The 55319-nt window shown below is 64.7% G+C and carries 55 protein-coding genes, 4 tRNA genes and 2 pseudogenes (2 of these 61 running past the window's edge); 35 read left to right on the top strand and 26 right to left on the bottom strand.

The features are described 5' to 3' along the window. Both HGB41_RS10265 and HGB41_RS10260 read right to left on the bottom strand, forming a co-directional pair. Positions 1-1389, bottom strand: partial view of a VRR-NUC domain-containing protein gene (locus HGB41_RS10265; RefSeq protein WP_171083890.1) — the 5' portion only. It extends 258 nt beyond the left edge of the window; the window shows 1389 of its 1647 coding nt (coding positions 1-1389); the start codon lies at positions 1387-1389; the stop codon falls past the left edge of the window. A 102-nt stretch (positions 1390-1491) separates the two neighbouring features. Continuing rightward, complete coding sequence (locus HGB41_RS10260) at positions 1492-2304, bottom strand: hypothetical protein (RefSeq protein WP_171083889.1); 813 nt, start codon at positions 2302-2304, stop codon at positions 1492-1494. A 92-nt stretch (positions 2305-2396) separates the two neighbouring features. Between HGB41_RS10260 and HGB41_RS10255 the strand changes: the two genes are divergently transcribed. The 4 genes from HGB41_RS10255 (at position 2397) to HGB41_RS10240 (ending at position 8860) form a co-directional block, all read left to right on the top strand. After that, positions 2397-3239 (top strand): M15 family metallopeptidase, encoded by an 843-nt coding sequence (locus HGB41_RS10255; protein WP_171083887.1) that lies wholly within the window; start codon positions 2397-2399, stop codon positions 3237-3239. Positions 3240-3363: 124 nt separating this feature from the next. Continuing rightward, positions 3364-7134: a type VI secretion system membrane subunit TssM gene (gene tssM, locus HGB41_RS10250; RefSeq protein ID WP_171083885.1), complete on the top strand. Its 3771-nt coding sequence runs from the start codon at positions 3364-3366 to the stop codon at positions 7132-7134. Continuing rightward, positions 7134-8099: a type VI secretion system-associated protein TagF gene (gene tagF, locus HGB41_RS10245; RefSeq protein WP_171083883.1), complete on the top strand. Its 966-nt coding sequence runs from the start codon at positions 7134-7136 to the stop codon at positions 8097-8099. Before tssM ends, tagF begins: the two co-directional genes overlap by 1 nt. A gap of 8 nt (positions 8100-8107) precedes the next feature. Continuing rightward, positions 8108-8860 carry an OmpA family protein gene (locus HGB41_RS10240; RefSeq protein ID WP_371868501.1) on the top strand — a complete coding sequence of 251 codons (753 nt, stop codon included), beginning with the start codon at positions 8108-8110 and terminating at the stop codon, positions 8858-8860. Positions 8861-9010: 150 nt separating this feature from the next. Here HGB41_RS10240 and icmH read toward each other — a convergent pair whose 3' ends face one another. The 3 genes from icmH to tssJ form a co-directional block, all read right to left on the bottom strand. After that, on the bottom strand, positions 9011-9772 hold the full coding sequence (gene icmH / locus HGB41_RS10235; RefSeq protein ID WP_171083879.1) for a type IVB secretion system protein IcmH/DotU: 762 nt from the start codon (positions 9770-9772) through the stop codon (positions 9011-9013). Then, positions 9769-11142, bottom strand: coding sequence for a type VI secretion system baseplate subunit TssK (gene tssK, locus HGB41_RS10230; RefSeq protein ID WP_171084836.1), 1374 nt, complete (start codon positions 11140-11142; stop codon positions 9769-9771). Before tssK ends, icmH begins: the two co-directional genes overlap by 4 nt. 73 nt (positions 11143-11215) lie before the next feature. Next, on the bottom strand, positions 11216-11779 hold the full coding sequence (gene tssJ, locus HGB41_RS10225) for a type VI secretion system lipoprotein TssJ (RefSeq protein WP_171083877.1): 564 nt from the start codon (positions 11777-11779) through the stop codon (positions 11216-11218). Between the two features lie 196 nt (positions 11780-11975). On the opposite strand from tssJ, the gene HGB41_RS10220 reads away from it, so the two are divergent. The 7 genes from HGB41_RS10220 (at position 11976) to tssA (ending at position 19384) form a co-directional block, all read left to right on the top strand. Beyond that, on the top strand, positions 11976-12575 hold the full coding sequence (locus HGB41_RS10220) for a tetratricopeptide repeat protein (protein ID WP_171083875.1): 600 nt from the start codon (positions 11976-11978) through the stop codon (positions 12573-12575). Between the two features lie 53 nt (positions 12576-12628). Further along, positions 12629-13141, top strand: coding sequence for a type VI secretion system contractile sheath small subunit (gene tssB / locus HGB41_RS10215; RefSeq protein WP_171083873.1), 513 nt, complete (start codon positions 12629-12631; stop codon positions 13139-13141). Position 13142: 1 nt separating this feature from the next. Next, the gene (tssC, locus tag HGB41_RS10210) at positions 13143-14636 is read left to right on the top strand and encodes a type VI secretion system contractile sheath large subunit (protein ID WP_171083871.1); all 1494 of its coding nucleotides are present in this window, start codon (positions 13143-13145) and stop codon (positions 14634-14636) included. A 30-nt stretch (positions 14637-14666) separates the two neighbouring features. Beyond that, positions 14667-15158 carry an Hcp family type VI secretion system effector gene (locus HGB41_RS10205; RefSeq protein WP_171083869.1) on the top strand — a complete coding sequence of 164 codons (492 nt, stop codon included), beginning with the start codon at positions 14667-14669 and terminating at the stop codon, positions 15156-15158. Positions 15159-15232: 74 nt separating this feature from the next. Next, positions 15233-15694 (top strand): type VI secretion system baseplate subunit TssE, encoded by a 462-nt coding sequence (gene tssE, locus HGB41_RS10200; RefSeq protein WP_171083867.1) that lies wholly within the window; start codon positions 15233-15235, stop codon positions 15692-15694. Positions 15695-15746: 52 nt separating this feature from the next. Beyond that, positions 15747-18407, top strand: coding sequence for a type VI secretion system ATPase TssH (gene tssH, locus HGB41_RS10195; RefSeq protein ID WP_171083865.1), 2661 nt, complete (start codon positions 15747-15749; stop codon positions 18405-18407). Continuing rightward, positions 18401-19384 (top strand): type VI secretion system protein TssA, encoded by a 984-nt coding sequence (gene tssA / locus HGB41_RS10190; RefSeq protein ID WP_171083863.1) that lies wholly within the window; start codon positions 18401-18403, stop codon positions 19382-19384. The genes tssH and tssA overlap by 7 nt, the downstream gene beginning before the upstream one ends. 90 nt (positions 19385-19474) lie before the next feature. Here tssA and phaP read toward each other — a convergent pair whose 3' ends face one another. Together phaP and HGB41_RS10180 are read right to left on the bottom strand one after the other, a co-directional pair. Next, the gene (gene phaP, locus HGB41_RS10185; protein ID WP_171083861.1) at positions 19475-20026 is read right to left on the bottom strand and encodes a TIGR01841 family phasin; all 552 of its coding nucleotides are present in this window, start codon (positions 20024-20026) and stop codon (positions 19475-19477) included. 55 nt (positions 20027-20081) lie between these two features. Beyond that, entirely contained in the window at positions 20082-20282 is a 201-nt protein-coding gene (locus tag HGB41_RS10180; RefSeq protein WP_171083859.1) for a hypothetical protein, read from the bottom strand. Positions 20283-20383: 101 nt separating this feature from the next. Between HGB41_RS10180 and cueR the strand changes: the two genes are divergently transcribed. Continuing rightward, positions 20384-20794 (top strand): Cu(I)-responsive transcriptional regulator, encoded by a 411-nt coding sequence (cueR, locus tag HGB41_RS10175; protein ID WP_171083858.1) that lies wholly within the window; start codon positions 20384-20386, stop codon positions 20792-20794. Positions 20795-20876: 82 nt separating this feature from the next. Here cueR and HGB41_RS10170 read toward each other — a convergent pair. From HGB41_RS10170 to HGB41_RS10160, 3 genes are all read right to left on the bottom strand, one after another. Next, a tRNA-Leu gene (locus HGB41_RS10170) sits at positions 20877-20961 on the bottom strand. A gap of 87 nt (positions 20962-21048) precedes the next feature. After that, a tRNA-Leu gene (locus HGB41_RS10165) sits at positions 21049-21133 on the bottom strand. 94 nt (positions 21134-21227) lie between these two features. Continuing rightward, positions 21228-21312: transfer RNA gene (locus HGB41_RS10160), tRNA-Leu, on the bottom strand. Positions 21313-21639: 327 nt separating this feature from the next. Here HGB41_RS10160 and rnr point away from each other — a divergent pair. From rnr to HGB41_RS10140, 4 genes and pseudogenes are all read left to right on the top strand, one after another. Next, positions 21640-23988, top strand: a pseudogene (rnr, locus tag HGB41_RS10155) (ribonuclease R); the annotation flags it as partial. Between the two features lie 750 nt (positions 23989-24738). Continuing rightward, positions 24739-25482, top strand: coding sequence for a 23S rRNA (guanosine(2251)-2'-O)-methyltransferase RlmB (rlmB, locus tag HGB41_RS10150; RefSeq protein WP_171083852.1), 744 nt, complete (start codon positions 24739-24741; stop codon positions 25480-25482). 309 nt (positions 25483-25791) lie between these two features. Further along, on the top strand, positions 25792-26529 hold the full coding sequence (cysE, locus tag HGB41_RS10145; RefSeq protein WP_171083850.1) for a serine O-acetyltransferase: 738 nt from the start codon (positions 25792-25794) through the stop codon (positions 26527-26529). Positions 26530-26537: 8 nt separating this feature from the next. After that, positions 26538-27233, top strand: coding sequence for a YceH family protein (locus tag HGB41_RS10140; protein ID WP_171083848.1), 696 nt, complete (start codon positions 26538-26540; stop codon positions 27231-27233). Here the strand turns inward: HGB41_RS10140 and HGB41_RS10135 are convergent. Genes HGB41_RS10135 through HGB41_RS10120 form a run of 4 tightly spaced genes read right to left on the bottom strand, consistent with a single transcriptional unit; the run spans position 27193 to position 30228 of the window. After that, positions 27193-28002: a hypothetical protein gene (locus tag HGB41_RS10135; protein WP_229422963.1), complete on the bottom strand. Its 810-nt coding sequence runs from the start codon at positions 28000-28002 to the stop codon at positions 27193-27195. The two genes, HGB41_RS10140 and HGB41_RS10135, sit on opposite strands and share 41 nt — an antisense overlap. Beyond that, positions 28002-28970, bottom strand: coding sequence for a hypothetical protein (locus HGB41_RS10130; RefSeq protein WP_171083846.1), 969 nt, complete (start codon positions 28968-28970; stop codon positions 28002-28004). Before HGB41_RS10130 ends, HGB41_RS10135 begins: the two co-directional genes overlap by 1 nt. Continuing rightward, positions 28967-29839, bottom strand: a complete 873-nt coding sequence (locus HGB41_RS10125) for an ABC transporter ATP-binding protein (protein ID WP_171083844.1) — start codon at positions 29837-29839, stop codon at positions 28967-28969. Before HGB41_RS10125 ends, HGB41_RS10130 begins: the two co-directional genes overlap by 4 nt. Continuing rightward, a complete protein-coding gene (locus tag HGB41_RS10120) occupies positions 29836-30228 on the bottom strand; it encodes a GntR family transcriptional regulator (protein ID WP_171083842.1) in 393 nt (130 codons plus the stop codon). The genes HGB41_RS10125 and HGB41_RS10120 overlap by 4 nt, the downstream gene beginning before the upstream one ends. Positions 30229-30428: 200 nt before the next feature. Here HGB41_RS10120 and HGB41_RS10115 point away from each other — a divergent pair, with 200 nt between their 5' ends. Next, positions 30429-30821 carry a type II TA system antitoxin MqsA family protein gene (locus tag HGB41_RS10115; RefSeq protein ID WP_171083840.1) on the top strand — a complete coding sequence of 131 codons (393 nt, stop codon included), beginning with the start codon at positions 30429-30431 and terminating at the stop codon, positions 30819-30821. Positions 30822-30967: 146 nt separating this feature from the next. On the opposite strand, the gene HGB41_RS10110 is transcribed toward HGB41_RS10115, so the two are convergent. From HGB41_RS10110 to HGB41_RS10100, 3 genes are all read right to left on the bottom strand, one after another. After that, a complete protein-coding gene (locus HGB41_RS10110) occupies positions 30968-31714 on the bottom strand; it encodes a UDP-2,3-diacylglucosamine diphosphatase (protein ID WP_171083839.1) in 747 nt (248 codons plus the stop codon). A gap of 40 nt (positions 31715-31754) precedes the next feature. After that, a complete protein-coding gene (locus HGB41_RS10105; RefSeq protein WP_171083837.1) occupies positions 31755-32246 on the bottom strand; it encodes a peptidylprolyl isomerase in 492 nt (163 codons plus the stop codon). A gap of 62 nt (positions 32247-32308) precedes the next feature. Continuing rightward, on the bottom strand, positions 32309-32953 hold the full coding sequence (locus tag HGB41_RS10100) for a peptidylprolyl isomerase (RefSeq protein ID WP_171083835.1): 645 nt from the start codon (positions 32951-32953) through the stop codon (positions 32309-32311). Between the two features lie 255 nt (positions 32954-33208). Between HGB41_RS10100 and cysS the strand changes: the two genes are divergently transcribed. From cysS to HGB41_RS10065, 7 genes are all read left to right on the top strand, one after another. Next, entirely contained in the window at positions 33209-34597 is a 1389-nt protein-coding gene (gene cysS / locus HGB41_RS10095; RefSeq protein WP_171083833.1) for a cysteine--tRNA ligase, read from the top strand. Next, positions 34597-35265, top strand: coding sequence for a DNA-3-methyladenine glycosylase family protein (locus tag HGB41_RS10090; protein ID WP_171083832.1), 669 nt, complete (start codon positions 34597-34599; stop codon positions 35263-35265). Before cysS ends, HGB41_RS10090 begins: the two co-directional genes overlap by 1 nt. A 113-nt stretch (positions 35266-35378) precedes the next feature. Continuing rightward, complete coding sequence (locus HGB41_RS10085) at positions 35379-36356, top strand: acetyl-CoA carboxylase carboxyltransferase subunit alpha (RefSeq protein WP_171083830.1); 978 nt, start codon at positions 35379-35381, stop codon at positions 36354-36356. Positions 36357-36414: 58 nt separating this feature from the next. After that, positions 36415-37776, top strand: a complete 1362-nt coding sequence (tilS, locus tag HGB41_RS10080; protein ID WP_171084827.1) for a tRNA lysidine(34) synthetase TilS — start codon at positions 36415-36417, stop codon at positions 37774-37776. Positions 37777-37911: 135 nt separating this feature from the next. Then, positions 37912-39159 carry an aspartate kinase gene (locus HGB41_RS10075; protein WP_171083828.1) on the top strand — a complete coding sequence of 416 codons (1248 nt, stop codon included), beginning with the start codon at positions 37912-37914 and terminating at the stop codon, positions 39157-39159. A gap of 95 nt (positions 39160-39254) precedes the next feature. Then, positions 39255-39347: transfer RNA gene (locus HGB41_RS10070), tRNA-Ser, on the top strand. Positions 39348-40118: 771 nt separating this feature from the next. Further along, the gene (locus tag HGB41_RS10065; RefSeq protein ID WP_371868500.1) at positions 40119-40418 is read left to right on the top strand and encodes an SbtR family transcriptional regulator; all 300 of its coding nucleotides are present in this window, start codon (positions 40119-40121) and stop codon (positions 40416-40418) included. 128 nt (positions 40419-40546) lie between these two features. Here the strand turns inward: HGB41_RS10065 and HGB41_RS10060 are convergent, their stop codons facing one another. Beyond that, a complete protein-coding gene (locus HGB41_RS10060; RefSeq protein ID WP_171083825.1) occupies positions 40547-41494 on the bottom strand; it encodes an alpha/beta fold hydrolase in 948 nt (315 codons plus the stop codon). 247 nt (positions 41495-41741) lie between these two features. On the opposite strand from HGB41_RS10060, the gene HGB41_RS10055 reads away from it, so the two are divergent. The 9 genes and pseudogenes from HGB41_RS10055 (at position 41742) to HGB41_RS10015 (ending at position 48690) form a co-directional block, all read left to right on the top strand. Further along, positions 41742-42356 carry a CGNR zinc finger domain-containing protein gene (locus HGB41_RS10055; RefSeq protein WP_171083823.1) on the top strand — a complete coding sequence of 205 codons (615 nt, stop codon included), beginning with the start codon at positions 41742-41744 and terminating at the stop codon, positions 42354-42356. A gap of 524 nt (positions 42357-42880) precedes the next feature. After that, on the top strand, positions 42881-43309 hold the full coding sequence (locus tag HGB41_RS10050; RefSeq protein ID WP_171083821.1) for a response regulator: 429 nt from the start codon (positions 42881-42883) through the stop codon (positions 43307-43309). Positions 43310-43379: 70 nt separating this feature from the next. Next, the gene (locus HGB41_RS10045; RefSeq protein WP_171083819.1) at positions 43380-44054 is read left to right on the top strand and encodes a YceI family protein; all 675 of its coding nucleotides are present in this window, start codon (positions 43380-43382) and stop codon (positions 44052-44054) included. A 224-nt stretch (positions 44055-44278) separates the two neighbouring features. Beyond that, entirely contained in the window at positions 44279-44755 is a 477-nt protein-coding gene (locus HGB41_RS10040; protein ID WP_371868499.1) for an SRPBCC family protein, read from the top strand. 453 nt (positions 44756-45208) lie between these two features. Next, positions 45209-46150, top strand: a pseudogene (locus HGB41_RS10035) (substrate binding domain-containing protein). Positions 46151-46311: 161 nt separating this feature from the next. Then, positions 46312-47049 carry an SDR family NAD(P)-dependent oxidoreductase gene (locus HGB41_RS10030; protein WP_171083816.1) on the top strand — a complete coding sequence of 246 codons (738 nt, stop codon included), beginning with the start codon at positions 46312-46314 and terminating at the stop codon, positions 47047-47049. Positions 47050-47083: 34 nt separating this feature from the next. After that, a complete protein-coding gene (locus tag HGB41_RS10025; protein ID WP_171083814.1) occupies positions 47084-47296 on the top strand; it encodes a tautomerase family protein in 213 nt (70 codons plus the stop codon). A gap of 55 nt (positions 47297-47351) precedes the next feature. After that, on the top strand, positions 47352-47774 hold the full coding sequence (locus HGB41_RS10020) for a MarR family winged helix-turn-helix transcriptional regulator (RefSeq protein ID WP_171083812.1): 423 nt from the start codon (positions 47352-47354) through the stop codon (positions 47772-47774). A 106-nt stretch (positions 47775-47880) separates the two neighbouring features. Beyond that, positions 47881-48690, top strand: coding sequence for an SDR family NAD(P)-dependent oxidoreductase (locus HGB41_RS10015; RefSeq protein ID WP_171083810.1), 810 nt, complete (start codon positions 47881-47883; stop codon positions 48688-48690). A gap of 18 nt (positions 48691-48708) precedes the next feature. Here HGB41_RS10015 and HGB41_RS10010 read toward each other — a convergent pair whose 3' ends face one another. Beyond that, the gene (locus HGB41_RS10010; RefSeq protein ID WP_308788930.1) at positions 48709-49287 is read right to left on the bottom strand and encodes a DUF6130 family protein; all 579 of its coding nucleotides are present in this window, start codon (positions 49285-49287) and stop codon (positions 48709-48711) included. A gap of 191 nt (positions 49288-49478) precedes the next feature. Here HGB41_RS10010 and HGB41_RS10005 point away from each other — a divergent pair, with 191 nt between their 5' ends. Then, entirely contained in the window at positions 49479-49895 is a 417-nt protein-coding gene (locus HGB41_RS10005) for a cupin domain-containing protein (RefSeq protein WP_171083809.1), read from the top strand. A gap of 17 nt (positions 49896-49912) precedes the next feature. Continuing rightward, complete coding sequence (locus HGB41_RS10000) at positions 49913-50986, top strand: thioredoxin family protein (RefSeq protein ID WP_171083807.1); 1074 nt, start codon at positions 49913-49915, stop codon at positions 50984-50986. A 77-nt stretch (positions 50987-51063) separates the two neighbouring features. On the opposite strand, the gene HGB41_RS09995 is transcribed toward HGB41_RS10000, so the two are convergent. The 7 genes from HGB41_RS09995 to HGB41_RS09965 form a co-directional block, all read right to left on the bottom strand. Beyond that, entirely contained in the window at positions 51064-51450 is a 387-nt protein-coding gene (locus HGB41_RS09995; protein ID WP_171083805.1) for a hypothetical protein, read from the bottom strand. Further along, positions 51447-51902 carry a DoxX family membrane protein gene (locus tag HGB41_RS09990; RefSeq protein ID WP_229422962.1) on the bottom strand — a complete coding sequence of 152 codons (456 nt, stop codon included), beginning with the start codon at positions 51900-51902 and terminating at the stop codon, positions 51447-51449. The genes HGB41_RS09995 and HGB41_RS09990 overlap by 4 nt, the downstream gene beginning before the upstream one ends. A gap of 32 nt (positions 51903-51934) precedes the next feature. Beyond that, positions 51935-52753 carry an alpha/beta hydrolase gene (locus tag HGB41_RS09985; protein ID WP_171083801.1) on the bottom strand — a complete coding sequence of 273 codons (819 nt, stop codon included), beginning with the start codon at positions 52751-52753 and terminating at the stop codon, positions 51935-51937. A gap of 35 nt (positions 52754-52788) precedes the next feature. After that, the gene (locus HGB41_RS09980; protein WP_171083799.1) at positions 52789-53544 is read right to left on the bottom strand and encodes an HvfC/BufC N-terminal domain-containing protein; all 756 of its coding nucleotides are present in this window, start codon (positions 53542-53544) and stop codon (positions 52789-52791) included. Then, on the bottom strand, positions 53541-54386 hold the full coding sequence (gene bufB / locus HGB41_RS09975; RefSeq protein WP_171083797.1) for an MNIO family bufferin maturase: 846 nt from the start codon (positions 54384-54386) through the stop codon (positions 53541-53543). The genes HGB41_RS09980 and bufB overlap by 4 nt, the downstream gene beginning before the upstream one ends. A gap of 64 nt (positions 54387-54450) precedes the next feature. Then, positions 54451-54720 carry a BufA2 family periplasmic bufferin-type metallophore gene (bufA2, locus tag HGB41_RS09970; protein WP_171083795.1) on the bottom strand — a complete coding sequence of 90 codons (270 nt, stop codon included), beginning with the start codon at positions 54718-54720 and terminating at the stop codon, positions 54451-54453. 53 nt (positions 54721-54773) lie between these two features. Further along, positions 54774-55319, bottom strand: the 3' portion of a protein-coding gene (locus tag HGB41_RS09965; RefSeq protein WP_171083793.1) for an alpha/beta hydrolase. Its footprint extends 201 nt past the window's final position; the window shows 546 of its 747 coding nt (coding positions 202-747); its start codon lies off the right edge, out of view; the stop codon is at positions 54774-54776.

Genomic DNA, 55319 nt, shown 5'->3' with positions numbered 1-55319 from the left:
CAGCTCGGGGCTGAGCGCTTCCCAGTGCACGAAGGGCGAAGCGATACCGGCCTTTTCTAGGACAGTGCGGCGGATGGTGTCGCGGTAGCTGTCGTCGTCCAGGCCGGCCAGGCAGGCTGAGAACTCCGCTTCGCGGCGGTGCTGGAAGTCAGGGCTGTACAGGTCGGCAGGGCCGCGATGGAAGGGATGGAAGAAGGCGCCGGGAATCGCGGCGAAGATCGCAGGCCAGCACAACAGGCCGAACAGGGAATTGGCCAGCGCGTTCTCGACATAGAACACCGGTGCGTCCTCGCCGGCCAGGTGGTCGCGCACGACTCCCTCGACCCACCAGTCGCCACCGGGCATCGGCAGGCACAGGTCGAGGCGGTTGGGGAGCCGAGCGCGGCGTGGCGACAGCTTGGCGTGGCCGAGGCGGCGCGCCAGGCGCGGGGCGACGCGCAGCAGGTGCTGGCGTTCGGCCTCGCTCTCGGGAACGGCCTGGGCGAGGGTGAGCAGCGCATAGGCCTCGTCGAAGCGCTCGTGCTTTTCCAGCACCCGGATCGCGCGCCCGCGCGCGCCGGGGAAGCGGCAGCGCGCATACACGGCATGGGCATTGTCCCAGTCCTTGGCCTTTTCGTACTGCTGGCCGATCTGGAACAGCAGCTTCTCGCGCCGGCTGGTCAGCCAGTCGTTATCGAAGGCATGCGAGGGCAGGTCGCGCACCACCTCGTCGAGCGGTTCTCCGGCATAGAAGCGTTCCTTGCAGCCGTGCAGGACGATGTAATGGTCGATGTCGCCGCGCGAACGGAAGCCGCGCGAGGCCTGCGAGATCTCGACCTGCTCGTAGCGGAACATGCCCAGGTCGGACAGCACGAACTCGGTCCAGTCCTGGCGCAGGTTGCCGAAGAAGATCAGGCGCAGGCGGTCGCACAGCGGCTTGACCAGGATGCGCAGGGCCACGTCGGTGCAGTCGCGGTACCAGTCGGCGAAGGGGCGGTTCTCGCTGAATACCGGGCGCAGGGCTTCGAGCTGCTCGCCCTTGCGCGCGTTCTTCTGCTGCAGATGCTCGCGGAAGGCGGTGGCGACTTCCGGCTTGGAGAGCAGGTCGAACAGTTCGTCGAGCGTGAGGCTCGGGTTGGTGTCGACCCAGCCGGTGGCGAGAAGGTGGCTGGAAGCTTCGACTGGACAGCCGATTTCCGCATAGATCAGTTTGCTGGAGCGGAACAAATTCCCCTTGCGCATGACCATGCGTACGAACAGGGCGCGCGCATTCCGGGGCAGTGCGGGGAAGGCGGACAGGAAGGCGAGCTCGTCATCACTGAGCAGGTCGCGATAACGCTCGCCGATCCAGTCGAGGACGCGCTGGAAATTGTCCAGATAATAAAACTCGTTTTCCAGAACCCTGATCATTTCGTGCTGCCATACTGTGCTTATGTACAGTATAGCTCCACGGGGCATCAACCACCCAGCAATATCCCCATTTTTTGCCGGCAGTGGTGGCTTTTCGCCACGTTATTGATTCTGAGGTTTGGCCTTGCAGGCACCGTTCGGGCACAGCAGTTCGGTCATCTGCGAACCTTCGGGGGCGTGGCCGTTGGCGTGCACGATCACCGCGGAAATCAGTGCGACGTCGGCATCCACATGGCCGTCGGCGCCCTTGGCCGGGCTGGCCGGGCGCTGCGCCTTGGCCTGCGCGGGGCGGACCGCATTGCGGGCGACCGCTACCGGGCGCGGACGGGCGGGGGAGGCTAGCGGCCGGGCAGCCTGGCGCGGCTCGCCGGTGGCCAGTGTCGCGGGTTTGGACGCCGGTGTCCGGGCCATCGGGCGCGGCGCTGCGACCGGCACTGGTACCCGCACCGGCGGCAGCGTGGCCGGCTTGGCCGGCGCCGGTTTCAGCACGCGCATCGGGGGCACGTCATGTGCAGGCTCCTGGTCGACGATGACCGCCGCGCCGCCTGGTCGCGGCACGGGCGGCGCCGTGGTCGCGGCCATGGCGACCTGGCGCAGTGCAGGAGCCGCCTCGGGCAATGCGGGGGGCGGGGGATCGCTGCGGCCGCCTGCTGCGGCAGGCGGGGCCGCGCCCGCCAGCACCGGCTGGTCCAGCGGCAGCCCGGACGCGTCCAGGTTCACGCCATCATTGCCTGCCGCCAGCCACACCAGCATCCCGGTCAGGGCGAACGCCACGGCGCCGCTGGCGCCATACCATGCCAGCCGCCCGCCCGAAGCGGCGCCGGTCCCGCGCTTGCGCATGGGATCGCGCTCCAGCATCGCCAGGATGCTGTCCTCCCCGGAGGTGCGGCGAGGCGACATCAGGTTCGGACGCATGGACGGTGATTGATTTTCGTCTGTAGGCCGCACGGCGATACTCCTAAGATTGGTTCTTCCAATTCTGATTAGAAACAATCTTGGGGATAGCGATGATGATTTTTCTCGCCCTTCTGTACTTTTGTCTCGCATCCGGTGCAATCTGGCTTGCCCTGTTCCCGAACGGCCGTGCCTTTGTCGCGCGTGGCTTGTTCGCGTTGCGCCAGCGCCTGTCGCAGCGCGCGCTCGGCTGGCAGGTCGCGGGCAGCCGCTATGCCGGGAACGTGCGCGACGGGATGCCGGGCGACCCGCGCGGCAACCTGGTGCGCTTTGTCCGGCGCCACCGCATCGCCTGCGCCATCGGCGTGCCGGCAGTCCTGATCCCCTCGCTGCTGGCACTGGCCTTGAGCAGCCCGGCCATGCTGCCGGTGTACGAAGGGGGAAGCGCCATGCCGGATGCCCAAGTGGCAGCCCTGCTGCAGGGCGAGCGCCTGGTGCCGCCGGTGGCCTTGCCCCCAAGCGTCTTCAGTACCGTCGAGGTCACGCTGGTTCGGCCGACTCTGGTCAATGCCAGCCGCAACTGGGGCCTGCTGCATCCAGACTACAGCCAGCGCCTGCTGCTGGCCTTCAAGATCATGAAGGAAAAGCATGGCTACGAAATGGCGCTGCTCGAAGGCTACCGCAGCCCGGCGCGCCAGGACGAACTGGCTAGTGCTGGCAGCCACGTCACCAATGCGCGCGCCTTCCAGAGCTGGCATCAGTATGGCCTGGCCGCCGACTGCGCATTCTGGCGTGACGGCAAGCTGGTGATTTCGGAAAAGGATCCTTGGGCCATGCGCGGCTACCAGCTGTATGGGGAAGTGGCCGAATCGCTGGGCCTGACCTGGGGCGGGCGCTGGAAGATGATGGATTTTGGCCACACCGAGCTGCGCATGCGTGGCGTCATGCAGCGCTGAGGGGCTGCCCTTCGGCCCCGCCGCGCTTGGCCGGGCAACTATTGAGGCGTCGCAAAAGTTCTAGGGCACTGCCGTGCGAGCATTTCCTTTAGAACACTCCTCCAACCCACCCTCCTGGTCCCCCATGGCAAGAATCTGGCAGTTACTGACCGACAGCCGCGTGCTGGTCGTGATCGGCATCGCCGCGCTAGCGGCTTGCCTCCTCATCGGCGCCGACCTGATCGGCATCGACCTGATATGGGCCCTGATCGCAGGGCTCGCGCTGCTGGCCTGCTGGGGCATCGCCTGGGCCATCCGGCGCCATATCCGCGGCCGCGCCGCGCAGCAGCTCGGGGACGCCATCGTTCCGGGCGAAGACAAGACCGCGGCCGGGCCCGGCGGCGGCGAAGTCGCCATCCTGCGCAAGAACATGCTGGAGGCGATTTCCACCATCAAGACCTCCAAGCTCGGGCTCACGCGCGGCGCTTCGGCGCTCTACGAGCTGCCCTGGTACATGATCATCGGGAACCCGGCGGCGGGCAAAAGCAGCGCGATTGCCCGCTCCGGCCTGAGCTTCCCGATTCCCGGCAACAAGGCGCTGCAAGGCGTGGGCGGGACCCGCAACTGCGACTGGTTCTTCACGACCGATGGCATCCTGCTGGACACCGCCGGCCGCTATTCGGTGCAGGATGACGACCGCGAAGAGTGGTTCAGCTTCCTCGACCTGCTCAAGAGACACCGCAACAAGGCGCCGATCAACGGCATCCTGATTGCCGTCAGCGTGGCCGAACTGGTGGCCGGCCCCACCAGCGCCTCGCACGAACTGGCCAAGAGCCTGCGCACCCGCGTGCAGGAACTGACCGAACGCCTGGGCGTGCACGCGCCGGTCTATGTGGTGTTCACCAAGGCCGACCTGGTGGCCGGCTTCACCGACTTCTTCGCCGGCACCGAGCGCCTCGAGCGCGACCGGATCTGGGGCGCTACGCTGCGCTACAACCGCCGCAGTGCGCCCCAGGACGTGCTGGGCTTCTTCGACGAGCATTTCGACGAACTGTACGACGGACTCAAGGAAATGAGCCTGGCTAACATGGGCGCCAATCGCAGCACCCAGATGCGTCCCGGGGTGTTTACCTTCCCGCTGGAGTTCGCGGCCATCAAGACGCCGCTGCGCGCCTTCCTCTCCACGCTGTTCGAGGAAAACACCTACCAGTTCAAGCCCGTTTTCCGCGGGTTCTACTTCACCAGCGCGCTGCAGGAAGGCATCGTGCAGGATTTGTCGAGCAAGCGCGTGGCCAGCCGCTTCGACCTGGCGCTGCGCGAGCAGCAGGGCGGGGAAGTGGCCGAGCAATCCGGCTTCTTCCTGTTGGATTTGTTCCGCAAGGTGATCTTCGCCGACCGCGAGCTGGTCAAGCGCTATACCAACCCTTCCAGCGCGCGCTGGAGGGTGGCGGCCTTCTTCGGGGCGACCATCCTGCTCGGCTGTGCGCTGGGTGGCTGGAGCTGGTCCTATATGGGCAACCGGCAGCTGGTGGCGAACGTCGAGCAGGACCTGGCCAAGGTAGCGAAGCTGCAGGCCGGGCGTATCGACCTGCAGTCGCGCCTGGAAGCGCTCGACATCCTGCAGGACCGCATCGAGCAGCTCGACAAATACCGCAAGGAGAAGCCGTGGGCGCTGGCCTTCGGCCTGTACCAGGGCGAGACGCTCGAACGCAAGCTGCGCGACGAATACTTTGCCGGCGTGCGGGCGGTGATGGTGGAGCCGGTGACGACCTCGCTGGAAGCCATGCTGGCCGAGGTCAACGCGAATGCCGCCCAGCTGGCGCCGGTGGCGCAGCTGGATGGACCGGCGGCCGGCGCTCCGGCAACGGCAGGACAAACGGCGCCGGCTGCCGGCCAGCCGTACCAGAGCGTCTCGGCCACCAGCGTCGCCGACGCCTATAACGCCCTCAAGACCTATCTCATGTTGGGCGACAAGAATCACGCCGAGCCGGGCCACCTGAACGACCAGCTGACGCGCTACTGGCGCACCTGGCTCGAAGCCAACCGCGGCAACATGCCGCGCGAGCAGATGATCCGCAGCGCCGAACGGCTGCTGACCTTCCACCTCTCGCAGATCAATGACCAGGCCTGGCCGCAGATGACGCTCAAGCTCGGCCTGCTCGACAGCACCCGCGAGCACCTGCGCCGGGTGGTGCGCGGCACGCCGGCGCGCGAGCGGGTCTACAACGACATCAAGACCCGCGCCGCCACACGGTATCCGGCGGTGACCGTCGCGCGCATCGTGGGCGAACAGGACCACGCCCTGGTCGCCGGCAGTCATGCGGTCAGCGGCGCCTTTACCCGCGAAGCCTGGAACAAGTTCGTGCTGGGGGCCATCAAGGACGCGTCCAACAGCGAAGCATCGAGCGCCGACTGGGTGCTGAAAACCGTGTCCAAGGACGACCTCACGCTGGAAGGCAGCCCGGAGCAGATCCAGAAGGCGCTGATCGACCTGTACAAGGCCGAGTATGCGCGCGAGTGGCTGAAATTCGTGCAGGGCGTGGCCATCGCCGACCTGAAGGGCTTCGACGCCAGCGTGCAGGCCATGAACCGCCTGGGCGATCCGCAGTCCTCGCCGATCGCCAAGCTGTTGAAGACGATCTACGATGAAACCATCTGGGACAATCCGGGCGCGCTCGGCGCAGGCCTGAGCAAGACCGAGCGTGGCTTCGCCGACTGGTTCAAGGAGAAGATCCTGCGCCGCGCGCCCTCGGACGCGCGCACCCTGGCCAACGTGGTCGACCCGGCGGCGCTGCTCGGGCAGCAGCAGGGCGCGGGTCCGATCGGGCGCGAGTTCGCCGGCGTCGCGCGCCTGGTCGGCGCCAAGGAGAAGGACGCCTCCCTGATGACCGGCTACCTCGACGCCCTGTCGAAACTGCGCACCCGCCTGAATGCGCTGAAAAACCAGGGCGACCCGGGACCGGGCGCCAAGCAGTTCATGCAGCAGACTTTAGAGGGCAGCGGCTCCGAACTGGCCGATGCGCTGCGCTACGTGGATGAGCAAATGCTGACCGGGATGAGCGATTCGCAGAAAGGGGCCCTGCGACCGCTGCTGGTGCGTCCGCTGATGCAGACCTTCGCCATGATCGTGCTGCCCTCCGAGGCCGAGATCAACAAGACCTGGCAGGTGCAGGTCGTCGAGCCCTTCCAGCGCTCCCTGGCCGGCAAATACCCGTTCGCGGCCGGCGCCAGCGTCGAGGCGACCCCGGACGAGATCGGCCAGATCTTCGGACCGCAGGGCGAGGTGGCGAAGTTCGTGAATACCGCCATGGGCCCGCTGGTGGTGCGCCGTGGCGACGTGCTGGCGGCCCGCACCTGGGCCGACATCGGCATCACGCTGGCGCCGCAGGCCGTCTCGGGCTTCCCGGGCTGGGTTGCGCCGCTGTCGTCGAAAGGCGTGGCGACCGACAGCGGCCCGCAGACCGTGTTCCAGATCCTGCCGCAGGCTGCACCGGGCACGCTGGAGTACACGCTCGACATCGATGGCCAGCAGCTGCGCTATAAGAATACGCCCCCCAGCTGGACCAACATGGTCCATCCGGGGCCACAGGGCATGGCGGGCGTGCGCATCACAGCGGTCACATTTGACGGGCGCACGGTGGAACTGTTCAACGAACCTGGCCAGTCGGGCCTGAAGCGCATGATCGACGCGGCCCAGAAGAAGCGCAAGGATGGCGGCGTGTTCGAGCTGCGCTGGAGCGCGCAGAACGTGGCGGTGTCGGTCGACCTGAAAATCGTCAGCAGCGCCGCGGCCAATGGCAGCGGCGAGCAGGGCGCGGGTTTCCGCGGCTTGCGCCTTCCGCCGACCATCGTCGGCCGCGCGCCCGAGCTGGCGCCGAACCAGCCGGCGCTGGCTGCCACCAGTGGGGGCCAGTGATGCGCGGCCCTGCTTCGGAACGGATCGGCTATTTCGGCAAGGTCCCGGCCCGCGCCGACTTCGTCAAACTGGCCGACGACCCGGCCGCGATCGCGATGCTGGACCGCTGGCTGGCCCAGGTGATGACACAGCTAGCCGAGGACGCACGCTGGCGCATCAACTACGACGCCATGCCGCCGGTGAGCTTCGCCCTGGTGGGCCCGGCGCGCCGGCATGCGGTGGCCGGGCACCTGCTGGCCAGCCACGACCAATCCGGGCGGCGCTTTCCTTTCCTGGCCGCCCGCACCCACGAGGTCACCGACCCTGCGGCTTTCGTCACGCGCTGTCCGCTGGCCTTCGGGCCGCTGTGGTCTTTTCTCGAGACGATGTGCCCGCGCGTGCTGTGCGAAGCCGATCCCGTACCGCACCTGCAGGCGATCGCGGACGCCGCCATCACGCTGGGCGATGCCGAGCCGACCCTGTCGCACCTGCTGGCCAACGGCACGGTCGGCTCGCTCGGCGCGCTGCTGGGCGAGCGCCAGTTCGCGCGCATGCTGCTGGCACTCGGGCTGCTGCTGCAGCCGGTGATGCACAGCCAGCCGACCGAGTTGCACAAGAGCCTGGTGCTGCCGCTGCCGAACGATGCGCAAGCGCGCTATCCAGTGTCGGCTTTCTGGCTGCAGCTGGTGGCGCCTTTCCTGCGCCGCGCCAGCTTCGACCTGGCGATTTTTATTACCCGCCAGGAGGGCAGGCCGGTGCTGGTGATCGGCTTTTGCGCCGCGCTGGCCGAGACGCTGCGCGGGCTGGTCGATCCGCTGGTCGGGGCCGAGCAGCAGGTGCGCCTGACCGATACCGGCTGGATCGACGAGCAGCTCTATATCGATACCGATGTGCGCTCGCTGGCCAGCTACCTGGCGCAGTCTGACCTGCCGCTGGGGCTGGCGAGCGACATGTTCATGAAGACCTTCATTGGAGCCGCGCCGTGAGACCACCCGTGAAACCAGCAGCACTGCTGCTTGCTGCCCTGTTCTCCGCCGGCGCCGCCCACGCCCAGGAGCCACCGATTGTCGTCAGCGGCACCGTGGCCGACGAACCGACCAAGGCCGCGCTGCTCGAGCGCCTGCGCATCGTCTACGGGGCCGCGCGGGTAGTCGACCAGCTCTCGGTCGGCACCGTGGCCACGCCGGCCGCTTGGGGCGAGTATGTGGCCAAGCTGATCAACCCCAACCTGAAGCTGGTCAGCCGCGGCCAGCTGAAGGTCGACGGCAACAGCGTCAGCCTGCGCGGCGACGTCGTCAACGAGGAGCAACGCCAGCAGATCGCCACCGACATCGCCTCCACCCTGAACCCGACCTACACCGTCAACAACGGGCTGCGCGTGGCCGCCTCGCAGCAGGGCGTGCTCGACGCGGCGCTGGCGGACCGGATCATCGAGTTCGAGTCTGGCAAGGCGACGCTGACCGAAGCCGGCATGACGGTGCTCGACCAGATGAGCACCGCGATGCAGAAGCTTAAAGGGGTGAAGGTCGAGGTCATCGGGCATACCGACAACGCCGGCTCGCGCGCCGGCAACCTGTCGCTCAGCCAGGCGCGCGCGGAGGCCGTAAAGACCTACATCGTCGGCAAGGGCATTGCCGCGGACTCGATCGCGGTGTCGGGGGAGGGGCCGGACCGGCCGGTGGCGGATAACCGGACGGCGGAGGGGAAGGACAGGAACCGGCGGATCGAGTTCAAGGTGATTCAGTAGGCTGTTCAACGAACTTGGGTTCCGGCCTGCGCCGGAGCGACGGACTACCGGCCCAGGTAGAAACAAGCTTAGCGCTGTTCTTATGTTGACCTGGAAACCGTCGTCCCGGCGCAGGCCGGGACCAAGTGCATCGCATGCAACCGACACTGACTACGGCAAGGTAATCGTCACATGCGCCGCCTTCGGCGGCAGCTTCACCAAATCGTTGTACTGCGCCATCGCCGTCCCGGTTTCGTTCGACAGCGCCGTCCGGAAGCCGAGATAGGCGCCCAGTCCCGCCACCATGAACACCGCCCCCAGTACCCACAGCGACAAGTCGCTCTGCAGCCGGTTTACCACCTGGTCGGGCCGTTCCGCATGCGGTGCGAAACCGCGGGTGCGGCCGCGCATGCGGGCGATCTCGTCGCCCAGGCGCGCCACCAGGTAGTCCAGCTTGTCGCGGCCATCGAGCGCATAGCGGCCCTGGAAACCGAGCAGCAGGCACATATGGAAGACTTCCAGCGCTTCCACGTGCACCTGGCCCTTGGCGCGCAGGTCTTCCAGCCGGTGGAAAAAATGCTCGCCGGCGAGCTGGTCGCCGAACACGCGCAACTGCAGCGGGCGGGTTTCCCAGGCTTCGCGCACCTCGAAGGTCGAGCGCAGGATGATTTCGTCTACCGCCGAGCAGAATGCGTACTTGGCGGCGGTCACGTCATCGGCCGAGATGCCGAGCGCCTTGGCGTTGCGGTCGACGTCGGCCAGGAAGGCCGTCATGTTGTCGGCAAAGGCCACCTTGTCCTGCGGGCCGCAGCCGTTCTTGAGCAGGAACAGGGCGTAGAAGCCCTCGTACATGATGTCGGACAGGCGCTGGGGCGGGCGCGCCTGCTGCTGGCCGGGCTGGGGCGCGACGCGCCGTTCGACGAAGGCGTTCATGCCGCCACCGCAATCAGTTCGACGCGCAGGTCGCGGATCCCGTTCGGGACATGCCCGTTCGGGACGTAGACCGAGATCGCCTGCGCTTTGAGCATCGTTTCATACAGCATGCCGCGGTTCTCCAGGATGAAGTAATAGGTATCGGGCCGCACCGGCACCGCTGCAGGCACCTGCGGCGCATGCACCAGCTTCACGCCGGGCAGGGCCGACAGGACGAACTTGTCGACGTCTTCCGGCGCGCCCACCTTGAACTGCAGGGGCACCACGTCCACCAGCTGCAGGGCCGGCATGTCGGCCGCCACCGCCAGGTAGAGCGTGGTCTGCAGGTTGATGCGCCCAGAATCGAGCGCGCCGAGGTAGTACGAAGGCCGTTCGCGGTTCAGGACGATCGTGAAATAGCGCGACGAGATCACGGTGTCCAGCAGGTCGCGGATGATGCCATCGAGCTTCGCAAACTGCGGGCCGGGATCAGCGTGCACGTAGGCGGGGAGGTCTTCCAGCCGGTAGCTGCGCGAATACGTCATCAGGCCGCCCGCTAGCGACAGCAGCTCGCCGAACAGGCGTTCCGGATGCAGGTCGCGGTGGCCCAGGTAGTGCGACAGCGCCGCATAGCCGGTGCTGGCGGTATGCAGTAGCCAGAAGGCCGAGACGTCGCCGCCGCGGATCTCGATCACGTTCTTGCTCGGCTCGCGCAAATGCCCGTACAGGGCGTTGACCTTGGCCAGCAGCTTCTCCATCAGCCGCGCCAGGTTCAGGTGCAGGCCGGGAGCGGCGTCGATCGACAGGCTGGGCGGCACGAAGGACGGATCGGCCTCGAAGCCGCCGGTCGCCATGCGCCGCAGCCGCACCAGCGGGAAGCTGTCGTAGGCTTCGAGCGGCTCGGTATCGGCCACCAGCTTGAGCGACTTGCGCAGGTAGGTAATCGGCGCCTCGGCGGCGGCGGTGTACAGGTCCTGGGTGTCGCGATCAATGCTGGAGAAGCGCGCATCGGGATGTATCTCGCCCGGGCCATCCGCCGCGCTGCCGTGCTGGCAGTTTTCGCCATACGCCTTCAGCGAGGGCAGGGCGGCATGGAAGGTGACGGTCTGCAGCCCGGCCGGCAGTTCGCCCAGGCGCACCTGCAGGGGCAGGGGATCGCCGCTCGGCGCCCGGTAGACTTCGCCGTCGGGGAACAGGATCGACAACTCCTCGACGCGCAGCACGTCGTGGCGCAGCGCGTCATGGTCGACGGTCAGCTTGCGCACCCCCCAGGCATAGGGGTGCAAGGCGCAGGCGGTCTGGTTCAGGCGCGCCTCATGGTAGCGGTCCTGCTGCTGGAAATGCTGCGGCCGCAGGAAGAGGCCTTCGCCCCAGAGTAGTTTCGCCGGCATGCTCACATCGACCTCGCCTTCAGTGCTCAAGATGCACCCTGAAATTCCTAGATTGGCGGAAACAACAACCGCTTCATTGACAGCGCACAGAAGAAAGCGTCGATGCCTCGGAACTGCCACCCACCGTCATGGCGCAGGCATGCATACCAAGCGTCAGACCATTGCGTTCGGCCTCGGCCGCGGGGAAGCTGGTGCGCCAGCGCCGCTCGGCCGGGCGCTGGAACAGGGCCACCACGGCCAGGTGGGCGGCTTCGCGGCTGACCTTCTCCGTCACTTCGTAGCGCTGGCCGGGCACCAGCATGATTTCGCGCACCTCGACCAGGTCGCCGCCCAGGCTCTCGCGCTCGGCCTGCGGGCTCAGGAAAGCGGCATAGGGCGCCTGCTCGAAAGCCTCCTTGTGGCGCAGCTTGTACAGCCGCACGGTCAATGCCAGCGGCTGGCCGTTCTTGTCGACGTTCAGCTTGCTCGACGCGTGCAGGCGCAGCGACACGGTGCGCGGCGGCTTTTGTGCATCCGGCAGCTCGGGCGGCTTGCGCAAGCCGGTGGCCTCGAGCGCCGCATTGGCTAGAGTGTTGCTGCCGCAGCCGGCCAGGAGCGCGCTCGACACCAGCGTCGCCAGCAGAAAACCTGTTCTCATCGCCGTTTCCTTTAATCAAATCTGCGAGGTCAAGCTCGGATTGAACCGGACTGGCGCGGGCCTGCCGTGATCCCGCGCAAGCTCAAGGCAAGGCGCGCCGCTTTGAGGCGAACTCGGCATTGATTGACAGTGCGCAATTTCGCGCAAGCGCCGATGAGAATAATGGTGGCTGGTTTAACTGTCGTGGAGAATCAGCATGATGTTGAAACGCTTGATGCCGTTGATCGTGGGAGTCGTCGCCCTGGCCGGGTGCGCCAGCGGCCCGGAAATTGCTAGCAGCCGGTCGAATGCTCCCGTCGGGGAACAGGTTTTCACCGAAGCCGACAAGGCCATCGCGGCCAAACAGGAAGAGAAAGCCTATGCCATGCTGAAGGCCGCCAGCGACGCCCACCCGGTCGACAAGCGGCCATGGGTGAAGATGGCGCAGATCCGCTTCAATGCCGGCGTCTATGGCGAAGCGATCACGAATGCGCACGAAGCGCTGGAGCGCGATCCGGATGATCACGTAGCGCATAGCATCGTCGCCGTCAGCGGCTTGCGCGTGGCGAGCAAGGCGCTGGCCGACCTGACCCGCAAGAACAACCTGAACGGCGATGTGAAGAGCGAAGCGCAGGACTTGGCCAAGCTGCTGCGCACCAGCTTGGGCGAACAGGAACTCTTCAAGAAGGGTGACGCTGCGAAGACCACCCCGGTGCGTGTGCGCGCCCAACGGGACTCCTCCGTGACCCCAACCAAGGCCGCCAGCAATACCACCAGCAGCAGCAACGACAAGGACCCATTCAGCGGTCTCAAATAATCCCACGGCCGGCGCCGCCGGCCCATCACCATCCCCCGCAACCTGGAGTCGACATGGCCAAGAGTGAAAGCGTCCAGAAACGCTTGCAGAAGGTGCGCGCGCCGCGCGTGCAAATGACGTACGACGTCGAGATCGGCGACGCGACCGAAAACAAGGAACTGCCCTTCGTCGTCGGCGTGGTGGGTGACTTCGGCAACGACCCGGCAGCCGAGAAGAAGCGCCTGAAGGACCGCAAGTTCGTGAATGTTGATGCCGGCAATTTCGACGAAGTGCTGGGCGCGGTCGCCCCGGTGGCCAGCTTCAAGGTGGACAACCACCTGTCCCAGGACGGCAGCCAGTTCGGGGTGGAACTGCAGTTCAAGTCGATGGACGATTTCCGTCCGGAGTCGGTGGTGCGGCAGGTGAAACCGCTGAGCGGCCTGCTGGACGCCCGCACCAAGCTGGCCGACCTGCGCAACAAGCTGGCAGGGAACGACAAGCTCGAGGACATCCTCAGCGAGGTGCTGGGCAATACCGAGAAACTCGATGGCCTGCGCAAGCAGGCGACTGAAGACAAGGAGGCCTGAGATGGCGGCCGTCCTCGAAAACGCAAGCGGCAAGGCCCTACCTTCGCTGGAGCTGGAAACCTCGCTGCTCGACCAGATCGTCGAGCAGAGCCGGGTGGCGAAATCCAGCAGCGAGCACGAACGCGCGCGCGACATCATCTCGGAGCTGGTGACCCAGGTCATGCAGGGCACGATGATCATGTCGAACAACCTGTCGGCCACCATCGATGCGCGCCTGGCGGAACTCGACCGCATGATCTCCGAACAGCTCTCGGCGGTGATGCATGCCCCCGAATTCCAGAAGCTCGAGCGCAGCTGGACCGGCCTGAATTACCTGGTCAAGAACAGCGCCACGGGAGCCAACCTGCAGGTGCGCATGCTCAACGCCAGCAAGCGCGAGCTGGTGAAGGACTTCCAGACGGCGATGGAGTTCGACCAGAGCACCATGTTCAAGAAGGTGTATGAAGAAGAATTCGGCACCTTCGGCGGCGCCCCCTACGGCACCCTGATCGGCGACTTCGAGATCTCGCGCCAGCCCGAAGACATCTACTTCCTCGAGCAGATGTCGCACGTGGCCGCCGCCAGCCATGCGCCTTTCATCACCTCGGCCTCGCCCGAGCTGTTCGGCGTCGACAGCTTCGGCGACCTGGGCAAGCCGCGCGACCTGGCCAAGGTGTTCGACACCGTCGAATACGCCAAGTGGAAGACCTTCCGCGAATCCGAAGACGCGCGCTACGTCGGCCTGACCCTGCCGCGCTTCCTCGGCCGGCTGCCCTACCACCCGGCCGACGGCATGGCCACCGAGGGCTTCAACTATGTGGAAGACGTGGATGGCAGCGACCACCAGAAATACCTGTGGTGTAACGCCGCCTATGCGTTTGCCTCGAAGCTGACCAAGGCCTTCGAAGACTATGGCTGGTGCGCGGCGATCCGCGGGGTCGAGGGCGGCGGCCTGGTGGAAAACCTGCCGGCCCATACCTTCAAGACCGACGAGGGCGAAGTCGCGCTCAAATGCCCGACCGAGCTGGCGATCACCGACCGCCGCGAAAAGGAGCTGTCGGACCTGGGCTTCATCTCCATGGTCCATTGCAAGAACACCTCGTATGCGGCGTTCTTCGGCGCGCAGTCGGCCCAGAAGGCCAAGAAGTACAACAACGAGGCCGCCAATGCGAATGCCGTGCTGTCGTCGCAGCTGCAGTACATCTTCGCGGTCTCGCGCATCGCCCACTACATGAAGGCCATGATGCGCGACAAGATCGGCAGCTTCGCCGCCGCCTCCAACGTCGAGGACTACCTGAACCGCTGGCTGACCCAGTACGTGCTCCTGGACGACAACGCGAGCCAGGACCAGAAGGCCCAGTTCCCGCTGCGCGAAGCCAGCGTGCAGGTGTCGGAAGTGCCGGGCCGCCCGGGTGTCTTCCGCGCGGTGTCCTTCCTGCGTCCGCACTTCCAGCTCGACGAGCTGTCCGTTTCGCTCCGACTGGTCGCGGAGCTTCCCCAATCGACCAAGGCTTAAGCAGTTTTCTCAACGTGAATGGAGTAGAACATGGCAATTGACGTATATCTGCAGATCGATGGTATCAAGGGCGAATCGATGGACGACCGGCACAAGGACTGGATCGAGTGCATTGCCGTGGACTGGGGCGTGACGCAGCCGCGTTCGGCGACTGCCTCGACCGGCGGTGGCCACACCGCCGAGCGTTGCGAACACGAAGAGATCAAGCTGAAGAAGCTGGCCGACCTGGCTTCGCCGATCCTGCTGCAAACCTGCTCGGCCGGCAAGACCATCCCGAAGGCCAAGCTGGAATTCATGCGCGCAGATGGCCAGGGCGAGCGCATCAAGTACTTCGAGATCGAACTGGAAAACGTCCTGATCGGCGCTGTGCAGCCGAGCGTCAAGGAGGGCAGCATCATCCAGGAAGAAGTGGGCCTGAAGTTCTCGAAGATCAAGTGGAAGTACACCCAGCAGAAGATCACCGGCGGCGCCGGCGGTAATACCTCGGGCGGCTGGGACCTGGCGGCCAACAAGGTCGTCTGACCGGGCGGCAGCACGCCTGCGCGCGGCGCCACGCAGCTCACAGCGCGGCGCCGCGCTTCTTTTTGGGAGGGAGCATGAAGGGCTTTACCCCGGGCCTGCTGGATCGCCTGATGGACGAGCGCCCGCCTGAATCCGCCGGCGCCCCGGTCGGCTGCGAGCAGCTCAAGGACAGCGTGGCACGCGACCTGGAGGCGCTGCTCAATACGCGGCTGGCTTTTGACCCGGCGATCCTGAGCGGCTATCCGGAAGCGCGCGGCTCGCTCCTGCACTACGGCCTGGCGGATGTCGCCGGCTACTGCCTGACCAGCAGCATCGACCGCGCCGCCGTCTGCGCCAGCATCCAGGACGCGATCGAAGCCCACGAACCGCGCCTGCGCGACGTCACTGCCACGCTCGAACTCGACCAGGGCAGCGTCAACCGGCTCAATTTCGCCATCCACGCCCGGCTCGCCGTGTCTCCTGCGGCCGAACCGGTGAACTTCAATGCGGTGCTGCAGCCGTCGTCGCTGCATTACGCCGTCAAGCGCAACCGTTAGGGCGCGAGGGGACGACCCTTCGGCTCACCCATCATTCCAAGGACACCATACGATGGACATCAATCTCAAGACCCTGATCGGCAAGCTGAACGACACCACCCGCGCCGCCGCCACGCGCGCCGCGTCCATCTGCGTCGGCCTGGGACAGTACGAAGTCGAGATCGAACACCTGTTCCTGGGTCTGATCGAGCAGCCGGGCAGCGACCTGGCCACCATCGCCCAGGCCTGCGACATCAGCCTGACCGGCCTGGAGACCGATTTGCGCAACGAGGTTGCGCGCTTCGCCACCGGCAGCGCGCGCACGCCGGTGTTCTCGCGCCACCTGCCCGCATTGTTCGAGCATGGCTGGTTGATTGCCTCCCTGGGAACGCCGCCCCACCAGATCCGCAGCGGCCACATGCTGCTGGCGCTGCTCACCGAGCCTTCGCTGGCCCAGCTCGCGCAACGCGCTTCGCCGCTGTTCCGCAAATTCCCGATCGACCGCCTCAAGCACGATTTCCAGAAGATCACGCGCGGCTCGCAGGAAGCGCAGCTCGTTGCCATCGAGGTGCAGGAGACCGCGGGCGACGCGGCCGGCGAGATCGCGGCGGGACCGGCGCGCAGCACGCCCGCGCTCGACCAGTACACCACTTGCCTGACCCAGCGCGCACGCGACGGCCGGGTCGATCCGGTGATCGGGCGCGATCCCGAGATCCGCCAGGCCATCGACATCCTGATGCGCCGGCGCCAGAACAACCCGATCCTGACCGGCGAGGCAGGCGTGGGCAAGACCGCCGTGGTCGAGGGCCTGGCCCTGCGCATCGCCCTGGGCGACGTGCCGGAAGTGCTGCGCGGTGTCGAGATCCATACCCTTGACATGGGCCTGCTGCAGGCCGGCGCCAGCGTCAAGGGCGAGTTCGAGAACCGCCTCAAGAACGTGATCGACGAGCTGAAACGCAGCCCGCACGCGATCATCCTGTTCATCGACGAGGCCCACACCATGATCGGGGCGGGCGGCGCGGCCGGCCAGAACGATGCGGCCAATTTGCTGAAACCCGCGCTGGCACGCGGCGAGCTGCGCACCATCGCCGCCACCACCTGGAGCGAATACAAAAAGTATTTCGAGAAGGACGCCGCGCTGGCGCGCCGCTTCCAGGTGATCAAGGTCGAGGAGCCGGACGAGCCGACCGCCAGCGCCATGCTGCGCGCCATGGCGCCGCTGATGGAAAGCCATTTCGGCGTGCGCATCCTGGACGAGGCCGTGATTGAGGCCGTGCGCCTGTCGCACCGTTATATCAGCGGCCGCCAGCTGCCGGACAAGGCAATCAGCGTGCTGGACACCGCCTGCGCCAAGGTCGCACTGGGCCAGAGCGCGACCCCGGCGGCACTGGAAGACTGCACGCGCCAGATCGAGCGCATCGACGCGCAGGTAGCGTCGCTGGTGCGCGAAGCCAGTGCCGGCGCCTGCCACGAGGCAAAGATCGCGGGCTTGCGCCAGCAGCGCGCTGGCCTGGACGACGAACGCATCGGCCTGCAGCGCCGCTGGGACGAGGAGCAGCGCATCGCCGCCGAAATCGGCGAGATGCGCACCGCGCTGGAGGAGGGCAGGACCCAAGACGCCACCGCACTGCGCGCCCGCCTTGAAACCCTGCGCGGCCTGCAGGGCGAGTCCCCGCTGGTGCCGGTGCAGGTGGACGGCCACACGGTCGCGGAAATCGTCGCCAGCTGGACCGGCATCCCACTGGGCCGCATGGTCAAGGACGAACTGCGCACCGTGGTCAACCTGCAGTCGCTGCTGGACGAGCGCATCCTGGGCCAGTCGCAGGCCAGCGGCGCGGTGGCCCAGCGGGTGCGTACGGCGCGCGCCAACCTGGACGACCCGAACAAGCCGAAGGGCGTATTCCTGTTCGTCGGCACCTCGGGCGTGGGCAAGACCGAGACCGCGCTGGCGCTGGCCGACATCCTGTACGGCGGCGAGCGCAAGCTCATCACCATCAACATGAGCGAATACCAGGAAGCGCACAGCGTATCAAGCCTGAAAGGCTCGCCGCCGGGTTATGTCGGCTATGGCGAGGGCGGGGTGCTGACCGAGGCGGTGCGGCGCAATCCCTACAGCGTGGTGCTGCTCGACGAGGTGGAGAAGGCCCATGCCGACGTGCTGGAGCTTTTCTTCCAGGTCTTCGACAAGGGTGTGCTGGACGATGCCGAAGGACGCCAGATCGACTTCCGCAACACCATCATCATCCTGACCTCGAACGTGGGTTCAAGCCAGATGATGGGGGCCTGCCTGAACAAGCCCTCGAGTGAAGTGCCGGACCCCGGGCAGCTGGCAGAGCTGATCCGCCCGCAGTTGATGAAGCATTTCAAGCCGGCCTTCCTGGGACGCCTGACCGTGGTGCCGTTCTACCCGATCCGCGACGAGGTCTTGACCCGGATCATCCGGCTCAAGCTGGACCGCATCAAGGCGCGCGTGCTGGACAACCACCGCGCACGTTTTGAATATGACGAGGCGCTGGTGTCGGCGGTGCTGAGCCGCTGCACCGAAGTCGATTCGGGCGCGCGCAATGTCGACAACATCCTGAACGGCACCCTGCTGCCCGAGATCGCCGACAGCGTGCTGGCGCAGATGGCGGACGGTGGCGCCATCTCACGGGTGAAGGTCAGCGCGACCAAGGCCGGGAAGTTCAAGTATGCGATCGATGCGGCTAACGTCACCCAGGAGACAGCATGTTGAATGTGGATAAACTGCTGGTCCCGATCAGCATGGACCGGCCCTGCGGCGAGGACCTCGCGTTCTCGCCCGATGTCGACGCCATCAACCGTGCGCGCCAGGCCGACGATCCGTCGATCGAGCAGGGCGCCTGGGTCACCACGCTGAAGGAAGCCGACTGGAAGTTCGTCTCGAAGCGCTGCATCGAACTGCTGGAGGCGCGCAGCAAGCACCTGCAACTGGCGGTCTGGCTGGCCGAGGCGAGCGCCAGGACGGCCGGGCTGCGCGGCCTGGCCGGCAGCCTGCGGCTGGTGGCCGGCCTGTGCGAACGCTATTGGGACGGCGCGCATCCGCTGCCGGACGAAGATGGCCACGAGCGCCGCATCGGCAACCTGGCCTGGATCGCGGCGCGCATTGCGCCGCTGGTCAAGGAGGTCCCGGTGGCCGACGGCGTCACCATGATCGCCTGGGAAGCGGCGCGCGCGCGCGGGCTGGACGCGGTGGCCGAGCTCGAGGCGGCGCGCTCGCGGGCCCCGGCTGCTGCGCGCCAGGCGCTGCTGCTCGACGCCGAGGACTGCATTGCTGCGCTGGCCGAACTCGAACGCGTGGTCGACGAGCGGCTCGGCGCGGATGGCCCGAGTTTCGGCGCGGGCAGGGCGGCCCTGCGCGACCTGGCCGACATGGTGGCGCCGCCGTCAGCCCCGGCGGCGGCGATCCAGGTGCAGCCGGCAGCGCAGGGAACTGCGGTCGCGATGGCGCCTGGCATATCCATGCGGGTGCTGGATGGCCCGCTGCAAAGCCGCGAACAGGCCCTCGCGCAGCTGCGCGGCGTGGCCGAATTCTTCCGCCGCACCGAGCCGCACAGCCCGGTCGCCTACCTGGCAGAAAGAGCCGCGCGCTGGGGCGAACAGCCTCTGCACGCATGGCTGCGCTCGGTCATCAAGGACGACGCGTCGCTGGCGCGGCTGGAGGATTTACTGGGGATTGAAGCTGAAGGATGAAGCAGAGAACCGAGGCAGGAATGTGAAAGAAAATTTCATGTAGCGTAAAAAATGAAATTTTCTTTCACGGGCAGGCGGACTAGCCGACGGCTATTCCGCCTTTTTTTCCATTCCCGGCTGGACCATCGAGCTGGCCTTGGCGATCTGCTCTTCGACCGTCTGGACGGCCTGGCGGGTGGCTTGTGTCACCTGCTCATAGCCCTTGAAGGCATTGTCGATCGCCGTCTTGATGATTTCGACGGCGTTTTCGGAACCCGGTTTCACGTTCTGGGTGACGTCGTAGATCAGCGCCGACAGGGTGCTCCTGGCTTCGGCCACATGGGTGTCGGCGGCCTGGCGGAATTCCTGGTGCATCTCGTCGATGATGGTCTTCATCTGCTCGCGGTACTCGGTGGCGCCCGCGGCGCCCGGCTGCATGCGGGCATGCAGTGCCGCGATCGCCGCTTTCGGGTCGCTGGCCCTGGCCATCTCCTGGCTGGCGGCAATCGAGCCTTCCATCGAGCTCTTCGCTACATTCATGTTCAGCGCCACTACCTGTTCCACGCCTTTCACCGTCTTGCTGGCGAGGGCGTTAAAGGTCTGCATCTGCAGGTCGAACAGGGTCTTGGTGGCGTTGGCGAACTGCTCCGGACTGGTGAACATCGGTGTCTCCTCCGTATGATTGGAATGGATCGTTTGAGCTGCGCTTGCTACCCCATTATTTAGCAACAATGAGTTTTTCGCAACGCGCGTCCCGATACGGGCCGGCAGATTTTTCCCAACCCGGTCCGAGCGGGGTCTGCGAACACGCGAACGCGCCGTTGAGTTTGCTGCGCCACTGGAACCAGGGCGCCGGGCCCGCCAGCGCGGTATTCGCCGCGAGAACGAGGATCAGGAGACTAGGGACAATGTATTTCATGGCTAGTCGAGCTTACCCCGATGGTGCCGCAAGTCAAGCGGCGCATTGAGCTTCCCATGATGGGGAGGTGTATCTTCTGGAGGAAACGACAGGAGATCACCATGCGCCAGGGAGAAACGTTGCGAAACATCGGGGATGCCGCCAAAGCCTCGGGCGTATCGGCCAAGATGATCCGCCACTACGAATCAATCGGGCTGGTCGAACAAGCCAGGCGCACCGAGGCCGGCTACCGGCTGTACACCGGACAGGACGTGCGCGTGCTGCAGTTCGTGCACCGCGGGCGCGCGCTCGGCTTCTCCCTCGACCAGATCGGCAAGCTGCTTGGCCTGTGGCGCGACCAGGACCGCGCCAGCGCCGACGTGCGTGCGCTGGCGCGCAGCCATATCGCCGAACTGGATAGAAAGATCGCGGAGATGGAAGCGATGCGGCGTGCCTTGGTGGCGTTGGCCGCTTCCTGCCATGGCGATGCGCGCTCGAGTTGCCCGATCCTGGACGACCTCGCGGCGAACTAGAAAAGGAGATGCACAACGCAAAACGCCGTAAGCCTTTTTCAAAGCTTACGGCGTTTTGCGGGATTTACATCCAGGTAGAGTTTGGTGCCCACGGAGGGACTCGAACCCCCACACCTCGCGGCACATGGACCTGAACCATGCGCGTCTACCAATTCCGCCACGTGGGCACTGATGCTGCTACTGCTACTGCAAACACAAACAACGGTAAAGATTTATTCAACTGCAAACTTCTGCGGAAAACATCTCCGGTAGAGTGGTGCCCACGGAGGGACTCGAACCCCCACACCTCGCGGCACATGGACCTGAACCATGCGCGTCTACCAATTCCGCCACGTGGGCATTGGTGCTGCAATTGCTACTACGGTGCTGCTTTTGTCGCTCCGGCGGAAACCCGCCGGGCCTACGATACTGCTACGGACAACTGCCGGTAGAGTGGTGCCCACGGAGGGACTCGAACCCCCACACCTCGCGGCACATGGACCTGAACCATGCGCGTCTACCAATTCCGCCACGTGGGCACTGAACTGCTTACTCTGCTACAATAGCAGGCTTTGTCATTTTTCGCTAGATCAACTTTCGCCGGTCATCGCGTCAAACCCACCTCCTGCTACTGCCTGCTCTCCCGCTGCGGCTTGCGCCCCTTGCTGAAGAGACCGAGATTATAGCGGAAGGATTGCAAAAGTCAAAGACCTGCCGCGGCGAGTTTCCCCGGGCACGCTTGGCTCCAACTGTTAGGCGAATCCCCGCGTCCTCCGTTACACTACGCCTGTCAAGGTGTCAATCAGACACAATTCCCCGGCTTCGCAAATGGCGGCGCCCACAATCAAGAGAAATAAGAAAACGATTTGAAGCAACCTACTCATACCATTCCGAGCCGCGAGGAAATCCTCGCCGTCTTTCGTACTGCCACCGGCCCGCTCGATGCGGCCGAATTGGCGCGTAGCCTGAAGGTCAAGCCAGCCGCCCAGGAAGTGCTCGGCCGCCGGCTGAACGCGATGGAGCGCGATGGCCAGATTCGCTCCGATAGCAGCGGCACCTATTCACTGGCCGACCAGTCCAGCTTCATTACCGGCCGCGTCAGCGCGCACCGCGACGGCTACGGCTTCGTCATTCCGGATGAGGGCGGCGACGACCTGTTCCTGAACGACAAGGAAATGAACAAGGTCCTGAACGGCGACCGCGTGCGCGCACGCGTCACCGGCACCGACCGCCGCGGGCGTTTAGAGGGCACGATCGTCGAAGTCATCCAGCGCGCCAATACCCATATCATCGGGCGCCTGATGAACGAAGGCGGCGTCTGGATCGTCTCGCCTGAAGACAACCGCATGAGCCAGGACATCCTGGTGTCGGGCGGCCCGGGCAAGGCCAAGGCCGGCCAGGTCGTCAGCGTCGAAGTCATCGAACAGCCGTCGCGCTTCCAGCAGCCGACCGGCAGGATCCACGAAGTGCTCGGCGAACTGGATGACCCGGGCATGGAAATCGAAATCGCCGTTCGTAAATTCGGCGTGCCGCACGTGTTTTCCGCGGCCGCGCTGAAGCAGGCCAACCGCCTGCCGAACGAAGTAGTCGATGCCGACCTGCTTGATCGCGTCGACCTGCGCGACGTGCCGCTGGTGACCATCGACGGCGAAGACGCGCGCGACTTCGACGATGCGGTGTATTGCGAGCCGGTCAAGCTTGGTTCCGGCCGCGGCTACCGCCTGCTGGTGGCGATCGCCGACGTCAGTCATTACGTAAAGCCGAACGACGCCCTGGACGAAGACGCGATCGAGCGCAGCACCTCGGTCTACTTCCCACGCCGCGTGATCCCGATGCTGCCCGAGAAGCTGTCCAACGGCCTGTGTTCGCTGAACCCGGCGGTCGACCGCTGCACCCTGGTATGCGACATGGTCGTCACCCTCGACGGCGAAGTCACGGCCTACCAGTTCTATCCGGCCGTGATGCACTCGGCTGCGCGCCTGACCTATAACGAAGTGGCCGACATCCTCGGCAACACCAGCGGCCCGGAAGCCGCCCGCCGCCCGGGCATCGTGCCGCACCTGCTGCACCTGAACGAAGTGTTCCGTGCGCTGCTCAAGGCGCGCCAGGAGCGCGGTGCGATCGACTTCGAGACCACCGAGACCTATATCGTCTGTAATCCGGTCGGCAAGATCGAGAAGATCATCCCGCGCACCCGCAACGATGCGCACCGCCTGATCGAGGAGTGCATGCTGGCCGCGAACGTCTGCGCCGCCGACCTGCTGATCCACCACAAACATCCGGGCACCTTCCGCATCCATGCGACCCCGACCGAGGAAAAGCTGAACCAGCTGCGCACTTTCCTGAAGCTGGTCGGCCTGAACCTCGGCGGCGGCAACAAGCCTACCGCGCGCGACTATGCAGAGACGATGCAGAAGATCAAGGAGCGCCCGGACGCCGCGCTGCTGCAGACCATGCTGCTGCGCTCGATGCAGCAGGCGGTCTACAGCCCGGACAACGTCGGCCACTTCGGCCTGGCCTACGAGGCCTATGCCCACTTCACCAGCCCGATCCGCCGCTATCCCGACCTGCTGACCCACCGCGCCATCAAGGCTATCCTGCAAGGCAAGAAGTACGAGCCGAAGGGCATCGAACTGGGCAAGCTGAATACGACCATGTCGAATTCGGCGCGCAAGCAGGCGGCCAAGGACAAGGCGGAAGGCAAGCCGAAGAAGGGCGAGAAAGACCTGACCATCTGGGACGCACTGGGCGTGCACTGCTCGGCCAACGAACGCCGCGCCGACGAAGCTTCGCGCGACGTCGAGAACTGGCTCAAGTGCTTCTTCATGCAGGACAAGCTCGGTGAAGACTTTACCGGCACCGTGTCCGGCGTGACCGCCTTCGGCATCTTCGTGACGCTTGACGAGCTGTATGTCGAAGGCCTGGTGCACATCAGCGCCCTCGGCACCGATTATTTCCAGTACGACGAGGCGCGCCACGAACTGCGCGGCGAGCGTAGCGGCCAGCGCTACGGCCTGACCAGCAAGGTCAGCGTCAAGGTCGCGAAGGTCGACCTCGAGTCGCGCAAGATCGACCTGGTCCTGGCCGACAACGTCGGCAGTGCAGGCAGTGCCGGCAACACCGCGGCGCCGATGGAGCGCGCCCGCCAGGCCGGCATCGACGCCGTGGAGCCGAGGGGACAGAAATCGGACAAGTCGTCGGGTTCGCGCCGCGGCAGGGACAAGGACCGGGGCCGGAATAAAGGCAGGGGCGAGGGCCGCGCGCCTGAAGCCGCTGCTGCCGCTGTGCCGTCGCGTTTCATGAGCACCGACACCGAGACCGGAAACGAACAAACCGTGGCCGCGCCATCGAAGCGCTTGTCGCGCAGCGCCCGCAAGGCCGCTGCCGCCGCCCGGAACGCCAATGCCGGCGCTGGTAACGGTGCCGATCACAGGACCAGCACCAGCGCGGACAAGGGCGCCGGCAACGATAACCGTGCCGCCAGGGCCGCGGACACGCCTGCCGTGACGGCGGTGACGCCTGTTGCTGCGCCGGCCGCCAAGCCAGCCAAGGCACCGGCCAAGGCGAAGGCTCCGGCCAGGGCTCCGGCCGAGGCCGCGCCTCCGGTCGAGGCGCCAGTCAAGGCCAAGGTGGCCAAAGCCAAGGCGCCGGCCAAGGCCCCGGTCGAGAAGGCTCCGGCCAAAACCGCCGCCAAGGCCCCGGCCAAAACCGCCGCCAAGGCCCCGGCCAAAACCGCCGCCAAGGCCCCGGCCAAGACCGCCGCCAAGGCTCCGGCCAAGACCGCCGCGGCCCCGGCCAAGACGGCAGCGAAGGCCCCGGCGAAGACCGAGGCCAAGGCTCCGGCCAAGACTGCAGCCAAAGCGCCTGCCAAGACCCCAACCAAGAGTGCCGCCAAACCAAGCGCACCGAAAACCAAGGCGGAGGCCAAGACCCCCGCTGCCAAAACTAGCCGGAAGAAGTAAGCAATGAAAAATAAAATGTTATTCGGGTTCCACGCAGTGACTTCGCGCCTGCGCCACGAGGCGCAGTCGGTGGAAGAAATCTTCGTGGACGCGTCGCGCCAGGATCGCCGCATGCACGACCTGATCGCCAACGCCAAATCGGTCGGCGTGCGCGTGATGCCGGTCGATGCCGCGCGCCTCGACAAGATCACCGGTACCCGCCGCCACCAGGGCGTGATCGCCTTCGCCAGCCAGCTGGCGCTGGCGCGCAACCTGGACGAGCTGCTCGATGCCATCGAAGGCCCGCCGCTGCTGCTGATCCTCGACGGCATCACCGACCCGCACAACCTCGGCGCCTGCCTGCGCGTGGCCGATGGCGTCGGCGCGCATGCCGTCATCGTCCCGAAAGACCGCGCGGTTGGCCTGAACGCCACCGCCGCCAAGGTCGCCAGCGGGGCAGCCGAGACGGTTCCCTACATCACCGTCACCAACCTGGCGCGCACCATGCGCGAGCTGAAGGAACGCGACATCCTCCTCATCGGCACCACCGATGACGCCGACAAGGGCCTGTACGAAGCCGACTTCACCGGCCCGGCTGCGCTGGTCATGGGTTCGGAAGGCGAGGGCATGCGCCGCCTGACGCGCGAAACCTGCGACGTGCTGGTCGGCATCCCGATGTTCGGTTCGGTCGAGAGCCTGAACGTGTCGGTGGCCTCGGGCGTCTGCCTGTATGAGGCTCGCCGCCAGCGCATCGCGCGCGAAGCTTAACTCCTCCGCACGCAAACTTGGCCGATATGATGCCAGTGGCATCATATCGGCCTTCGCCGGGACGACGGTCTTCAGAGTAGCGGTGTAAGGTAGGCCAGCACAACGCTAGCGCCAATACCTTGCCGGCACACGAAGAACCGTCATACGCGCCACTGGCGCCTATGACTCCCGGCGAAGGCGCGAACAATGCCACTGGCACTGTTCGCGCCAATTTCGTTCCGCACCCTCCAGCATCAACATCCCCCGCAGCCCCAAGCAAACCTCGTAACAATACGCTACCATCCAAGTTGGTTTGCGATCATCCTTATTATGTTTTCCAACTTACGCGACGATATCCGCAACATCCTCCAGCGCGACCCTGCCGCCCGTAACGGCTGGGAAGTCCTGACCTGCTACCCCGGCCTGCATGCCGTGATCATGCACAGCTGGGCACACGCGTGCTGGAAGCTCAACCTGAAGTGGATCGGCCGCTTCATTTCCTATGTCGCGCGCGTCATCACCGGCATCGAGATCCACCCCGGCGCCGTGATCGGCCGCCGGGTGTTCATCGACCATGGTTTCGGCGTGGTGATCGGCGAGACCGCGGTGGTCGGCGACGACTGCACCATCTACCAGGGCGTTACTTTAGGCGGCACAACGCTGGTGGCCGGCACCAAGCGCCACCCGACCCTCGAGCGCGGCGTCATCGTCGGCGCCGGCGCCCAGGTGCTGGGCGCCTTCACCGTCGGCGAATACGCCAAGATCGGCTCCAACGCCGTGGTCATCAAGCCGGTGCCGGGCGGCGCCACCGCCGTCGGCAACCCGGCCCACATCATCCGGAAAGAAGACCAGTCGCGCAGCGCCCACCTGTTCGCCGCCTATGGCGTCACGCCCAACGGCGACGACCCGCTGTCGAAAGCCCTGCGCGGGCTGATCGACCACGTGGCACGCCAGGACGAGCAGATCGAGCGCCTCACCAACACCATGCGCGAAGCCGGCCTGTGCTGTCCGAAGGTGGAGGAGGGTGATAAACTCGACTCGGAACAACTGAACCGACTGGTCGATTAAGGACACGCATGACGAATGAAGCCACTGGCGCGCAGGACGGCGATACCGCCGCGGTGCCGGATCCCGCAGTGCTCAATCCCCTTGAAATCCGCGTGCTCGCGGTGCTGGCCGAGAAAGAAGCGCTGACGCCCGATAACTACCCAATGTCGCTGAACGCCATCGTCAACGGCTGCAACCAGTTGTCGAGCCGCGATCCGATCATGCAGATGACCGACGAGACCGTGCAGGACACGCTGCAGCGCCTCATCGAGCGCAAGCTGGCCAGCGCGATTTCCCAGGCCGGCGCGCGCGTCGTGAAATACGAACACCGCATGCGCATCAAGTGGACGCTGGAACAGGACAAGGTGGCCGTCCTCAGCATCCTGATGCTGCGCGGCCTGCAGACCGCGGGCGAAATCCGCACCCGCAGCGGCCGCCTGCACGAATTCAAGAGCGTGCCCGAGGTGGAAACCGCGCTGCAGTTCCTGGTCGATAAATACCCGCCGCTGGTAGCACGGCTTGAACGCGCCCCCGGCACCAAGGAGCCGCGCTATGGCCACCTGCTGGGCGGCGAGATCGCAGCGAATGCCTACGAACCCGTCGCCGGCTCCTCGGGCGGTGGCGGCAGCCGTGTCGGCCAGCTGGAGCAGGAAGTCGCCGCCTTGCGCGGCGAACTCGAGGACCTCAAGGTGCAGTTCGAGGCGTTCCGGCAGCAGTTCCAGTAAGCGGTTCGTCGAAACTCAGCTCGACGATCGCGTCGTCGCTCCAGGTCGAGTTACCGATCGGGACTTCGAAGGTTTCCCCGTCGATCCTCAGGAGTGCCGAGCGGTTGGCCTCGACCAGCAGCGCCCTGGTGAGCGGGCGGCCGGCCCGGTAGCCGAAATGCGCATCCTTTTTCACGCCTTCGTAGACGCCATCCTTTTCATCGCCGAAGAAGCTGCACCAGTCGGTCGTGAACAGGATGCCGTTGACGAGGATGACGCCCCAGAGCGGCATCTCTTCCTTGCCGATCGCGATCATGACCTTGCATTCCAGCCGCAGGTCGCCCAGCCGGCGCTGGTTGGCGCCCAGGCCCGGCGTGCGGATGTCGGGTTCGATGCGGTAGGCACGGCGTTTCCGGTTCAGTTCCAGCTCGCTTTTGGCATCCAGCGCCGCCTCGCTGCGCGGCACCACGAAACGCATGTTGGCGTCGAGGGCCAGCGGCAGCCTGAAGCCGTCGTCCCCTGCCAGGCGCACTGCAAGCGGCTCCGGCATCGCATCCTTGCCACGCGGGCTCAAACGAAATTCCAGCTTCTCGACTGCAGGCGACAGCTTGTGGAACTTGTCGAAGGTATCCAGTCCGGCCAGGATCGCCTTGTATTTCTTTACTTCCGGGTTGCGCATTGCATTTACATGCACCGGGTCGAGTTCCTTCACCTGCGCACCGGGTGCGGCGCCGGCGGCGCCGCAGAGAAGCAGGCTGCCGGCAACGATGGCTTTCAGTGCCCGCATCATCAACCCTCGTCGCGGAAGCGGCGCAGGCGGATCGCCGCGTACAGCATCGCCACGCCGGCTACCACGCCCAGCCACACGCCCGGCGTCGCCAGGGTCAGGTAGGACTGCGTCAGCAGCAGGGCCGGATCGATGCCGGTTTCGGCGTTGTCGAAGACCGACATGTCGGCGGCGCCCAGCCAGATCCCCGGCAGCAGGCCGCCCAGGCCGCGCACCACCACCTGCTCGATGAACCAGTCGACGTCGACCAGCGTGCTCGACACCTGGCTGAGCAGGAAGTTGAACCACTTGAGCAGCACCACAGTGATCAATGGAATGCCGACCGCCCACAGGAAGACCTTGGAACGCGCCCAGCTCGACACCATCAGCAGCCAGCCCACGGTCGGCAGCGCCCACAGGATGTACAGCGGCAGGAAAGCCAGCAGGTAGAGAGGGCTCAGGTAGAGGTTCGGCTCCGACAGCACCGGTGCGAACAGGTTCAGGCCCTTGCCGGCCGCGCTGATCATGCCGAGCACCAGCAGCACCAGGGAAGCGGCGATGGCGACGGCAATCGTGACCAGCGGCGCCACTACCAGGGCGGTGACCACTTTCGAGAGCACGGTATCGCGGTCCGACAGTGGCAGCGACTTCCAGAACAGGATGCTGCGGTCGCGGCGGTCGTCATACAGCGCAGACAGGCAGTAGAAGAACACCACCACCGGCAGCACGACGAACAGCGGGGCCGCGATGCCCATGTAGCTCGAAGCCGCGATGTGCGCGATCTTGTAGCGCAGCGCCTGCGGGAAGCCCTGGATCGAGACCACGCTCTGGCCGTCGATCCGGATCATTTCGTTCCCACCGAAGGCCATGCTGTACATGAAGCCGCCGCCGATGAAGACCACCATCGCGACGGCCACCGCGATCGGCGCCCAGAAGAACGCGCCCTTGTGCTCCCAGAACTCGCGCTGGAGCAACCATTTCATCGTTTTCATGCGTAGGTTCCTTTCATGGTCGCGACGAACAGGTCGGCAACGCTGGGGTTACGGGTTTCGCCCAGCAGGGCAAGCTGGCTGCGTGCGACGCCGCCCGACCGGGCCGAGTCGAACAACATCACCGACTTGCCGAACACCGTGCGCTGGTCGATCGGCTGCAGCGCATTGGCCGCGGTGAGCTTGTCGGCCGAGACCATCACTTCGGTATAGCGCTCGCCGACTTCTTCCATCGACGCGGCCAGCACGATCTTGCCGTCGCGGATGAACATCAGGTCAGTGAGAATGTGCTCGACTTCTTCGACCTGGTGGGTGGTGATGACGATGGTCTTCTCTTCGTCGAAGTAGTCTTCCAGCAGGTTCTGGTAGAACTGCTTGCGGTAGATGATGTCCAGGCCGAGGGTCGGCTCATCGAGCACCAGCAGCCTGGCGTCGATCGCCATCACCAGCGCCAGGTGCAGCTGGACGATCATCCCCTTCGACATCTCCTTGACCTTCATGCCAGGGACGAGCTTGGTATTGGCGATGTAGCGCTCGGCCTTGCTGCGGTCGAAGCGCGGGTGCACGCCGGCCACGAAGTCGATCGCGTCTGCTACCCGCAGCCAGCGCGGCAGGATCGCGACGTCGGCGATGAAGCAGACTTCCTTCATCAGGTCGTCACGCTGGGTGCGCGGGTCGAAGCCCAGCACCGAGAGCTGGCCGTCGAAGGGAATCAGGCCGAGGGCGGCTTTCAGCGTGGTGGTCTTGCCCGAGCCGTTGGGACCGATCAGGCCGACGATGCGGCCGGCGGGAATGTCGAAATCGATGCCGTCGACGGCGGTACGCTTGCCGTAGCGCTTGGTCAGGCCGCGTGCTTCGATAACGGCACTCATGCTGTGCTTCCCGGCGCCAGTCCGTTTCCATTCGCCGGGCTGGCAGCGCGCAGCAGCTGTTCGAGGTCGAGGCCAAGGCGGCGGATGCGTTCGACCATGGCAGGCCACTCCTCGCGGACGAAGCGCTCGCGTTCGGTGGTCAAGAGTTTCTCGCTTGCTCCTTCGGTGACGTACATGCCAATTCCCCTTCGCTTTTCCACTAAGTTCTCGTCGACCAGTTCCTGGTAAGCCTTTGATACGGTGATCGGGTTGAGTTGATATTCAGCCGCGATCTGGCGCACCGAGGGCAGGGCGTCGCCTGCCTTGAGCAAACCATCGAGCATCATGCCCACCACCCGCTCCTTGAGCTGGCGGTAGATGGGGGTGTTGTCATTCCAGCCGACTGTCATGTCCAGCCCTCCTTTGTCGTAACGCGTTGTGGTGCATCGCTGCCTCCGGTTGATGCTGATTGAGGTGGTGTTGTAGTGAAGTATAACAGCGGTTGGGTGAGTGTCAACATACAGACGCGAGATTTTTCCGGATACCCGGCGGGCGCGGTTTTTCCGCGGTCTTTGGTAGGATGCGTGGCAAAGGAACAAGGAGAAGCACGATGTTGAATTGCCCGAACTGTGGCGTGTCGCCACTGGTCCATGCGACCCGCGAGATGGTCTATAGCTACAGGGGGAAAAACACCACGATCCCCGAGGTCATGGCGGACTGCTGCGCCGGCTGCGACGAGGTGATCTTCACCATGGGCGAGCATGAGCATTATGGCGAGCTGATCAAGGAGTTCCGCCGCCAGGTCGACGAAGCCGGGCCAGCCGAGATCCGCAACATGCGCAAGGCGCTGGGGCTGACCCAGCGCAAGGCAGATGCGATGTTCGGCGAGGGGGAGGGGGAGTTCGCGCGCTATGAAGCGGGGAAGGCGGAGGCGCCGGTAGCGCTGGTGAAGCTGTTGCAGCTGCTGGGCCGGCATCCGCAATTGCTGGACGAAGTGCGCTGATCTCGGTCGCGGCCCATGAATTGACACGCCCCGTAGGGTGGGCAGATTCTGCCCACGCGTTCAACCAGTGTATGCGCACCAATGCGCCCGCGTATGGCGATGCCGTAATTTGAACGCGCGGGCGGCGAAGCCGCCCACCCTACGAATCAGTCGACTACGCGCGGCGTAAAACGCCCCCGGTCATCCAGCTCGAGCCACCCACCCCGCAATGGCTCCCCATCCAGCTCCCAGTCCGGCAGCACATAGCGCACCTTGCCGTCGACCTCGTGCATCCCCGGCCTATGCGTATGCCCATGAACAATGACGTCCGCGCCGGTCGCATCAAACAGCGCATCCACCGCGCTTGGGGTCACATCCATGATTTCGTAAGACTGCCCCGCCTGCGCCTCGCGGCTGCCTTCGCGCAGGCCGGCGATGATCGCCTTGCGCTGGCTAAGGGGCATGCCGAGGAAATGCCGCTGCCATTCGCGGTCGCGCACCTGGGCGCGGAATGCCATGTATTTGAGGTCGGCGGTGCACTGGGCGTCGCCGTGCACGAGCGCGATGCGCTTGCCCCCAAGCTCGATGACATGCGGTTCGGCCAGCAGGCCCAGGCCCGCGGCGTCGGCAAAACCCTGGCCAACCAGAAAATCGCGATTCCCCGCCAGCCAATAGACGCGCACGCCCGCATCGCTGACAGCGCGCAGCGCGTCGATTACAGTCTGGTGGAAAGGCTCGGCGAGATCGTCGTCGCCGGCCCAGTATTCGAAGATATCGCCGAGCAGGTACAACTGTTCGGCATGCACCGCGCGGTCGGCCAGGAAGCGGAAAAAGGCTTCGGCCGTGCGCGGATGCGCCGCCTGCAGGTGCAGGTCGGAAACGAAGAGCGCGGCAATGCGCGCGGGCGTGGTCATCGGACCGATGGGTGCTTCAATGCCCGGCGCACTGCGACCATCAAACGACTTCGGCTTTTTCGATGATGATCGGGTCGACCGGCACGTCCGAATGCATGCCCGTGCGGCTGGTCTTGACGGCGTTCATCTGGTCGACGATGTCCTGGCCTTCGGTGACCTTGCCGAACACGGCATAGCCCCAGCCGTCCTGGCCTGGGTAGTTCAGGAAGGCGTTGTCCTTGGTGTTGATGAAGAACTGGGCCGATGCCGAGTGCGGCGCCGAGGTGCGGGCCATGGCGACGGTGTACTTGTCGTTCTTCAGGCCGTTCTTGCCTTCGTTTTCGACGGTGACGTCGGTGGCCTTCTGCGCCATGCCCGGCTCGAAACCGCCGCCCTGGACCATGAAGTCCTTGATCACGCGGTGGAAGATGGTGTTGGTGAAGTGGCCCTTGTTGACGTAGTCAATAAAGTTGGCAACCGTCTTCGGCGCTTTTTCGGCGTCCAGTTCGAGGGTGATGTTGCCCATGTTGGTAGTCATGCGTACGCTGGTCATCGAAAATCCTTTGAGTTAGTTTTTGTTAAGAGTGCGAAAACGGCATTCATCTTCACGGCGCGCTATTTTACAAGCTTGTCGCCCTTGAGCACGGTCACCGACTTAATGAAGACCGGGGTGACCGGCACGTTCTGCATGCCCTTGATGTCGTCCACCAGCACGCCCTTGATCTTGTCCACGACTTCCTGGCCCCGTACGACCTTGCCGAACACGGTGTAGCCAGAGCCTTTGTAGTTCGGGAAATCGATGCCGGAATTGTCCGCCACGTTGATGAAGAATTGCGAGGTGGCCGAATCCGGGTGGTCTTCGCGCGCCATGGATACGGTGTACGGCTGGTTCGACAGGCCGTTGTTCGATTCGTTCTTGATTGGCTTGTTGGTCTTGCGGCCCTCGAACTTCTCGTTCATGCCACCGGCCTGGATCATGAAGCCCTCGATCACACGATGGAAGATCGTGCCTTTATAAAAGTCCTGCTTCACGTACTGCATGAAGTTGGCCACGGTCTTCGGCGCCTTGTCCTGGTCGAGCTGCAGCACGATCTCGCCCTTCGAGGTCTTGATCGACACCTGCGGCCCATTGACTGGAGCAGCGGCGGGCACGGCTGCGGCTTCGACGGGCGCATCGGCCAGTGCGGCGCCAGAGAGGAGCAGGCCGCCCGCGCCCAGTGCCATGCGGCGCAGCAGGAAGGTGCGGTACGATGCGGTCATTGTCTGGGGTCTCCTCTGGTGGACATCGCGCAAGGCGATGTCAAGTCTTTTCCCGAAAAATAAAGCTGAACCATATGCGGCCAGCCGGGATTTTAACAATGCTATACTTTGCGTGGAACGTCCCATTCTATCAAAGAAGAACAACACCAAGGGTTCAGACGATCTCGACGCAATCCCGCCGTGCCGGCGCACGCTTTACCCAGCGTGCGTCCCGCTACCGCATTGCCCGATTTCTCGTCCCGTTAGAACACACCCATGAGCCAACTCAAGATCTACAACACGCTCGCGCGTGACAAGCAGGTATTTGTCCCGATGGAAGCCGGCAAGGTCGGCATGTATGTCTGCGGCATGACCGTCTACGACTACTGCCATATCGGGCATGCGCGGATGATGATGGCCTTCGATGTGATTTATCGCTGGCTCATGGCGTCGGGCTATGAAGTGGAGTACGTCCGCAACATCACTGACATCGATGACAAGATCATCCGGCGCGCCGTGGAAAACGGCGAGACCATCAGCCAGCTGGTCGCGCGCAATGTCACCTATATGGACGAAGACATCGCCGCGCTCAACATGCTGCCACCGACCGTCGTCCCGCGCGCCACCGAATACGTGCCGCAGATGCTGTCGATCATCGAGCAGCTGGAAGCCAAGGGCCTGGCCTACCGCAGTATTGATGGCGACGTGAACTACGCCGTGCGCGGCTTCGAAGGTTACGGCAAGCTGTCCGGCAAATCGCTCGACGACCTGCGCGCCGGCGAGCGCGTCGACGTCAACAGCGGCAAGCGCGACCCGCTCGACTTCGTGCTGTGGAAAGCCGCCAAGGAATCCGAACCCGCCGAAGCCAAATGGGATTCGAAATGGGGCAAGGGCCGTCCGGGCTGGCATATCGAATGCTCGGCCATGTCCTGCGCCACGCTCGGCGAGCATTTCGACATCCATGGCGGCGGCGCCGACCTGCAGTTCCCGCACCACGAGAACGAGATCGCCCAGTCCGAAGGCGCCTTCGGCGGCAACATGGTTAATTACTGGATCCACAACGGCTTCGTGCGCGTGGACAACGAGAAGATGTCCAAATCGCTGGGCAATTTCTTCACCATCCGCGACGTGCTCAAGCAGTACGATGCCGAAGTGATCCGCTTCTTCATCGTGCGCGCACATTACCGCAGCCCGCTGAACTATTCCGACGCGCACATCGACGATGCCAAGGGCGCGCTGACGCGCCTGTACACGGCGCTGTCGATGGTCGACCTGGGTGACGAAACCCCGGCAGTGGACTGGGACGAAGCCCATGCCCTGCGTTTCCGCGAAGCGATGGACGACGATTTCAATACCGCGCTCGCAGTGGCAGAGCTGTTCGACCTGGCGAGCGAAGTCAACCGCACCAAGTCGATCGAGGCCGCGCGTCAATTGAAAGCCCTGGCCGGTGTGCTGGGCCTGCTCGAGCGTTCGCCGCAGGCTTACCTGCAGGGCGGCAGCAAGGGTGGTGACGATGCCGGTGTCGACGACGCCATTTCCCGCCGCGCCGCCGCCAAGAAAGCCCGCAATTTTGCCGAAGCGGATGCCATCCGCGCCGAACTGACTGCCGCCGGGATCATCCTGGAAGACAAGCCGGACGGAACGACGACCTGGCGCCGCGCATAATGGCAGACAAGGACAAGCCGGTGGCGGCTCCTGAGTCGCCCGGCGAACTGTCGGGGGAGCTGTCGGTGCCCGCCTATTGGGCGGAAGCCAAGGCCGCCCTGATGGCGCGCGACCGCATCATGAACAAGCTGATCCCGCAGTTCGGTGACCTGCACCTGCGCGGCCATCCCGACCCGTTCACGACACTGGCGCGCTCGATCGTCGGCCAGCAGGTCACGCCCAAGGCGGCCGACCTGGCCTGGGGCAAGCTGCTGGCGATCTGCCCGAAGCTGTCCCCGGCCCAGGTGCTGAAGGCCGGCGCGCCGGAGCTGGCCGGTTGCGGGCTGTCCAAGCGCAAGACCGAATACATCCTCGACCTGGCCGACCATTTCAAGGCCAAGCGCGTCCATGCCGACCTGTGGTCGCAGATGGACGACGAGGCCGTGATCGCCGAACTGGTCCAGATCCGCGGCATCAGCCGCTGGACAGCGGAGATGTTTTTGATATTTAATCTGCTCCGGCCAAACGTCCTGCCGCTCGACGACGCCGGCCTGATCCAGGGCATCAGCCAGAATTATTTCTCTGGCGAACCTGTTTCGCGCAGCGATGCACGCGAGGTCGCCGCCAACTGGGAACCATGGCGCACGGTCGCCACCTGGTACCTGTGGCGCAGCCTAGACCCGGTTTAGGCGTTCCTCGCCGGGCACGGGTACGGTAGAATAGCGCCCAAAATCAGGCTAAAGCAGGCCAGGAGCGTGCCGCGCAGACGGACGCTGTGGCCACGAAATAATCCGGAGGTACAATGACTAAAACAACTTTCCTCAATTTTGAGCAGCCAATCGCCGAGCTCGATTCCAAGATTGAAGAGCTGCGCTTCGTGCAGGACGATTCCGCCGTCGACATCTCCGAAGAGATCGACCGCCTGGCCAAGAAGAGCCAGCAGCTCACCAAGGACATCTACGCCAAGCTGACGCCGTGGCAGGTGTCGCAGATCGCGCGTCACCCGCAACGTCCATACACCATGGACTACGTGAACGAGATCTTCACCGACTTCCACGAACTGCACGGCGACCGCAGCTTCGCCGACGACCAGTCGATCATCGGCGGCCTGGCCCGTTTCAACGGCCAGGCCTGCATGGTCATCGGCCACCAGAAGGGCCGCGACACCAAGGAGCGCGCGATGCGCAACTTCGGCATGCCGCGTCCGGAAGGCTACCGCAAGGCCATGCGCCTGATGAAGGTCGCCGAGAAATTCGGCCTGCCGATCTTCACCTTCGTCGACACCCCGGGCGCCTTCCCCGGCATCGACGCCGAAGAGCGTGGCCAATCGGAAGCGATCGGCCACAACCTGTATGTCATGGCCGAACTGAAAGTGCCGCTGATCGCCACCATCATCGGCGAAGGCGGTTCCGGCGGCGCGCTGGCGATTGCCGTGGGCGACGCGGTGCTGATGCTGCAATACGCCACCTATTCGGTGATCTCGCCGGAAGGCTGCGCCTCGATCCTGTGGAAGACCTCGGAGCGCGCCTCCGACGCTGCCGACGCACTGGGCCTAACCGCGCATCGCCTGAAAGCCAACGGCCTGATCGACAAGATCGTCAGCGAGCCGCTGGGCGGCGCGCACCGCGATCCGAAAGGCATGGCGCAGATGCTCAAGCGCGCACTGGCCGATACCCTGCGCCAGTTCACAGGCGTCAAGACCAAGGACCTGCTCGAAGCCCGTCACCAGAAGCTGATGAGCTACGGCAAGTTCAAGGAAACGCTGCCGCGCGAAGACTGAGCTTCAAACCTTGAGCCGCACCAAAGCCGGACAGGTTCCGGCAGCCTTTGCGCAGGCCATGGCCGGCCTGCGCACCGCATCTTCCCCCACACCCATTGCAATCGCCTGCAGCGGCGGCCTCGATTCGATGGCGCTGCTGCGGCTCGCCCACGACTGGGCAGCCGGCCAGGGCATTGCACTGCACGTCTTCCACGTCCACCACGGGCTGAGCCCGAATGCCGATGCCTGGTTGGCGCATTGCGAGCAAGCCTGCGCAACACTGGGCATCGCCTTCGACCACCGCCGCGTGGACGTCGTCAAGGGCAAGGACGGTACCGAAGCAGCTGCACGCAAGCTGCGCTACCGGGCGCTGGGCGAGATGTGCGTCACGCACGGCGTGCCGCTCCTGCTCACTGCCCACCACCTCGACGACCAGGCCGAAACCGTGCTGCTGCAATTGCTGCGCGGCTCGGGCCCGGCCGGCCTGTCTGGCATGGACACTTCCAACCATGCGCCCGAGCTGCTGGACGATCCCGATCTCGTCATGGCGCGGCCCTTGCTGCCGCTGTCGCGCGCGGAGCTGGAAGCGTATGCGCAGCTTGAGAACCTGGCATGGGTGGAAGACGAATCCAACAGCGACCCGCGCTATGCGCGCAATGCCCTGCGCCATAGCGTGATGCCGGCGCTGGGCGCCGCTTTCCCAGGCTTCCAGCAGCGCCTCGCCCGCGGCGCCGCGCACGTGCAATCGGCCCAGCGCATGCTGGACGAGCTGGCCGCGCAAGACCTCGCTGCCTGCCTCGATGGCGACACCGTGGATCTCGCGCGTCTGCAATTGCTCAGCCGCGACCGGGTCGATAACCTCCTGCGCCACCTGTTTGCCCTGCGCGGCCTTGCCATGCCGTCGACGGCCTGGCTGGCCGAGATGGTGTCCCAACTCTTTTCTGCACGCGAAGATGCCCAGCTCAAGGTCACGCACCCGGCCTGCCATATCCGCCGCCACCGCGGCAAGCTGCACATCACGCCGCGGCTGCCCGATTTGGCCGGCATGCGCGACCCGGACGACGAAGGCGTCATCGAAAAATTCGGCGAGACCTTTGTTTGGCGCGGCGAGCCATCGCTGGCCTTTCCGGCCTATGGCGGCGTGCTGCATTTCGAGCAGGCAGCGGAAGGCATCGATCCGGCCTGGCTACGCGCGCAAACCCTCACCATCGATTTCCGCAAGGGTGGCGAGCGCCTCAAGCTGGCCGCCAACCGTCCAACGCGCGGCCTGAAGGCTCATTACCAGTCGCTCGGCGTGCCGGCCTGGGAGCGCGAGCGTGCACCGGTCGTCAGCGCCGGCCGCGAGCTGCTGTTCGCTACGGGCATCGGCATGGATTGCCATCACATCACCGCAGGGCGGGGCGGCCATATCGTGCTGCGCTGGGTCGCTGGAGCTGAATAGTTTCTCTACGAAAAACGTATTACTTTATTTTCTTTTCGTATAGCTTTTTCTATTCCCTGCCTTGTGATACTGCGCTGCAGCATGCTAGAGTGAGGGTCCCCTTTTGATCCTTCAACAAGCTGGAACCCTCCTGATATGGCTTTAATTGTCCACAAATATGGCGGGACGTCGATGGGCTCGACGGACCGTATCAAGAATGTCGCCACCCGCGTGGCCAAGTGGCACGACGCGGGCCACCAGGTCGTGGTCGTACCGTCGGCGATGTCCGGCGAAACCAACCGCCTGATTGGGCTGGCCAAGGAAATCATGGCGCAGCCGGACCCGCGCGAACTCGACATGATCGCCTCGACCGGCGAGCAGGTCTCGGTCGGCCTGCTGGCGATGGCGCTGCTGGCGATCGGCAAGGACGCAGTCTCCTACACCGGCTGGCAGGCGGGCATCCGCACCGACTCCTCGTTCACCAAGGCGCGCATCCAGTCGATCGACGACACCCGCGTGCGCGGCGACCTGAGCGCAGGCAAGATCGTGATCATCACGGGTTTCCAAGGCATGGACGAAGACGGCAATATCTCCACCCTGGGCCGCGGCGGCTCGGACACTTCTGCAGTCGCGATTGCGGCAGCGCTGAAAGCCGACGAATGCCTGATCTACACTGATGTCGACGGCGTCTATACGACCGACCCGCGCGTGGTGGACGAAGCGCGCCGCCTGTCGAAGATCACCTTCGAAGAGATGCTCGAGCTTGCCTCGCTGGGCTCGAAAGTGCTGCAGACCCGCTCGGTCGAGTTTGCCGGTAACTACCAGGTCCCGACGCGCGTGCTATCGTCGCTGACCGATCCCCTGATGCCGCTGGACGAAGAAGCGAAGTCCGGCACCCTGATTTCGTTTGAGGAAGAAAGCAATATGGAACAAGCCGTCATCTCCGGTATCGCCTTTAACCGCGATGAAGCCAAGATCACCGTCCTGGGCGTGCCGGACAAGCCGGGCGTCGCCTTCCATATCCTCGGCCCTATCGCCGAGGCCAACGTTGAAGTTGACATGATCATCCAGAACCAGTCGGTGGACGGCAAGACCGACTTCACCTTCACCGTGTCGCGCAACGACTACGTGAAGGCGATGAGCGTGCTGGAAGGCCAGCGCGAATCGCTGGGTGCGGCCAAGGTGCTGGGCGACGCCAAGGTGTCGAAGGTGTCGGCGGTGGGCGTGGGCATGCGCAGCCACGTCGGCGTCGCCTCGCAGATGTTCCGCACGCTGTCGGAAGAGGGCATCAACATCCTGATGATCTCGACCTCGGAAATCAAGATTTCGGTGCTGATCGACGAGAAATACATGGAGCTCGCCGTGCGCGCGCTGCACAAGGCATTCAACCTCGAACAGGCATAATTATTTTTAGAAATTTTGCCGTGCAATCTTGACCAAATGAGGTCCAGACCTTAAGATGCCTGCACTCAGCGCTGACTGCGAAGTCGGTCCTGACTGGAGACGTGGCCGAGTGGCCGAAGGCACATCCCTGCTAAGGATGCATACGGCTTATACCTGTATCGTGGGTTCGAATCCCACCGTCTCCGCCAAGTATCATGACAAAAGCCACCGCAAGGTGGCTTTTGTCATTCTACGGCAGTGCAGACGAGCAGGGCGACAATTCGCCCTGCGTGTGGAATTCGAAGCCGCGCGCATACTTGCGCGCGGGCGGCCTGCGGAACGTAGGCGCTTTACTTGCACATGCCTACTTCGAACACCAGTGCATTCGGAACGTCGCAAAGCGCGCGGAAGTGATCCGGGCTGCGAGCACTGCTTGCGTGTTAATGTGAGACGAGGCGAGTCTTGCGGCATATAATTTCGATATGTGCTTCCATCGTGGTCCCCGGTCAAATACTTCGGCGGATACTACGGAGCGAAGTAGGCATGTGCCTGAGGCGGGGCCACGCCGGCCCCAGCTCAGGCGCATTTGTCTCAAGCGGTCTATACGTTTGCATGACCGTCCATTGAAAGCTGCTTTAAGCGACTGCCTCGAAGAGGAAGTTGGCACGAAGACGACGGCGACGGCAATTCTCGCAGCTCGGCGTAGCGCCAGACGAACGGCAGTCTGCCTGGAAACAAGTACCTGCACTATAAGCGCGACCACCCTTGCATATGGACGCGAACAGGGCACTGGACGGAAAAGCTTACGTGCATCCCGATCCGCGAGGATTGAGCCGTCTGGTTTCAAGCACTTCATGAAGCCGCAAATGCCCTCAATTAACTTGCTGAACTCTGTCCATCCTTCCCGGCATGTTTTCGCCAGCCTGGCTGGCGGTTTTTTACGTAACGATTGAACTGCTCGAAGCGCTTGCCTGGCTGATGTGTTACACGCGCTTCCTCGCCACCAAACAGGGTTTGCTGCAGCGCTTCGTTCGGGCGATGCGAAGTACGATAGCTTGCCCGACTATTTCCGTAGCCGCTTTGAGCCGGCGCTGGCCATGCTCCTGACTTCCGCTGCCAATGCAGGAGTAACTCGCGGGGACATTGCCCCTTATGATTTGCTGCGTGCCATTGGCAACCTTTCATTTTTGTCTGATGACGATGCGGTAATGCATACTGAATGGATGATCAGTTTACTAATTGCCGGACTGCGGTTTGGGGCGCAACAGCAGGCAAGCTAGACTTGCCTGCAACGTAAGTCATTACCTGACGTCGCACTGCGCGCTCCAGTATTCCCTTTATGGTCTGACAAAAATGTGTCGGACTACTTCTGGTATGGACGATCGCGTCGCAAACCACGCCAGCGATGTCAGTTGCTGACGTTTTTCTGTAGGAAGGCATGGACGACCGGGATGATTTCTGCGGCATGAGTCTCCAGCGCGAAATGTCCCGTATCGTAGAAGTGCACCTCGGCCTTGGGAATGTCCCGTTTCCAAGCCTGAGCGCCGGCAGGAAGGAAGTACGGATCATTCTTTCCCCAAACCGCAAGCAGTGGAGGCTGATGCTTGCGGAAGTACGCTTGGAATTGCGGGTACATGCGCACGTTTGACGCGTAATCAAGGATGAGGTCGAGCTGGATATCGGCATTGCCAGGGCGCGATACGTGCAGTCCCTCGAGCGTGTACCCATCGGGCGAGACCTTGCTCGTGTCGCTGACCCCTTCGAGATATTGCCATTTAACAGAAGCAGCGGTGGGGAAATCACGCAGAGCCGCACGGTTTTCCGCTGTTGGGGCTTGCCAGTATCGCTTGATGTCGTCCCAGCCTTTAGCCAAGCCCTCTTCATAAGCATTCCCATTCTGGGAAACAATCGCACTGATTCGGGAGGGATGCGCTGTTGCCAAGCGCCATCCGACAGGAGCGCCATAGTCATGGACCACGATCGCGTAGCGATTCAGCTTGAGCTGCTCCGTGAACTTATTCATCGTGTTCGCGATATTGTCGAATGTGTAGGAATATTTGCTGCGATCGGGCGCTTCCGTGTAACCGAAGGACGGAAGGTCGGGCGCCACAACATGGTATCGATCGCTTAATGCCGCGATCAGGTCTCGATACATGTACGACGAGGCTGCAAAACCGTGCAAGAGAAGCACGGTAGGCGCGGTAGGATTGCCCGCCTCGCGGTAGAAGACGTTGACGTCGCCAACTTTCTCAAAGCGGTAGCGTACCTCTGTCGAGTTGGCTGCATCTGCGTCGCCGACGATTCCTGCGATAAGCGCTGCCGCAGCAGCAGTGGCAATGGTAGTCGAAGTGTTCATCTGATGATCTCCATAGTAACCTGCAAAATTGCACGATCAGGTTACGCACGACAGGATAACCCGTCAAGCACTTTTTTAGCGGTTACTAGAGTGTTTTATCCACAGCCAGCTTTCTACAGGCTGGAGGTGGCAGAATGCCCATGGCTGACGCTCCGAGGGGTATGTGAACATCCGAAAAATAACTGGTATCATAAGATATGAACGGTTAGTTTGTAGGCTGCCGCATTGCTGGGAAAGAGAGAAGTGCATGGTAGAGATCAGGAATCTGGGTGGGTCCATCCAGGAAGGAGCGCCGACGCTAGGTGATCACTTGGCAATGGATATGCTTAATACGCAGGTGCGAAGCGGTAACGCGCTTATTGAGCATTGGAATACCGGGGCGGATGTACTCGGATGGCTAGCGCGTTACGGCATCGTGCCGCCTGCAGGGTGTGAGGGTTCCGACGAGCAGGTTTTAGTTGCTCAAATACACGCACTTCGGGCAGTTGCGCGCGAGGTGATCACTCGATGCAAACGTGGTGAAACCTTTGATGTCAGCGGATTAAATGCCTATCTTGACGCGTATCTCACTTCGCCAAAGCTGCTGCGCTCTAACGAGGGAAAGTGCGTGCTGGTCCGCATGCCGCGAGGTGGGATCATTCCTTCCTTGCTCGGCCCGGTCGCTCAGGCGGTGGCAGAGTTGCTTGTCGAAGGTAACTTTGACCTGGTCAGGCAGTGCGAGCATCCTGAGTGCGTCCTCTGGTTTTATGACCGAACGAAAGCCCATAAGCGCCGTTGGTGCAGCATGGCCATCTGTGGGAATCGTTATAAAGCAGCTCAGTTTAGAAAGCGGAACAACGACACTGCTCTCCTGTCGGAGTAAAACAGCGCGCACTCGTGCCTTAGCGGCACCTCGATTCGATCCAGTCGGATCATTGATCGTGACGAAGTAGAGATCCTGGCCAGGTGAGAGCGGCTCGCACTCATGAGGTAACGAAGTCTTTGAGGGTACGCGTTAGGGTAGGCAGGAGATGTAGTTAAGGGAGAGGTAGTTCTACCGTCTCCGCCAAGTTGCAAAACGGGAAGCCACCGCAGGTGGCTTTTTCTTTTTGCAACTCGGCAGAGGCGAGGTGTTGCAGGGCGTGGGGCGCCCTGCAACACGCGCTCTCCGCGTGTCGCTAAGGCGGTAGATTCCAAGGGTTTCGTGTAGTTCGATTCGCACAAACATATGGGCGAGTTCTTGTGCTGCGTGATACTGGTAGTTAAGCGTGGACACGGCGCAATCTACCATAATAGGTAGTGAGCAGGCTTGCAATATATGCAATAGTATTGCTACGTGAAAGTACGACAGCGCAAGACTGTCACTTCGTTCCCCGAAGAATTAATACTTTGCCCTTTCCAAACACCATGCCCACAAAAATCGGTTTGCAACTGATGTTGGTCGATCCTGATGATGACTTGCGGCTCCTTTTAAAGACTTTACTTCAGATGACTGGCTGCCGAGTCAGGACTGCAAAAAACTGGGGGGAAGCCATTGCGTTGATCGACGCAAACCCGCCTGACCTTATTTTCACTGAGCTTTTTCTGGGCGGTGCGACGGGTCTTGATTTCGGCAGCCGGATTCGCTCGATGCCTTGCGCCAAGGATACCTTCCTTGTCGCGCTAACCGGCCTCTATTATCAGGGCATTGCAAGACAGGCATGGGCCGCCGGGTTTGACAGGTTTCTGCTCAAGCCCGTCCAGATTGATCAGATCCTGGACGTCGTACGGGGTGTAGCGAAGGCCCGTGGTTACTGTTTAAATGAACTGGATAGCAATCTGATCGCGGCTGCGTGATCGTGGAGCGGCGAATATGACTGCACCAGGAAGAACGGTTCCTGAGCCCAAGCCGTCCCGGCCAGCCGCCATGAAGTGCTTCCTTCCCTTGCTTTCGCTACTGGCCGCCTGTGGATCCCAGCTGGCGCCGCCAGTGCCGGGGCCAGGAGAGGCGCCAGGTTCGTATCGTGCATGGGCGACTACTGGTACCGCCGTTTATGAAGTCGACCCGCGTGCCTCGCTGCTGGCCATCACGGTGCGCCGCGCGGGCCTGATGGCGCGACTCGGGCACGACCACGTGGTGGCCAGCCGCACGCTGTCGGGCTATGTCGCGCCTGGCGCGGGCAAGGCAGACGTCTCGTTCCGTGTCGACCAGATGACCGTCGACGAGCCGCAGCTGCTGCGCGAAGCGGGCATCCTCAAACAGCCGTCGTCGCAAGCGGTCGAAGGCACGCGCGCGAACATGCTCGGTCCGGTGCTCGAGGCGCAGCGCTTTCCCATGGTGGCGCTACGTGCGGAACGGCAGGCCGACAGCAGGCTGCGCGTCGCCGTTACGCTGCACGGCGTCACGCGCTGGCTGGCGCTACCGGCCACAGTCCGGGCCGACGCGGCACAGGTGATCGCGAGCGGAACGGCACGCGTGAAGCAGACCGATTTTGGCATCACGCCGTTTTCAATAGGAGGCGGACTGCTATCGGTACAGGACGAGCTGGAGGTGCGCTACCACATCGTCGCGCGGCGCTGGAGTCCGTTCGTTGGCCCATAGGGGAGGACCAAACTCCACCTGCGAAGCCTGCCACAGCCAACGGCTGATCAGAGTGTGCTGAGGCTTGTGACGCAAGCGCACCCGCATGTTACGCTCGGCGAATGCTACATCGCATCTCAATCGTACTATTGCGGGCGTGCGCCGTGTGCGCCGTGTGCGCCGTGTCGGCCTGGGGCACTGCCGCAGTGGCAGCACAGCCGGGCGAACCCAGGTTTGAACTTGACGTGGAACGTGTCGTTGGCTCCGATGGAGGTAAGGTCTACCAGATCACTTCGAGCGGCACGGTGGCAGCCACTCCGACCGTTGTCTGGCGTATTCTCACCGATTACAACCATTTGGCTGATTACCTGCCAAACATGAAAAGCGCTCGTGTGGTTTCTCGCAATGGCGACAGGGTCATCGTCGAACAACTGGGCATCGCACGCTTTCTATACTTCAGCCGGGACATCCGTTTGGTGGTGCAGGTGCACGAACGGGCGCCAAATCGCATCGACATCAGCATGATTGACGGCGACATGAAAGCTTACCGCGCCAGCTGGGAGCTGAGTCCTTTGGCTGGGGCGGCTGGCACCAAGGTGGTGTACAACGCGACGATCGAACCGAAGTTTGACGTGCCAGGGATCATAGGGCTAAGCGTGGTCAGGAAGGACATTGCCAGGATGATGGCTGCAGTGTTCTTGCGATTGGATCGGCAGGAGTAGCATCTTATGCATGGGCCGCGTTGGTAAGCGAATAACGGTCACGAGCGGAATGTCGTATTCCGCCACGGACCGGGCCGCAGCCGACTGCCCATGGGGTCTTGATGTTGCTCTCTGCCTCGATGTATAAGGCTGTCCGGTCGTCCGTGCGCTTGCTGAAAGGCCGACCAGACAGTCCTGATAGCTTGCGTTCTAAGACGATGCGGCCAGATTGTCGTAGTCCTTCACGCTGTAGAGCCTCGGGTGCTTCCGTCTGTCAAACAGCAAGGAGGAGCGTCGCCCTGGCTTGGTCAACGCGCGCAACGCGGTCTCCATCGGGATGCCGCGGATGGCCAGTGAGCGGACCGCGGGCATTGTTCCGTATATTTTTGCTGCCTTAATCGCGACTTCAAGGTATCCCGCCAACGCAGTTGCGTCACCATTAAACGCCCCCCAACCCCGCACTGAAGCACGTCAATGACCCGCCAATTCGACGACATCCTGCTCGGCAGCATCGAACTCTTCTGCTCAACCGCCTAGCTCGGCAGTTTCACCGCCGCCGCCACGGCTGCCGCAGTCACGCCGGCCGCGGTCAGCCGGGCGGTTTCGCGGCTCGAGGCGCGCCTCGGCGTGCGGCTGTTCGTGCGCACGACACGCACGCTGGCCCTGAGCGAGGCCGGCCGGGAATACTACCTGCGGTGCCGCGCCGCCCTCGACCAGTTGGTGGAGGCCGAACGCGTGGTCACTGGAGGCCAGAGCGCGCCGATGGGCCTGCTTCGCATCAGCATGCCGACACCGTACGGTCATTACCGCCTGCTGCCGCTGTTGCCGGCATTCTCTCGCCGCTATCCCGAGGGTCGGGTCGAGTTCCACCTGAGTAATCGGAACGTCGACTTCGCCGAGGAAGGATTCGACCTGGCGATCCGCGGCCGTGCCCCGCTTGATTCCACCATGATCGCGCGCCACCTGGAGGACGCGGAGCTGGTCGTGGTGGCCTCGCCCGGCTACCTGGCCGACAGAGGCAGGCCGGAGACGCTCGCGGACCTGGGCAGTCATAACTGCATCCAGTTCGCACTGCCCAGCAGCGGCCGCAACATCCCCTGGGTGTTCACGGACGAAGGACGCGAACTTGAACTGGCGACGTCCGGCACCTACGGCTGCGCCGAGGACATCCTGGGTGCGGTCACGCTGGCGCGCGCCGGCGGCGGCCTGTTCCAGACCTACCGATTCGTTGTCGAGGACGACCTGCGCGCGGGGCGCATGGTGGAACTGCTGGCCCGGCATGGCGGACGCACGCGGCCGTTCTGCCTGCTCTATCCGCATGCGCGCCACGTCGCCCTGCGGGTGCGCGTCTTCGTGGACTTCCTGGTCGAAAAGCTGCGCGTACCTGCGTCCCCGGCACGCCGGGACGTCGGCTGAACGGCACCGCGATAGCGCTATTCATTACACGGTGTATCGATTGTCTTGCACCCAACCATCTTTTTCCTTTCCTGATCCCTGCCTATAGTGGTTCCCATGGACGACGCGCTGGATCCGAGACGGCGCTTTCCACCCCACCACTTCAGGGAAAAGGAAATACCATGAACCAGCAGCCCCGCACTATCATCATCACCGGCGCCTCGAGCGGCATCGGCCTGGCCCTAGCCGAGGCCTACCTGAAACGCGGCGACCGGGTCGTCGGCAATGCCCGCAGCAGCGAACGCCTGGAGGCAGCCGCTGCCGCCCTGGGCCATCCCGGCAGTTTCGTCGGCGTGGCCGGCGACATCGCCGAGCCGGCCACCGCGCAGGCCCTGTTCCGCACCGCCATCGAGCGTTTCGGCCGGATCGACGTCCTGATTAACAACGCCGGCATCTTCATCGCCAAGCCCTTCGCGGATTACACGCCCGAGGACGTTCAGCGCCTGGTCGCCACCAACCTGATGGGCTTCTTCTATCCTTCGCAGCTGGCGGCCACGCACATGGCGGCAAACGGCGCCGGCCACATCGTGAACATTACGGCCAGCGTCGCTCTGCAGCCGAACGGCAAGGCGCCCGCAGTGCTGCCGGTGCTGGTCAAGGGCGGCCTGAACAGCGCGACGCGCGCCCTGGCGCTGGAACTGGCCCCGCATGGCGTCAAGGTGACCGCCGTGGCCCCCGGGATCATCGATACCCCGTTGCACCCGGACGGGGCGCACGAATTCCTCAAGGGCCTGCAGCCAAGCGGCGCCTATGGCCAGGTGAAGGACATTGTCGACGCCGTGCTGTACATGACCGATGCCAGCTTCACCACCGGCGTGGTGCTCAGCGTCGACGGCGGCGCCACTGCCGGCGTCTGGTAAGCAACTTCACCCACAGCCCAACAGGAGAAACCCCATGCCCTACATCCTCGTGCAAGTGACCGACGAAGGCGTCACCCGCGAACAGAAAGCCCGGATCATCGCCGGCGCCACCGACCTCATGGTCGAGGTGCTCGGCAAGGACCCCGAGTCCACCTTCGTCCTCATCGACGAAGTCAAGACCGACAACTGGGGCCACGGAGGCGAGATGGTCACGCTACGGCGCCAGCGCGAGCGCCGCGGCGGCTAACCCGCGATCGTTGATTGTGCTTGACATGTGTGGGCACACACCTCAAGATCGGTCCATGGCTACCACGGACCGACTCGATTCCTGCAACTGCTTTGCCTCGCGCAAGGCGGCGCGCCTGATCACCAAGCTGTACGAGGATCACTTGGCGCCTGCCGGCCTGACCAGCTCGCAATTTGCGCTACTTGCCCACCTCGACGAAGTAGGCAAGGCCCCGCTGCGCGACCTGGTAGAGGCGCTGGCGATGGAGCGCACCAGCATCGTGCGCGCCTTGCAGCCGCTCGAACGCGAGGGCCTCGCGGCCCAGGCGCCCGACCGTGACGACGCGCGCCGCAACGTGATCAGCCTGAGCGCGGCAGGGCGTGCCCGCCTGCGACAAGCCATCCCGCTGTGGCAGGCAGCGCAAGCCGAATTTGAACGCCGCTACGGCAGCAGCCTGGCACAGCAGATGCGCGACTCGGTGCGCAGCCTGGAGCCCTGAATTTTTTTAACCCGACGTGTGCATATGCACACCAATTTGTAGTCAAACGTGCCCGAAGCTGTGCATATACACACCAGCCGGGCCTACCCACCTGAAGGAGAGCAGCATGAACCCATCCCACCTCGGTACCGCCGTGGTTACCGGCGCCTCGACCGGCATTGGCGCCCTGTACGCGGAGCGCCTGGCGGCGCGCGGATACGACCTGGTCCTGGTTGCACGCAACGGCGTGCGCCTGTTGGAACTGTCGGCGCGCCTGCAGGCGCAGACCGGCCGCAGCGTGCGCGCCATCAGCGCCGACCTCGGCGATCGCGCAGACCTGGCCCGTATCGAAACCTTGCTGCGGGAAGACAGCGCGATCACCATGCTGGTCAATAACGCCGGTGTCGGAGCGACCGCGCCGCTGCTGGCGTCAAGCATCGACCGGATGGAAGCGATGATCGCCCTGAACGTCACTGCGCTGACCCGCCTGAGCTATGCAGCGGCGCCCGGCTTTGTCGCGCGCGGCCAGGGGACCATCGTCAACATCGCCTCGATCGTGGCGCTCGCCCCGGAAATCCTGAACGGCGTCTACGGTGCCAGCAAAGCCTATGTGCTGGCGCTGAGCCAGTCGCTCCAGCACGAATTGCAGGACAAGGGCGTGCGCGTGCAGGCGGTCTTGCCTGGCGCCACCGCCACGGACTTCTGGAGCACGGCCGGGACCCCGGTCGAGCACTTGCCGCAGGAAATCGTGATGCGCGCCGACAGCATGGTCGATGCGGCGCTGGCCGGCCTGGATGCCGGCGAGCTGGTGACCATCCCGGGCCTGGAAGATGGCGCCAAGTATGCGGCCTACGAGGCGGCGCGCCTGGCCATGCATCCGGAGCTGTCGACGTCGATCCCGGCCAGCCGCTACCGCGCGCTCGTGCCTGCCAGCTGAATCTGGCGTCCTGACGGTTCAGTGCCCGTGGCTGGCGCCGCCCGCCCCGGGCACGGTCACCTCGACGGTTTCGCCGCCGAGGATCCGATGGGTCGGGTCGGCCATCTCCAGCTTGAGCTTGTGCCGGCCGGGGGGCAGGCCGACGATAATGATCGGGTCGGTGCTGGTATGGGCCCAGGTCGGCGGCCCCTGGTCGACGGTGACGTGCAGGTGTCCCAGCCGCGGCGATACCTCTGCGGCCTTGGGCCCGACTACCGCCATGGTGCGCAGGTTCTCGGTACGGAATTGCAGGATGATGACGCCGCGCGCCAGCGCCTCTGGAACCGGCGGATGGACCGCCAGCCTGGGCGGCGGCTCGGACGCGAGCGGCAGCACGGGAGGCGCGCGTCCGGCCTGGGCCAGGGCGGCAGGGCAGGGCATGCCAAGCAAAACGGCAAACAGCGCCGCGGCAACGCGCCTGGACAGTGGGGTGGGGTGTGCTGGCATGGTGCGTCCTTTCAGGACAATGGCGGCCACCGCTTCAATATCGGCCGCAGCCGCGCGCTTGTCAAGCAGGCCGCCGAGGTGCTGGACCGGGTGCTGCAGTTGTTCCGGCAACACTCCTGAGCAGCGCGCGCCCGCGATTGTTGCGCAATGTGTCTGGGGACTTGCCGACACATGAGCGGCCGGTGCAGACACAATCCCGACATGCGCCAGACACCGGGGCGCGGTGTAATGGACTTACCGCTGAAACAGCCACGACGCCATCCCGGCCGCGGCGCATCAGCATCCACCCAAGGGGAACACACATGAACGCATATGGATTGAAGGGCGCACTGGCGCTCGCACTGGCAGCGGGGATCGCATGCCCGCTCGCCGCGATGGCGCAGCAGCTCGACGCCAACGGTATCGGCCGCACCGAGGTGGTGCGGCACGCCTTCGATGGCGGCCGCGAGGCGCTCCAGGTGAAGGTCGACTTCGGGCCGCACGTGGCCTTCCCGAAGCACTCCCATCCGGGCGTGGAAATCGCCTACGTGCTGGAAGGGGCGATCGAATACGTCGTCGACGGCAAGCCCATCACCCTCAAGGCGGGCCAGTCGCTGTATATCCCGGCCGGCGCAGTCCACTCGGCCAGGAACCTGGGCGGCGGCATTGCATCGGAACTGGCGACCTATGTGGTCGACAAGCACAAGCCGGTGCTGGTCCTCGACCAGCCCTCGAAATAAGCGCACAGGAGGGACACATGAAACGACGCATACGCGCCGCGGTTTGGACCTTCGCCACGGCCTGCGCCCTGGCGGCGCTGGTGGCTGCCACCAGCCCGACCAGCGCCGCCGACGGCCCCGGCGCCCTGCAGGTCGAAGGCAAGGCGCCCGGTTTCGCAGGCGCCACCACCTGGCTCAACTCTGCGCCCCTCGGCCCCGCGCAGTTGCGCGGCAAGGTGGTGCTGGTCGACTTCTGGACCTACTCGTGCATCAACTGCATCCGCACCATTCCCTATGTGCGCGCCTGGGCGCAGAAATACCGTGACCAGGGCCTGGCGGTGGTCGGCGTGCACACGCCCGAGTTCCGGTTCGAAGAGGACCTGGCCAACGTGAATGCGGCGCTGAAGCGCTTCCAGATCGATTTTCCGGTGGCGGTCGACAGCCGGCACGCGATCTGGCGCGCCTGGGGCAACCGCTACTGGCCGGCCTATTACCTGGTCGACGGCGCAGGCCGGATCCGCTACCACCAGTTCGGTGAGGGCGACTTCGACAAGATGGAGCGCGCGATCCAGGCACTGCTGGCCGAACAGCGCGGCGCGCCCCTTAGCGACACCAGCCTGGTCGCGCCAATTGCCCGCGGCGAACAGATGGCGCCCGACGCCGGCAGCATCGCATCCGGGGAAACCTATGTCGGCTACCGCAAGGCCGACAATTTCCGCTCGCCGGAACGGTTGCGCGCCGGCGTGGCCCAGTCCTACACCGTGGGGCGGCTGGCGCTCAACGAGTGGGGCCTGGCCGGGCGCTGGCAGGTCGGCGCGGAAAGCGCGCAGGCGCTGGAAGCGGGCGCTGCGATCGCGCACCAGTTCAGCGCGCGCGACCTGCACCTTGTGCTTGGCCCAGGCGAGCCGGGACGCAAGCTGCGCATCCGAGTCACCCTGGATGGCAAGGCGCCCGGCGCCGACCACGGCAGCGACATCGATGCCGCCGGCGAGGGCGTGATCGACGGCACCCGCCTGTACCAGCTGGTGCGCCAAAGCGGCGTGCGCCAGCGCCGCTTCGAGATCCGTTTCCTCGACCGCGGCGCCGAGGCCTACGCCTTTACCTTCGGCTGAGTCCCGGGCGCCGGGCAGGCACATGAAAAAAAGGCGGCGATCTGGTATCGCCGCCTTTTTTGCTGCCTGCGTGCGGCTCAATCGGAGGACATCTGGCCCTTGGCGCCTTCGCGCCACACCCGGGTGCGTCCCAGCAGGCGGGTAGCCAGGAAGTTGTCGCCCAGGCTGGCGCCGATGCCGAAACTGAGCGCGCAGTCATAGGCTTCTTGCCCGGCCACCGGGGTGAAGCGGCTATTCCACGCGGTGGCGGCCGGCTGCGCCAGCTTGCGCGCAGGTTGTGGCGTCACCGGCGCCTCTTGCAGGGCGCCGGTCACGGCTTTGCGCAGCAGCGCCGGTGCGATGGCGGTGGCGCCGCACTGGCCCCCGCCACAGACCTCCTCGCCGGCTTGCGCCGTCCCGGACAGGGCCAGCACCAGCCCTGCCGTCCAACTGCGCCCCAGGTGGCGGCGAGGGGGGCGGCTCATCGCGCACTCCTGCGTTCGTTAGCCGGCGCCGGAGCGCGCGCGAAAGCATGGTCGAGCGAGATGGCCCCGCCGCCACGTGCCACCAGCGCCAGCAGCAGCGCCGCCCAGCCCAGGTGGGTCGGCCAGGCAGCCGGGTAGACGAATACCTGAATCACCGCCGTCATCCCCAGCAGGGCCAGGGCCGACAGGCGCGTGGACAGGCCGAGCAGCAACAGCAGCGGGAACAGGTGTTCCGACACGGTCGCCAGCTGGGCCGCCGTCTCCGGCGGGAGCAGGGGCAACTGGTATTCGTACTCGAACAGCTGGTAGGTGGCGTCCTTGATGGTAAACAGGCCGTCGACCTTGGCGCGTCCGGCGCGCCAGAAAGTCGTGGCCGCCGCGGTGCGCGCCAGCAGCAGCAGGACCGAGGGTGGAAGCAGGCGCGCGGCGCGCTGCATTGAAATGGCGTTCATGTGGGTGTTCTCCTTGTGCAAAGATGGATGGATCAGGTGCGCCATGTGCCGATCCGCACCAGGGCGAGCACGGCGTCGGCGAAGGCAGGCGGCGCCGCGATGGCGCCGCCTTCCAGCACGATGGCCGCCGTGGCGCTGGCCGGCGGCTGGGTGAAGCGGCGCTCCAGCGCGGCGTAGCGCGGATCGGGAGCCGCGTCCGGATTGGCCGGCGCGTGGCGCGACAGCCAGGCGTGCGCGACGACGCGGGCGTAATCCGGGTTGTCCCGGCCTGGCGCGCTGCGTTCCAATGCGCGCCGGCCGGCCGCGCTGGCATACAGGTAGCGCTCGCGCGGGCCGGTATGGTCGATGCGTCCGGCGCCGGCCAGTACCAGGCCGACGCAGCGCGTCGGGCGCACCCGCGAGGCCGCCCAGGCGGCATGGGCGCCCCAGCCGGAGCCGGCGAAGACGGCTTCCGGAATGTGCAGGGCGTCGATGAAGTCAAGCAGGTCCTTGCCGAGCGCAGCCTGCTGACCCGAGCGCGGCGTGCCGGCATCGATGAAGCGGGTGGCGCCATGGCCGCGCAGCTGCGGGACCAGCACCCGCAAGCCGGCAGCGGCCAGCAGCGGCGCGCTTGTGGCGAAGCTGTCGATGCCGTAGCCGAAGTCGTGCACCAGCACCACCGGGCGCCCGTCAGCGGGGCCGGCGGCGAAATAGGCCATTTCCAGCAGCCCGGTCGATACCCGTTCGGCGGCCACGGGCGCACCGCCGGCGCCGGGCAGGGCGGCGACCGAAGGCAGTGCCGGCAAGGCGAAGGCCGCCAGGCTGGCCGCCTGGCGCAGGAAATGACGCCGCAGGAGAAAAGATTCGTGCATGGTGGGTCCTCGATGCGAAGTGAAGAGGCGTGCGTTCACGGCGTGCTTGACGCGTCCGTGACCAGTCCCGCCCCGATCCAGTCGGCCAGCAAGGCGCCGGCGCGCGCCACGCCCGCGTCTTCGCCCAGGCGTTCGGCCAGCAAGTCGCAGATGCCGGCGAAGCTGCCCTGTGCCGCAAGCGCGGCCAGCGCCTGGCCCTCGAGCGCGTCAGCCGCCCTCAGGCAGGACACAAAACCGCTGCGCCAGACCACATGCCATCCTGGCTCGGCCAGCATGGCCGCTTCCGGCGCTGCGCCGGCGTCCGACATGGCGTGCCAGACATCGGCGGCATTGGTCAGGGCCCGCGCCAGGCGCAGGCTGGGCGTGAGTCCCAGGCGCATGCCGTCCCAGTCGAGTGCGGCCAGGGCGGCCGGGGTCAGCGGGGCGGCATCGGCTGCCACGAAGGCCGAACCGAGCGCCAGTTCGATCCAGGCCAGTTCGTGCAGGTCGGGGTTATCGGGAAACAGCTTCTGGAGCGTGGCGCCGAAATCCTGCGCATAGGCGTCCAGCGTCCATTCGTACGGCGGAAAGGCGCCGATGTGCTTGATGACCGCGTGCAGGAAGGCGTCCTCGCCCATGCGGGCGCGCAGCAGCGGATACGAGGCCCGCAGGCAGCCCACGAGCTGGGCCCGGTAATTGTTCTGGTAAACCGTGAGCCCGGCACTGTGCGCTGCGGGCAGGCGCGCCGCCGCGGCAGCCTCGCCGGTGACCAGCCACAGGCGGAAGTCGCGTTGCAGGTCGCGCAGCATCATGCCTCCCACGCGAGGGGTGCGGCGCGCTCCAGGGCGCGGGCTATATCGAGCTCGGCCAGCAGCTCGCCGAGCGGCGGGATTGCCGCGTCGCGCTCGATCATGGTCGCCACCGGGCCGCAGCGCGTGCGCGCTTCCGCGTACAGCGCCCACACCGCGGCGGACACCGGGCCGTCATGGGTATCGACCAGCAAGTCGCCGCTCCTGCTGTGACCCGCAAGGTGGATCTGGTGCACCTGCCCGGCCGGGATCCCGTCGAGAAAGGCGAACGGGTCGAAGCCGTGGTTGGCGGCGCTCACGGCCAGGTTGTTCACGTCCAGCAGCAGGCCGCAGCCGGTGCGCCGGCACATCGCGGCGAGGAATTCCCATTCGCTCATCGCGCCGGGAAACTGCAGGTAGCTGGAAGGATTTTCGAACAGCATGGCGCGCCCCAGCGCGTCCTGGGCCATGTTGATATTGCTGCAGACCAGGCTGAGTGCTTCCGCGGTATACGGCAGCGGCAGCAGGTCGTGCGAATTGAAGCCGTCGATGCGCGACCAGCTCAGGTGGTCGGTGACGTACAGCGGCTCGATCTCGTCGGCCAGGGCGCGCAGGCGCTCCAGGTAATCCCGGCGCAGGCCGTCGCTGGAGCCGATCGACATCGACACGCCGTGCAGCACCACCGGATGGCGCGCGCGTACCTGGCGCAGGATGTGGCGCGGCTGGCCGCCCGCCACCATGAAGTTTTCGGAGGTGACTTCGACGAAGTCGACCGCGACGTCGGTATCGAGGAAATCCGGATAGTGCTCGCGGCGCAGGCCGAGGCCGAAGCCGGAGAAGACCGGAGGGGAGGGAAATGCCGGCATGGGTGCCTCGCGAAAAATGCGGTTGCGAACAGGCCCGCCTGCTTGCCAGGCGGGCCTGGCTTGCTTATTCCTTCTCGGTGACGGTGCCGCCCAGCGCCTTGCACTCGGTCGGGGTCTTGACCAGCACGCCCTGGGCCTTGCAGTCGTTCAGGCCCTTGCAGTCGTTCTTGGCAGTGGCGCACAGGCTTTCGCCCTTGCAGTTGTTGATGCCATAGCAGCGGCCCGGCTTTTCCTTCTCTGCCGAGACGGACGGATTGGACATGCCGAGGGCGGCCAGGGCCAGCAGGGCGATGGCGCCGGCCTTGCCGACGCGCGAAGAGGTGGAAATATTCATGGTGTTGTTCCTTTCAGGTGGGTGGTTGGCGCCGCCAGGCGGCACCGGGGAGATCAGAGGGTGTCAACGGCGGCCTGCTCGATCAGCGCGGCCACCTTTTCCGGGTTCGACAGCTGCACCGCGTGGCTGGATGCGATCTCGATGGTGCGGGCGCGGGCCCGCTTGTACATCATGCGTTGCGTGTCCGGGTGCAGGAACCGGTCATTGGTCGCGACCACCGCGTAACTGGGCTTGTCGCGCCACGCCGCGGCGTAGGCCGGTGCATACACGAAGGCCTGGGTGGTCGGCACTTGCGAGGCTGCCAGGAAGGCGGCCCGGTTGGGCGTGAGGTCGGCCGCGAAGTTCTGGTGGAAGCGCGCGCGGTCGGCCCAGTAATAGCCTGCCCAGTCGGGCCTGGCCACCGGCTCCGCGGGGATTGCGCCGAGCAGCTGGCCGCTGTTTTCGCCGACCTGCGGCGCCAGCGCGGCTACGTACACCAGGGCCTTGACCTTGGCGCCTTCGCCGGCATGGCCGATCACCGTGCCGCCCATGCCGCTGCCGACCAGGACGACCTTGCCGAACTGGTTGAACAGCACGCGCCGGGTGGCGGCGATGTCTTC

Source organism: Telluria aromaticivorans, assembly GCF_013003915.1.
In the GTDB taxonomy this organism is placed as follows: Bacteria; Pseudomonadota; Gammaproteobacteria; order Burkholderiales; family Burkholderiaceae_D; genus Telluria; species Telluria aromaticivorans.
Note: the sequence above shows the minus strand (reverse complement) of the source record. Positions and strands in the feature narration are given on the sequence as shown.

Bases quoted from the DNA above. Each gene is read 5' to 3' on its own strand.
- HGB41_RS10075 (WP_171083828.1), top strand. From the start codon at position 37,912: ATGGCTTTAATTGTCCACAAATATGGCGGGACGTCGATGGGCTCGACG.
- HGB41_RS10260 (WP_171083889.1), bottom strand. From the start codon at position 2,304: ATGCGTCCGAACCTGATGTCGCCTCGCCGCACCTCCGGGGAGGACAGC.
- bufB (WP_171083797.1), bottom strand. From the start codon at position 54,386: ATGCCGGCATTTCCCTCCCCTCCGGTCTTCTCCGGCTTCGGCCTCGGC.
- HGB41_RS10090 (WP_171083832.1), top strand. From the start codon at position 34,597: ATGGCAGACAAGGACAAGCCGGTGGCGGCTCCTGAGTCGCCCGGCGAA.
- HGB41_RS10140 (WP_171083848.1), top strand. From the start codon at position 26,538: ATGACGAATGAAGCCACTGGCGCGCAGGACGGCGATACCGCCGCGGTG.
- HGB41_RS10000 (WP_171083807.1), top strand. From the start codon at position 49,913: ATGAAACGACGCATACGCGCCGCGGTTTGGACCTTCGCCACGGCCTGC.
- bufA2 (WP_171083795.1), bottom strand. From the start codon at position 54,720: ATGAATATTTCCACCTCTTCGCGCGTCGGCAAGGCCGGCGCCATCGCC.
- HGB41_RS10255 (WP_171083887.1), top strand. From the start codon at position 2,397: ATGATGATTTTTCTCGCCCTTCTGTACTTTTGTCTCGCATCCGGTGCA.
- HGB41_RS10110 (WP_171083839.1), bottom strand. From the start codon at position 31,714: ATGACCACGCCCGCGCGCATTGCCGCGCTCTTCGTTTCCGACCTGCAC.
- HGB41_RS10015 (WP_171083810.1), top strand. From the start codon at position 47,881: ATGAACCCATCCCACCTCGGTACCGCCGTGGTTACCGGCGCCTCGACC.
- HGB41_RS09990 (WP_229422962.1), bottom strand. From the start codon at position 51,902: ATGAACGCCATTTCAATGCAGCGCGCCGCGCGCCTGCTTCCACCCTCG.
- HGB41_RS10055 (WP_171083823.1), top strand. From the start codon at position 41,742: ATGGTAGAGATCAGGAATCTGGGTGGGTCCATCCAGGAAGGAGCGCCG.
- cysS (WP_171083833.1), top strand. From the start codon at position 33,209: ATGAGCCAACTCAAGATCTACAACACGCTCGCGCGTGACAAGCAGGTA.
- HGB41_RS10125 (WP_171083844.1), bottom strand. From the start codon at position 29,839: ATGAGTGCCGTTATCGAAGCACGCGGCCTGACCAAGCGCTACGGCAAG.
- tssH (WP_171083865.1), top strand. From the start codon at position 15,747: ATGGACATCAATCTCAAGACCCTGATCGGCAAGCTGAACGACACCACC.
- HGB41_RS10005 (WP_171083809.1), top strand. From the start codon at position 49,479: ATGAACGCATATGGATTGAAGGGCGCACTGGCGCTCGCACTGGCAGCG.
- HGB41_RS09980 (WP_171083799.1), bottom strand. From the start codon at position 53,544: ATGATGCTGCGCGACCTGCAACGCGACTTCCGCCTGTGGCTGGTCACC.
- HGB41_RS10045 (WP_171083819.1), top strand. From the start codon at position 43,380: ATGAAGTGCTTCCTTCCCTTGCTTTCGCTACTGGCCGCCTGTGGATCC.
- HGB41_RS10105 (WP_171083837.1), bottom strand. From the start codon at position 32,246: ATGACCAGCGTACGCATGACTACCAACATGGGCAACATCACCCTCGAA.
- HGB41_RS10060 (WP_171083825.1), bottom strand. From the start codon at position 41,494: ATGAACACTTCGACTACCATTGCCACTGCTGCTGCGGCAGCGCTTATC.
- tssK (WP_171084836.1), bottom strand. From the start codon at position 11,142: ATGCCGGCGAAACTACTCTGGGGCGAAGGCCTCTTCCTGCGGCCGCAG.
- tssA (WP_171083863.1), top strand. From the start codon at position 18,401: ATGTTGAATGTGGATAAACTGCTGGTCCCGATCAGCATGGACCGGCCC.
- tssE (WP_171083867.1), top strand. From the start codon at position 15,233: ATGAAGGGCTTTACCCCGGGCCTGCTGGATCGCCTGATGGACGAGCGC.
- HGB41_RS10100 (WP_171083835.1), bottom strand. From the start codon at position 32,953: ATGACCGCATCGTACCGCACCTTCCTGCTGCGCCGCATGGCACTGGGC.
- HGB41_RS10130 (WP_171083846.1), bottom strand. From the start codon at position 28,970: ATGAAAACGATGAAATGGTTGCTCCAGCGCGAGTTCTGGGAGCACAAG.
- tilS (WP_171084827.1), top strand. From the start codon at position 36,415: ATGGCCGGCCTGCGCACCGCATCTTCCCCCACACCCATTGCAATCGCC.
- rlmB (WP_171083852.1), top strand. From the start codon at position 24,739: ATGAAAAATAAAATGTTATTCGGGTTCCACGCAGTGACTTCGCGCCTG.
- tssM (WP_171083885.1), top strand. From the start codon at position 3,364: ATGGCAAGAATCTGGCAGTTACTGACCGACAGCCGCGTGCTGGTCGTG.
- HGB41_RS10025 (WP_171083814.1), top strand. From the start codon at position 47,084: ATGCCCTACATCCTCGTGCAAGTGACCGACGAAGGCGTCACCCGCGAA.
- HGB41_RS10120 (WP_171083842.1), bottom strand. From the start codon at position 30,228: ATGACAGTCGGCTGGAATGACAACACCCCCATCTACCGCCAGCTCAAG.
- HGB41_RS10085 (WP_171083830.1), top strand. From the start codon at position 35,379: ATGACTAAAACAACTTTCCTCAATTTTGAGCAGCCAATCGCCGAGCTC.
- tssC (WP_171083871.1), top strand. From the start codon at position 13,143: ATGGCGGCCGTCCTCGAAAACGCAAGCGGCAAGGCCCTACCTTCGCTG.
- cueR (WP_171083858.1), top strand. From the start codon at position 20,384: ATGCGCCAGGGAGAAACGTTGCGAAACATCGGGGATGCCGCCAAAGCC.
- icmH (WP_171083879.1), bottom strand. From the start codon at position 9,772: ATGAACGCCTTCGTCGAACGGCGCGTCGCGCCCCAGCCCGGCCAGCAG.
- tssJ (WP_171083877.1), bottom strand. From the start codon at position 11,779: ATGAGAACAGGTTTTCTGCTGGCGACGCTGGTGTCGAGCGCGCTCCTG.
- HGB41_RS10020 (WP_171083812.1), top strand. From the start codon at position 47,352: ATGGCTACCACGGACCGACTCGATTCCTGCAACTGCTTTGCCTCGCGC.
- phaP (WP_171083861.1), bottom strand. From the start codon at position 20,026: ATGTTCACCAGTCCGGAGCAGTTCGCCAACGCCACCAAGACCCTGTTC.
- HGB41_RS10050 (WP_171083821.1), top strand. From the start codon at position 42,881: ATGCCCACAAAAATCGGTTTGCAACTGATGTTGGTCGATCCTGATGAT.
- HGB41_RS09995 (WP_171083805.1), bottom strand. From the start codon at position 51,450: ATGAGCCGCCCCCCTCGCCGCCACCTGGGGCGCAGTTGGACGGCAGGG.
- HGB41_RS09985 (WP_171083801.1), bottom strand. From the start codon at position 52,753: ATGCACGAATCTTTTCTCCTGCGGCGTCATTTCCTGCGCCAGGCGGCC.
- cysE (WP_171083850.1), top strand. From the start codon at position 25,792: ATGTTTTCCAACTTACGCGACGATATCCGCAACATCCTCCAGCGCGAC.
- HGB41_RS10135 (WP_229422963.1), bottom strand. From the start codon at position 28,002: ATGATGCGGGCACTGAAAGCCATCGTTGCCGGCAGCCTGCTTCTCTGC.
- HGB41_RS10115 (WP_171083840.1), top strand. From the start codon at position 30,429: ATGTTGAATTGCCCGAACTGTGGCGTGTCGCCACTGGTCCATGCGACC.
- HGB41_RS10030 (WP_171083816.1), top strand. From the start codon at position 46,312: ATGAACCAGCAGCCCCGCACTATCATCATCACCGGCGCCTCGAGCGGC.
- tssB (WP_171083873.1), top strand. From the start codon at position 12,629: ATGGCCAAGAGTGAAAGCGTCCAGAAACGCTTGCAGAAGGTGCGCGCG.
- HGB41_RS10220 (WP_171083875.1), top strand. From the start codon at position 11,976: ATGATGTTGAAACGCTTGATGCCGTTGATCGTGGGAGTCGTCGCCCTG.
- tagF (WP_171083883.1), top strand. From the start codon at position 7,134: ATGCGCGGCCCTGCTTCGGAACGGATCGGCTATTTCGGCAAGGTCCCG.
- HGB41_RS10205 (WP_171083869.1), top strand. From the start codon at position 14,667: ATGGCAATTGACGTATATCTGCAGATCGATGGTATCAAGGGCGAATCG.
- HGB41_RS10180 (WP_171083859.1), bottom strand. From the start codon at position 20,282: ATGAAATACATTGTCCCTAGTCTCCTGATCCTCGTTCTCGCGGCGAAT.